Raw genomic sequence first — 57,671 nt, forward strand, 5'->3', positions numbered from 1 at the left:
ATAACAAAATAAGGAGACACCGTACCTTAGATCTTTTGGTCGATTCAGACTTTTTTATCCCCAATGAAATGATTTCTACAGAGCAAAAAATAAAAATCACCCTTCGATTTTATTTTTTAAACCACAACTCACTAAAAATAAAAAAATCGGAACCCTGCTCCAAAAAAAAATTCCAGCCAGACCCTGCTTCAAACAAAAAATTCAAAAAACCAAACCCGGCCCGAAAACCAGACCCGGGGTCCAGTTCCCACTCCCCACAAAAAAACCCCAAAAACCAAAATGGGCCTGACCGGATTCGAACCGGTGACCTCCGCCGTGTAAGGGCGACGTCATAACCAACTAGACCACAAGCCCAATTTCTTACTAATGTCACCCTGAACACTATTAATTGTGTTGATAAGAAAACTCCGCTTCAGGGATTAAAAAATTATTCCTTCTTGGGAGGGAGTTTGATATCGATACCAAACTTCTCCGCATTCTTATCCGCAATTGCCTGGATAGCGGCGATCTCCGCATCCTGCCGCGTGGGCTTGAAGAGGTGGCGGAACCGTTTCTGGGTCTTTAAGTACTCCTCGACGGGCTTGCGCACTACCTTCTTGACCTTTGTCACCTTGCCATCGATCATCTCGTAGTTGACCCAGAGGCCGGTCTCGATCGCGAGTTTTGCAATCGCGATCGTTTGCTCGCCTTCAAATCCCCACCCGGTGCAGCAGGGTGCATGGACCTGCACATAGCTGGGACCGGGGGTTGCGATCGCCTTTTCCACCTTCTGGAGGAGATCGGCGGGGTAGGCAATGGATGTCGTTGCAACATACGGTGCACCGTGTGCAGCAAGGATCGCCGGCATGTCCTTCTTTTGCATCTTGTTGCCAAAGGAACATTTTCCTGCCGGGCTGGTAGTCGTGCTCGCATCGTACGGGGTTGCACCGGAACGCTGGATACCGGTGTTCATGTAGGCCTCGTTGTCGTAGCAGACGTAGGTAAAGTCGTGGCCGCGTTCGAACGCCCCGCTGATACAGATCATACCGATATCAAAGGTTGCCCCATCGCCGGCCATGATCACGATCTTTTCCTTACGGCCCTGCTTTTTGAGCGACGCCTCGATACCGGATGCAACCGCGGCTGCATTCTCAAAGAGGGAGTGGATCCACGGCACTTTCCATGCAGTCTCCGGGTAAGGTGTGGAGAACACTTCCATGCATCCTGTAGACGAGACAAAGATCGAGTCTTTGCCGGCTGCCTTGGTTACCAGCCGTGCCGCAAGGGATGCACCGCAACCGCCGCAGGCCCGGTGTCCGCAGTCAAACAATTCACAGGTTTTTTCTGCCATTTCAGATCAACTCCTTGCGCAGGCCATAGAATATATCGCCCTGCCCCTTTTCGCAGAGTTCAACAATCTGCCTGATGTCCCGTTTCCTGACGTCCCTGCCGCCAAGTCCCAGCACATAGCCTTTTACCGGTATGGAAGAACCGTAGAGTGCATCCCTCACTTCCATAGCGGTTGCCCCTTTGGCACCGAGCGAGATGTTCTTGTCAAGCACGGCAACACGCTTGACGTGCGAGAGCATTTTGGCGATCTCTTCTGACGGGAAGGGCCGGAAGACACGGATCTTCAACAACCCGACTTTCTTTCCTGCCGCCCGCATCTCATCGATGGCATCCTTGGTGGTTCCGCAGATGGACCCCATCGCAACGATCGCCGTCTCGGCATCATCGAGTTTGTATCCCTCGATAAGCGCGCTATAGTCCCGGCCGAACATTTCGCCGAACTCTTTTCCGGCCTTTGCGATCACGCCTTTTGCCTGTTTCAGGGCCAGGTCCATCTCGTACCTGAATTCGAGGTAATATTCGGGCGTAGCGTACATGCCGAAACTGATCGGGTCTGCCGCGTCAAGACGCTCAGCGGGGTTGAACTTCGGGAGATACTTATCCACATCTTCCTGGGTGAGCATATCCACCGGTTCGTAGGTGTGGGAGAGGATAAACCCGTCAAAGCAGACGAAAGCGGGGAGCTGGATAGTTGGGTCTTCTGCCACCCGGTAGGCGATCATGTGCAGGTCCGCTGCTTCCTGGTTATCCTCGGCATAGAACTGGAGCCAGCCTGCATCCCTTAAGGAAACTGAGTCCTGCTGGTCGTTCCAGATCGAGAGCGGTGCTCCCATTGCCCGGTTGGCAATTGACATGATGATCGGCAGGCGCATGCCCGATGCATTGAAGACGACCTCGGCCATCAGCATCAGACCCTGTGAGGTGGTTGCCGAGTAGGTTCGTGAACCGGCGGCGCTTGCTCCCACGCAGGCAGAGAGGGCAGAGAGTTCGTTCTCAACGGTGATGTATTCGGCATCGAGCGTGCCGTTTGCAACAAAATCAGCCAGTGCCTCAACGATATGGGTCTGGGGGGTAATGGGGTAGGCAGAGACCACCTGCGGACGGCAGAGACGGACTATCTCTGCGACTGCGTGCGATCCCTCGATTATCTCCATCATTTATTTTTCCTCCTGTTTCATGGTGATTGCTTCCTTGGGGCACTCGACTGCGCAGATCCCACAGCCCTTGCAGTATGTATAATCGGGATCGAACAATCCTTCAGCATCCTCGTGTACGCATCCCTCAGGACAGAGTGTCCTGCACATCCCGCACTTCGAGCACTTCTCGTGGTCGAAGATCGGTTTGAAAACGCGCCACGAACCTGTCTTGTTATCCCGTGCTTTTCCCGGCCGTGCCCGGCACCCGACAGCGAGCGCCATTATGCCGCCCCTTTGACGATATCGAACGCCACTTTTGCAGCAGCGATATTCTTTGCCGCAAGCTCCTTGGGGAAGCGGTGGTTGAGTGCCTTTTCCAGAGCAGAGAACTGGATCTCGCCCGTTGCGGCAGCAAATGCTCCCATCAAAGAGGTATTGGTGATGGGCAGCCCGATTGCCTTGAGTGCAATCGAGGTGGCATCAAGGGTGATAAGTTTCACACCTTCAGGAACCGTATAATCCGGCTTCTTTTCCGTGTTGACGATCACGATGCCCCCCGTCCTTACGCCCATGAAGACGTTGACGTCCTTGATTAAGGTGCTGTCCTGCACAATGATGTAATTGGGTTCATACACCTGGCTGCGCAGCCGGATCTTTTTGTCATCGAACCTGACAAATGCCTGCACCGGGGCTCCGCGCCGTTCAACGCCAAACGCCGGGAATGCCTGGGCAAAGCTGCCGCCTTCAAACGCGGCGACTGCAATCAGTTCGGCAGCAGTGACGGACCCCTGGCCACCCCTGCCATGTATGCGTAGTTCTCTCAAGGAAAATCCCTGATCATATTACATGATTAATCGATATAAATCCTAGAGATCTACATCGAGCCCGAGAATAGTTATGCTTCCGGAAAAAACGTCCCGGGCGATCCGGGCAAGGCCGCGTGAAGCGCACCATTCGTCATATACGGCCACATCTGCGCCCAGAAGGGACCGGACCTCAGGGGCAATGGCGGGTGCAAGACTTCCGGCAAGCGCAATGGCAGCGCGTGGATTCAGGAGGCGCAGTGCGGCACATTCCATGGCCGAGAACATCGCGACCGCCGGTATGCGCGATGCTTCGGGCAGGGAGAAGTTCACTCCCGCATGCTGGAATGCCTCGTTTGCGGTGCACTCCCCGGCATCGATCTTCCGGATCGCATCCACATCGAGTGCACCGTGCAGGGTTCCCGGTGCAAAGATGCACGCATCGAACGCCCCTACCAGTTTTCCCGCAGATACGAGCAGGGAAACGGTATTTGAACTGACATCGGAGACGATTACGTCCCCTCCAAGCGTATGGCAGGCCTCGTAGGCAATCCCGATCTTCTCCGGGCTGGTCTGGTGGGAATAGGCCTTGAAGCGCGGATCCGTGGGGGAACCCCGGTGAAGGCCCGGGATAACTATTGCAGGAATGCCACTCTGTGCAATCTCGTCAAAGACTTTGGTTCCGCCGCCGATATGCTTGCCCGCACCCTCGCGGCTGATGATTCCCCGGTTCTTTACTTTACCAATCGAGGTGATGGACGTGATACCATCCCCCATGGAATAGCAGAGGGCAATTCCTTCGATCTCGTCAATCGGGCAAAGTTGGGAGAGTGAGTCTGTGGTAAAATCCCTGGCAGCCTCCCGCGAAATTTTGAATTGTCCGCTGTCCCCGGCAAACCGCATCGCGCTTGTGCCGTGATCAATCCCGATAAACATAGCAGTAATCCTATAGCATGGATGACATATTAGGTATTGATGTTTGATGTGGTAACAGGGGGAGCCGGGTTCATCGGCTCGCACCTGGTTGACACGCTCGTTGCACAGGGTAACGAAGTCCTGGTGATTGACTCGCTCTGCGCCGGGCGCAAAGAGACGATTGCACAGCACCTGGATTCCTGCAAGGTCCGGTTTTTACAAAAAGATCTGCTGGGCGATGGCTGGCAGGACTCAATTGAAGGAGCCGACCGGCTCTTCCACCTCGCGGCAGACCCCGATGTCCGCCAGAGCGCCGTGAACCCGGACCCGACCATACAGAACAATATCATCGCAACGTACCGGGTGCTCGAAGCCATGCGCCGGCACCAGGTGCCCGAACTGGTGTTTACCTCGACTTCCACTGTGTATGGCGATGCAACAATCATTCCCACGCCGGAAAACTATACCCCGCTCGAACCGATCTCCGTGTACGGGGCGAGCAAGCTGGCCTGCGAGTCCCTGATCTCGTCCTACTGCCACTCGTTTGGTATGAAGGCGTACAACTTCCGGTTTGCCAATATCATCGGCTCCCGGAGCGGTCACGGGGTTCTTACGGATTTCATTAAAAAACTGGAGCAGAATCCCAAAGAGCTCGAGATTCTCGGCGACGGTAAGCAGACCAAGTCCTATCTCGAAGTCCATGAATGTGTTGCCGCAATGCTCTTTGCCGTCGGGCATGCCCGGGACACGGTCAATACCTTCAATGTCGGGTCCGAGGACTGGATCGATGTGAAGAGCATTGCAGAGATCGTGTGCGAAGAGATGCACCTTGACGGCACGAAGTTCCGGTTCACCGGCGGCGAACGCGGGTGGGTCGGGGATGTGCCGAGAATGCAGCTCGCAGTCGGGAAGATCAAGGCGCTGCGCTGGAAACCCCAGCTGGGTTCCCGCGAGAGCGTGCGGATCGCCGTGCAGGCAATGCTTGCCGAACGGTAACGAGGCAGTCATGAAGTATATCGTCATTTGCGGGGATGGCATGGCAGACGAGCCCATCGCTTCGCTTGGCAACAAAACCCCGCTCGAATATGCCAAAACCCCGAACATGGACCGGCTGGCTCGCGAGGGTGCATCCGGGTTGCTCTCCACCATCCCGGATGGGTTTGAAGCGGGCAGCGATATCGCCAACATGTCGATTCTCGGGTATGCCCCGGAAAAGTACTATACCGGCCGGGGACCCCTTGAGGCCCTGAGCATGGGCGTTGATCTTGCACCGGGGGATGTGGCGTACCGCTGCAACCTGGTGACGGTGGAGGACAACACCATGGTGGATTTCTCTGCCGGCCATATCTCCAGCGGGGAAGGAGCAGAACTCTTTGCCTCGCTCCAGCGGGAAATTCCTGAAGTCATGTTTAAAGCCGGGGTCAGCTACCGAAACCTGCTTGTTGTCCACGACGGACAGGGTGCCGCAACAACGCCCCCGCATGATATAGTAGGGCAGGGGATCTCTCCTTTCCTTCCCAAGGGTGGCGACGCAGAACTGCTCCATCAGTGCATGGAAAAAAGCCGGCAGGTGTTTGACCGCCATCCGGTGAATGAAGCCCGGAGAGCGGCAGGCAAACGCATCGCCACCCGGATCTGGCCGTGGAGCGGCGGGCACAAGCCGGCATTTCCCCTGTTTGAAAAGAAGTACGGGAAGAAAGGCGGTATCATATCCGCAGTCGACCTTTTGCAGGGCATCGGGCGCTGCGCGGGAATGGAGATTATCCGGGTTCCCGGTGCAACCGGGTACCTTGATACCGATTACGATGCCAAAGCGCGGTACGCAATTGCCGCAATGGAACACCTCGACTTCCTTTACCTGCATATCGAAGCGCCGGATGAAGCCGGGCACCTGGGAAGTATTGAGGAGAAAGTAAAGGCGATCGAGCGGGTGGACGATGTTATCGGCACGATCCTTGGGAGTTTTGACGGCGTAGTGGCCGTTCTGCCGGATCACCCGACCCCGATACGCGCAAAGACCCATACCCGCGATCCGGTGCCCTTTGCGGTGCGGGGGAAAGATACCGATACTACTTTGGAATTCTCCGAAACGGCAGCCCGGTCCGGGGGGCTCGGGATGAAAAACGCGGTGGATTTCCTGGGTTTCTTATTTAACTAAAAGAAAGTGCGGCATCAGTACCCTGCTTCATCACTGAATCAGTGGGGGTAACTTTCATCATCTGCCGCAATTTCGTTTATTTTTTATTTTGTTTATAGCAGGATATAGATTTGGCCTTTTCTTTGATGCTTCTCCCGATCCATCACTTTCAGGCCATGCTGAATATATTTGATATAAGGGAACACCAATCCTTTGTAACTATGACGGACCATTTCTCTGTTAAGTAAGATTTCCCGGTCCGATTCATTCAGATGCAGTTAATACCGATGCCGCACGAGGTGTAATGAGATGAAAAAGAACCTGCTGATGTGGGATGAAACACTCTTCCGTGACCCGGAGGTACTGGAGATTGATTACGTTCCCGAGCAGTTCGAGTTCCGTGATCCCCAGATGCAAGAACTCGCGTTCCAGATCCGCCCTGCCCTCCGGGGGGGACGCCCGTTAAACACGGTCTGCAAAGGCCTGCCGGGCACGGGAAAGACAACAAGTGTCCGGAAACTCTTTGCCGAGATCGAAGAGACCACAAAAAAACTCGTGCCGGTGTATATCAACTGCCAGATTGACAATACCAAGTTTGCCATCATCTCGCAGATCTACAAGAAACTCGCCGGCCATCTCCCCCCCTCATCCGGCACCTCGTTCAAGCAGGTGTTCGATGCGGTTGCCCGGATACTGGTTAAAGACGAGATTGTTCTGCTTGTAGCACTCGACGATGCGAACTATCTCCTCTATGAAAACGAGATCAACAAGGTGCTTTACACCCTGCTCCGCTCCCATGAGGCCTATGAAGGCACCCGCATCGGCGTGATCGTGATCATCAGCGATATGGATGTCGACCTGTCGCGGGCAGTCGATGCCCGGGTTTCTTCGGTCTTCCTGCCCATCGAGATCTATTTCGAACCCTACGGGGATGCTGAAGTGCGGGAGATCATGAAGGCGAGGGTGATGGAGGGGCTGTTTACGGGTGTGCTCAGCGAGGACCTGCTCAGTCTTGTGGTTGAAAAGACCCTTGCCTGCGGGGATCTCCGGGTGGGTATCGATCTCCTGAAACGGGCCACGCTCAGTGCCGAGCGGGCAGCCCGGCGCAGTATTGAGCGCGAGGATATCTGCGGTGCGTATGAGATCTCGAAGTACCTGCATCTCTCCTACACGGTCAAGACCTTAAAAGACGAGGAGCGGCAGATCCTCAAATCCTTTGCAGAGAGGAGTCTTAAGGAATCGGAGATGAACGCAGGTGAGGTTTACAAATCCATCAAGGAATCGCTCTCTATCGGGTACACCCGGTTCTATGAGATCGTAAAAAAGATGGATGCGCTGCGCCTGATCAATCTCCAGTACCGCGATGGGAAGGGAAGAACCCGGATCATCACGCTCCGCTACGAGCCGGCAAAGGTGCTCGAATACCTTTCCTGACCTTTTTCCTTTATAATGCCCAAGCGTTTGAAAAATATTATCTATCCTTAAAACCCTCATTTATGATACAGAGGGTTTTGTTCATGCTGAGTGTTAACGAACTGGCACTGGAAATTTTTGATAATCTGGCCGACTTGGCCGAGGAATTCAACGCTTGTTACCATGAACTGGATAACGGCGCACGTATCGTTGACTGCGGGGTAAGTGTACGCGGTGGTTATGCAGCAGGCAGGGCCTTTACCGAGATCTGCATGGGCGGACTTGGCGAGGTTAACTTCCGCATGGGGCACATCAAGGAGTTCCCGATGCCCTTTGTCGATGTCACCACGGACTTCCCGTCGATCTCCTGCCTTGGTTCGCAGAAGGCCGGCTGGACCGTCAAGGTAGGCAACTACTTTGCGATGGGCAGCGGCCCGGCCCGGGCGCTCTCGTTAAAGCCGAAGCACACCTTTGAGGTCATCGAATACGAAGACGACTACGACTGTGCTGTCATGTGTCTTGAGAGCGACCACCTGCCGAACGCAGAGGTCATGGAGAAGATCGCAGAAGAGTGCCACGTGGATGTAGCAAATGTCTGTGCAGTTGTTGCACCCACTTCCTCATTAGTTGGCTCGATCCAGGTATCCGGCCGCTGTGTTGAGACCGCAATCTACAAGCTCAACGAACTTGGGTTTGACACCCGGAAGATCATTGCCGCTATGGGCACTGCACCGGTTCCACCGGTACGGGGACCCAAGCTTGCAATGGGGGTAACGAACGATGCCACGATCTACCACGGCAGGATCAACCTCACGATGAACGCACCCGAGATCAAGGACTACCTCGAGAAGATCCCGAGCAGCAGTTCCAAGGGATACGGCAAACCGTTCAACGACATCTTCAAGGAAGCAGGGTATGATTTCTACAAGATCGATACCTCGCTCTTCTCCCCCGCAGAAGTCATCATAAACGAGCTCTCAACGGGCTCAGTCTACCATGTCGGTGCAGTGAATGCCGATGTGACCCTGAAGTCATTCGGGCTTCAGTAAAATCTCTTTTTTTCCGGTTCATCTAAAAAAGATAGGAAATTTCCTTTCGGCATTCCTTGTGATTCTGGTTTTATACCATACCTGGTAAGGTTTAAAAAACAGCTTTGCGGGAATGCCAGCCTTTTTTTGTCTGCAAGCCCCGGGTGGAGATTTTTACCCCGGTGTTTCCTTACGTGAATATTTAAAAAATAGGGAGATTTTTTAATGCTGCGAGGTATCGCCCGGGTTGTCATTTGCGGGAAATGATCTTCCCGGATTTCGTTTTTAAAAATTTATACCGGCAGGAGGACATTATCGGCCTGAATGGTTGCCGGCATTATGCAGCGAATGCTGGTTGGATTGCCGGTGGGGGGTTTGAGTATGATAGTAATTATCTGGTTGGGGACAATAGGGGCTTTTGGGTTGATGCGGATGACAAACTGCTCTTCATAAGAGATCCGGTTATTGGGTTCGCCTATCTCGTTTTGCACAGAGAGTATCCCCCAGCTTCCTGAGGAGGGATCGCCCCGGAACCCCTCGACGGGTTTGAGGGTTTCAGTCCGGATTGCATCCGCGTAGACGATGACCAGTTCATTCATCTCCATGGATTTTATTTCAGGATTAAGGCCGACCTTAAACGTAATGGTGTCGATGGTCCCATGGGGTATGCCCAGTCCGGTCACATCCCCGTAAACCTGTAAAACCTGCCCCGGTTGCAGGTTGCCCTGCGGAGTCACTGCTGCCGGGACGGGAGGGGGGGAATCCTCTCCAAGACAACCCGCTGCAAGAATCCCGGAGATAAGTACGAGAGTCAAGAGAATAAAGTGCCATTTTGTCATGGATGATCCTGTCATCTGGTGTAGAAAAACTAGGCGGGGGTACTTAAAAAAGCAATGGGATCCGTCATAAAAATGATGACGGAATGCGGTATCGTACAGGTCTTTACGATCCGTCAGGGAAGGTATCGCCTCATCTGGCCTTTCCTGCTTTTCCGGTACCGGTGTTCCATACCTTGAAGTGAACGGTGAGCGATAATTAATCAGAATCCCATGAATACTACTCCTTTGGACAAACAATCACTGGACCGGCTCAAAGAGAAGACAGCGCGGCTATCCGTCCTGTCCAATACCTGCCTGGTACTGATGAAATTTGTCGTCGGGTTTGCCATAGGTTCGGTCAGTATCATTTCAGAAGCGATCCACTCTTCCATGGACCTGATCGCAGCAGTGATCGCATTTTTCTCGGTGCGGAAATCCGCAGAACCCCCGGATGCGGGACATTCATTCGGGCACGGAAAGTTCGAGGATATCTCGGGTCTTATTGAGGCACTGCTCATCTTTGTTGCTGCAATCCTGATCATCCGGGAAGCCTTAGTAAAACTGCTGGGTGAACCCACCGAGCATTTCACCCCTGAGCTGCTCATTTATGGTATTGCCATTATGGGTATCTCATCACTGGTCAACTGGTATGTTTCCCAGCGGCTCATGAAGGTGGCAAAACAGACTGAGTCTATTGCGCTCGAGAGCGATGCATGGCACCTGAGGACAGATGTGTATACCTCTGCAGGTGTGATGGTCGGACTTGTCCTGATCAAGCTAACCGGTATCGCGATCATCGACCCGCTCTTTGCCCTCGGTGTGGCGGTCGTGATCATGAAGGCCGCATATGACCTCACGGTTCGCTCATTTGCCGATCTGATCGACCACAGCCTTCCCGATGGGGATGAGAAGCGGATTCAGGATATCATCTGCGAGCATGCAAACGATTATGCCGGATTCCATGATCTGAAGACCCGCCGGTCGGGCCCGGAGATATTCATTGAATTCCACCTGGTGATGTCGGGAAAGGTAACGGTGTACCAGTCTCATGATCTTGCCGATCACCTGGAGTCCGATCTCAAGATCGAGTTTCCCCGGGCAAATATTACGATTCACATTGAACCGTGCAATGAAGGGTGCACCCGGTGTGGTTCATTCTGTAATTTTTATGAAAAACAGAAAAAGGATTCCGGGCAAACCCCCCGGTAATTTTTTTTGGCCCTGTGATTCACCCGGTTGTCCGGGCATTTCCCGTTTTACGTAAATTTACGGGTCGTTTATGGCGTCCTGAAAACGGGTTAAATGCTGCTCTCTCCGGGCGGTTCCTGCCTTTGAAGGCGAAAGTTCCTTCTCATTCCTGCAGGAAGCAAGCAATAAAATTTGGATTTTGACGAGCCTTCAATGCCCGGAGTGTATGAAAAAAATTATTGCGATCGTTTCATCACGAGAAAGAAGGGGAGTAATAAAACAATTGCAATGACTATCCAGAAGTTGCCGAACAGGTAGAGCAGCTGTTCGCGCCACTGGTCGTAAAACCGGATCTCAATAGTCCGGACCTTATTCCATTGGATGAGGGTGGTATTGTCCGGAAATCGTGTGACATTGGCACCCTGGCTGACGCTGGCAAGCAGGGTATTTCGTACATCCAGTTCTGCCGGGAGGGACACACTCACGTTATACTGCTTATCGTAAACTGCCTGGAGCGTGTTATCTTTCAGGGGTGCCATATACGACACGGTGTAATTGCCGCGCTCAAACGTGATTGCTGATGGCCTTCCCCAGCCCTTGCTCCAGTTGAATTCGCACGGTGAACAGTTCCCTGAAAGGTTCACCTGGTCAACATTGATGGCAACATCCTCGCCTAAAAAACCGACATCGGCAAATTCGTACCGGTCCACACCGGTGATCTCGATGGACACATTGTAGGCGGTTCCGTTGGGAAATACCCGGTAATCTGCCGATAGTGCACTTGCAGCCGGCACTGCAATCAGCAGGATTACAAGTGCAGCGCAGAGAGCAGCGAGGGCAGATCGGCGTCGATCTCGGTCGGGGGTTCGCATTGTTTAATCACCGTTTCCGGATCCTTGAGCAGATGTCCGGTTACTACGCAGACAATCTTTTCGTTCCGGTCAATCATTCCCATCTCTACCAGTTTGCGTATACCGGCAACCGATGCTGCCGATGCCGGTTCGACACCGATACCTTCTTTGCGGGCGAGATCGCGCTGCATGCTTAAGATCTCTTCATCGGTCACAGTCTCAGCAAGTCCCCGGGTCATACGGATTGCTGTTAAGGCTTTTTCTGCATTGACCGGCGCCCCGATTCGAATCGCAGTTGCGATAGTCTCAGGATTGGCCTCGGGTATCACTACCGGGAGGTTGTCACGGATGGCCCGGACAACCGGGCTGGAACCCTGGGCCTGGATGCCGGTCATCATCGGAAGCCGGTCAATGAAACCGAGTTCCTGTAACTCGAGAAAACCTTTGTACACAGCAGAGATATTGCCTGCATTTCCGACCGGAAGGACGAAACGGTCCGGAATTTCTCCCAACTGGTCGAGCGCTTCAAACCCGATGGTCTTCTGGCCTTCCAGCCGGTAGGGGTTGATCGAATTGAGCAGGTACAGGCCATGGGAGAGGCAGAGATCGTGGACCATCTCAAGCGCACGATCGAAGTTGCCCCGGATGGAGATGACTTTTGCCCCGTGCATCAGCGCCTGCGCCACTTTTCCTACGGCGACTTTTCCCGCGGGAAGCAGCACTACGGCAGGAATGCCGGCTTTTGCTGCATAGACGGCAAGGCTTGCGGAGGTATTGCCGGTGCTTGCGCAGGCTACACTCTTCTTGCCGAGCTGGATGGCCATCGATACGCCGACGGTCATGCCCCGGTCCTTGAACGAACCGGACGGGTTCATGCCCTCATGTTTTGCATAGAGATGCGGCAGTCCCATCTCCGCTCCCAGTTTTTTTAAGTGATAGAGAGGGGTGCCGCCTTCCTGCAGGGTGACCGGGGGGATCGTGACCGGAAGCAGTTCCTTATAGCGCCAGACCGAGAGCGGGCGCTGGTTCCAGGTGGCCCTTGAAATGGATAGTTCATCCAGCGGATATTTCACTGCGAGCAGGTGACCGCATTTTGTGCAATTATAGATGATCTCGTCAGCGGGATAGGTGGCTCCACAGTTGACGCACACGAGATGGTACATGGAATAGTGTTGTGCTGCCAGATACATATAGGCGTGCGGTTTTACCGACTCTTTGGATGATACTCTTACGATTTACTTTTCGTTAAGAAGGGTATGGTAGAGTGCATCCTTCCGGTCTTTTTCTACCGGGAGCGCAGATCGTGCTGCAGCAACCTCTGCCGGATCGATGTCGATAAAAAGCAGCTGCTCGGCATCATTTGCATGACTGATGATAGTGCCGTGGGGATCTGCTGCCATGGATGAACCGGAATACCGGTCAACCGGCGTAGTTCCTGTAGTATTCACGCCAATAACATATATCTGGTTCTCCGCAGCCCTCGCCTGGATGAAGAGTTCCCAGTGTAGGATGCGGCTCGCCGGCCATGCTGCCGGTACGAAGACTGCCTGCACTCCTTTCTGTGCATAGATCCGGAAAAGCGATGGAAACCGGAGATCATAACAGATCGCAAGCCCGCAGGTGAGCGGCCCGAGAGAAAAAATCCCCAGATCGGATCCCGGGATAAAATGCTCGTCTTCCTTTGCAGGAGAAAACAAGTGTATTTTTGAATACGTGGCGAGAATACTGCCATCGTTCCCGATTGCAACCGTGGTATTTTTCGGGTGTGGGGATGATGCTTCACGGATCGATCCGATTACGGCGATCCTGTTTGCTTTCGCACAGGCCTGCAGCCGGGTGAGGATGTTTCCCGTTAATTCCTGCACATTTTTATGAGAAAGTGGATCCCAGCCTGTGGCAAACTGCTCGGGAAAACAGATCAGCTGCGCACCACAGGCTGCTGCATGCGCGATGAACCCTTCTGCCTTGTCCAATGTTTTTTTCGGATCTTCCCAAAAATTCGTGATTTGGGCACTGCATACCCGGACACTCATGTTCTGATCCCTGGCAGGATCATCCCTTCCTGGCATTGGCCTTCTGTTCCCCGTAGATGATCAGGATTGCGCTGATAACGATCAACAAGGATGTGGTAATCAGAAGAAACGGGGCAATATTAATGGTGATTCCTAAAAGCAATGCAGCAATAATGGTACCTGCGGCAGTTATACTGCTCCCTATCAGCACCAGACCAATCGATGTAAGATCCCAGTCTTCCATTTTTATCCTCCTGAAAGCAGCGGAAATGCGAGCCGGATACCATTGATGACAAACTGTACCGCAATGGCGATGAGCAGCATGCCCATTAAGCGGTTGATGGCCCGGTATTCCCTTTGCCCGATTCTCGTAAGGATATAATCTGAATTTCGCATCATATAATAGGTGAGGGCGATTGAGATTGCGATCGAGACCAGCACAATCCCGATAGCAATCGGTGTCATGGTTGTTGCTTCGTTCATCAGCACGATTGTCGTAGTAATTGCACCCGGGCCGGCAATCATGGGGATGGCAAGCGGCATAATGGCGATATCCTCGGTATCCCGGGACTCGTATTTTTCTGTTGCAGTCAGTTTGGTCCGGGATGTTTTTGCATAGACCATTTCCATACCTATCCCGAATAACAGGATCCCGCCGGCAATCCGGAATGCCTCGAGGGTTATGCCGAAGAGCTGAAGAACCCAGGTCCCGATAAGCGCGACGATGAGCAGGATTAAGAATGCAATCCGGCATGCGTCGCGGGCAACGGCATCCCGCCCGGACTGATCCAGGTTTGTAGTGAGGGAAACATAGATCAGGGTTGCGCCAAGGGGGTTTACAATGATGAGGATAGATGAGATGGATAACAGGGCAAAACTGAGGACATCTCCTGCCATTATGCAATAGTGCGGTTTTTAAGAGTAATAGAGATTATGGTATCGGATAAACGTTGGAAAAGAAAAAGAAATTAGTATTCGTATATCACAGATTCGTCAATCCGTGTATACGTGAACAGTTCTGTTGGTTTGAAGTGGATCGCAATCTCTATTGCGGCACTTTCAGGAGCATCCGATGCGTGGATAACATTCCGGCCGATATCGATCCCGAAATCGCCCCGGATTGTTCCCGGCATGGCTTCCTGTGGATTTGTTGCACCGATCACCTTGCGGACGATCGCTACGACATTCCTTCCTTCCCAGACCATGAGGAAACAGGGTCCCCCCATGATATATTTCTTTAATGACGGGAAGAAGGGTTTTGCAAGGTGTTCCTTGTACTGCTCCGTCACTCTTGGTTCAGGAAGAACCTCAAAGCGGGCAGCAACAAGTTTCAGTCCTTTTGCTTCGAGCCGGGAAACAATCTCACCGACAAGGCCGCGCTGGACCCCGTCGGGTTTGATCATGACGAATGAGCGGTCCATGGATGCTCACTTCTTGCCTAAGGCTTTCTTGCCGGCAACGGTCCACTCAACACGGCGGGGAACCCTGCCGAGTTTGTGGTTGTTCTGGCATTTCGAGCTGCAGAAATACATGACTGACCCGTCTTTCTTGACGTACATTTTGCCGGTGCCGGGCTCAAGCTGAACTCCGCAGAATGTGCAGACGTGTTGTTCTACCATGGTTTACCGCCTCGACATTTTCTTTGCTTCGCGCTCGGTTTCGAGGAGCATAATGACATCTCCTTCGCGGATGGGACCAACCGTATTGCGGGTGATGATCCTGCCCTTGTTGTTGCCGTCGAGGATACGGCATTTGACCTGCATTGCCTCACCGTGCATACCGGTTGAGCCAACTACCTCGATCACTTCGGCTGGCGTTGCATCTTCTGCCATAGTGATATCCTCACGCCTTCAGCGCGGTCAGCTGCTTTGCAAGGTCGTCGATCGTTTCTTTTGCCTTGCCGGGCTTGACAATTGCTGCGGCTGCCGATCCGACATCGAGACCGCTTGCTGCGCCGACATCGTTCTGCTTGTTGATGAAGATATAGGGGATCTTCTTCTCTTCGCAGAGGGGTGCAAGGTGCATGACGATCTCTTCGGGTTCGACATCTGCACCAATAAGAACGAGAGCTGCGATACCGCGCTCAATGGCCTTGGTTGCTTCGTTGGAGCCTTTCTTGATCTTACCGGTGTCTCGTGCAACTTCAAGGGCTTCAAGAGCCTTGTTCTGAAGCTCTTCTGGAGCTTGTGTTTTAACGTAACCTTTTGACATAACTCACCTCATTCAGGAGTAGCGTTCTCCTTCATTACTCATCAGTCAGCAATGATGCCATGATGTAGCCATATTATTACGACTAGGACTGAAATAAAGGTTTGTGCCTGACGGATTTGCAGGTTTTTGTATACCTGTTTTTTTATATCCCCAAAAAATAGCCCACGCTTATCCGGAGAGACGGTAAATATCAGTCCCTCGTGCTGAATAAACTGACTCAAGACCGGCAGTTGAGATATTTACCTTGTAGCGTTCGCGTTCTGCATCTCCCACGTAGAGAAGCGTGGCCTGGTATTTTTTCATTAAGGGAATAGTCTTGTCCGGCTGCTCATAGATGGCTTTTACGTCATTGTTCCGTGTGCTGAACCACCCGGTATCATCACCGCGCCACATAAATTCGTGGAATGGCATGCCGATAATACCGGGAATTCCCGTGAAGGATGAAACCCGGGAGTAATATGCGTAATCGCCTCCTTCTGCCTCAACAAGTGTCTCGTTGCCGGAAAGAGATCGGAGGTAGGCGATCGCAGAAGCATCTCCCGGGTGAGAGTCTTCAATATAAGCCAGTCCGTCAAGTGTATGGGTTCCATAACTGACCGTAAACGGTACCATAAAGGGCACCACAAAAAGTATGCCAATCATGGTTATGGCAAGAACTGCTGATTGCCGGGCCGGAAGGACAGGAATTTTCCCACATTTTTCCAGCCATTTACCCGCCATCGCAAACGCTGCAATGCCAAGCAGGATCCACGCGGGCAGATACGCTTTAAAGATCGTGTTCATCCGGAAATAGGTGTCACCCATGTTATCCTTGAGATAGAACAATTCACAGAAGATCAAAATCAGGAGACCGAGAATGGCGAGCAGCCCGGCGCTGTCCGTCTCTCTCTTTTCAGCCAGTCGCGCGATAAAGTAAATCGCCGGAACCGCTGCAATCGCGGCTGCGGTATAGCCCAGGATAATAAAGGGTAATGCGACCAGCAGCAGGTACGGGCGCCTGGCAATATCCCGGATTAAAAATACATAAAAAAGTGCAATAAACCAGCCATTGACGAGGAGAAATTCGAGCGGGTTCGAAGGAATCTGCACAATAGATAATCCACCGGTGCTCGTCTGTAACTGCAGGTAGAAGGGCAGGTAGCAGAGGATGGCGGCGGGAGGAACAATAACAAGTAATGCCCAGGAGACGCTGGGAAACCAGTCTTTCCTGCATCGCCAGAGAATCAATGCACCAAAGACAAGGGTGATCGGGGCATAGATCAGCACATCCCAGGTATTGAACAGGGGCATGGAACCAAGACTGAGTGCGGCAAGCATGCACAGGATCCATTTTCCCCGTTTTTCAAGCGTCTCCCATCGCTGGTAGGCATACAGGAGCAGGAAGAGCAAGAACACCTGGTTGAAGATAGAGACAACATGGGCATGGACATCCCCCCAGATGAACGAGAAGAGGGGGTATTCGTTGATGGTATTGGTTATGGTACGGGTGCTGTCCCACAACACCGTATTCATCGCTTTACCCTGCACGAACTGGTAAACAAATGAAGGATTTGGTAAGAAGAAAATCAGAAGCGGAAGCCAGTGGAATCGTTTGAGTACCAGCGTTCCAATGGCGTAAACATTCACTGCGGCAATGCCAAATACCGTGGGAAGCGTGAGGTTGAATGCAATGTTTGACGGAACGCCGCTCACAATTGCAAGGCACCCGAACATCCAGTACCCGAGATAATAGTAGACGTTCAAGGTCCCCCCTGCAAACCACGGGTCAAGCGGGGGAACGATGGGCGTTCGTATCACGGATGCGAGAAATGCATGGTCCATGAACTTCTCCGCATAGGAGATGGTGGGATTGACAAACCGCACATCGAGCATCAGCAAAAAGCAGATGAGGAACAGAGCCTCCCAGTGCCACTCTTTTTTCAGGTCGTCAAATGTGTAATGCCGGTGCCAGATGTGATACACGAACAGTATCAGAGATGGCAACAGGGCAAGTTGCACCGGCAGATGACAAAGGCCACAATACCATGAGAGAATCGTGAAGATCAGAAGCGACGCAGAGAAAGCGGCAGGAAACGCAAAACTATTGAATGTCTTTTTCAGCGATGGGTAAATGGAGAGCTGGATCAGCGTGAGGGCAAAAAGCCAGCTGATGACTGAAATGATCTGCTGTTCAACGGCCAGAAGTATCCTCTCCACCGAATTTTGAGTTCCATGCATCTTTTATGCTGGGAATAACCCAGTCCCCGAAGAAAAAGATCGAGATAACTCCCCCGGCAAAGGTGACAATATTTTTGATCAGATGGTCGATCACCGCAATAAGAGTGGCAACTGCCGGGGAAATCCCTGCCAGCCCGAAGGTGATGGCAAGCGAAAGTTCATAGGTACCAATTCCCCCCGGGGTAATGGGAACCGCTTTTACGAGGTTACCAATCACAATCGCAAGAACAATAATTGCAAAGGGAATCTGCTGCTGAAACATCAGAACAACAGCATAGCAGACAAGGATATCGAGCATCCAGATAACCAGCGAAGAACTTCCCAGCAACACAATGGATTTCAGGGTGAGGGAAGCCCGCTTGATTTCGTGAAGCATGGTAAGGATGATCTGGATATATTTGTTTTCTGAGGAACATTTCCCAACGCACAGCAAAACGATAAAAAAAAGAATTCCAGCAATGATCGGGACGAATATTATAACATAAAATTCTGAACGCACATGGATTACGAACAGGAGTGAAACTGCACCGAGAAGGGCGATTGTAATGATATCAAAAACCCGTTCCACGACCAGGGATGAAACACCTTCTGAGTAGGTGGTGTTGTAATCATGCTTCAGGATGAACACCCGAACAAAATCGCCCAACCGTGCCGGAACAATCAGGTTGACCGTCTGGCTCACAAAGATACATGCGGTTGCAACCGTTATGCTGACCGAATAGTTGAGACTTTTAAGGATGGAATGGTACCGCCAGCCTCTCAACCACCATGCGGCAAGGCAGATAATAATTCCTGCTGCCAGGTATTCAGGCACCATATGCTGGAGTGCTTCAATGAGGTCTCCCCATACGCGGTAGAGCATAAATGCGATGATACCGATGGCGAGAATCGTAGGAACAAGAATTGCACTAATCTTTTTGTACATGTATCTGCCACCAGAGATCCAGGATTGATGACCCCATCTCAAAGACATCTTTGATTTTTACTGTTGTCCCCTTGCCTGCACGCCAGCGAACCGGGAATTCAGCAACCCGGTAACCCTTGCGTTGCGCCCGGACAAGGAGCTCGGTATCCCAGAACCAGTGATTTGCTTTTATTGCTGGCAGGAGGGGAATGATGTACGTTTTCTTAAAACCCTTGAACCCGCATTGGTGATCAAAAACCCTGCTGCCGAGAAAAAGTCTTACTAGGAAATTGTACGTCCGGCTTGCAATCTCCCGGCCCCCAGTCCGGACAATATCACTTGCGGGCATTAGTCGTGATCCTGTTGAGATAATTGCCCCCTCGCGGATCGCTGCAATCAGCTCGGGAAGATGACGCATATCGGTAGCGAGATCAACATCATAATAACAGACAATTGACCCTTTTGCATCGCGGATCGCCCGGTTAAGTGCTTTTCCTCTCCCGAGACGGCTGTCACTGTGGAGAAGTCGTACCCGCCCGTCCCGTTTTGCATAGGTCTGGACATATTCTGCACTCCCGTCATTACTCCCGTCTTCAGCAACAATAATCTCAAACTCGCTCGTTATTGTCTGGAGAATCTCAATCGATCGCGGGAGGGCAATCTCAAGGGATATCCGGTCATTATATACGGGGATGATTGCCGAAATTTCAGGACCCGTCATGGGCACCCCGGTTGTTTATACACGCTGCAATATCCAGTCCGGCCCGGATGGATCCTTCCATACTCCGCTCCGGGTAATTTGGCTGGGAAAACATTCCCGCCATATAGAGCCCTTTTTGCTCATAGGCGGGGATAAGCGATCGGTAGCCGGTTGTGTAGACTGGACCTGCCAGGGGATCAATCGCCATTTTATGCCAGTGGATCTCTGCCGGGGCAACAGAGAACCGGTTGCAGAAGTCATCGAGCATACGGCGGTCTAACTGAGTCGGGACGGTCCCGGAAAAATATGATGCAAGGTATACGATATGCTCGCCATAACGCTCTCTTGAAATGAAGTTAGTATGGGTAACGACAGCCCCGTAGGGAGCAGCGTCCTTCATGTTCAGCCAGTATATCCCATGGGTCACTTCCCGGTCCATGGCAAGGGTCATGCATGCGGCTCCCTGGTAAGGAACCGTTTGCATTTCAGGCCCCCCCATTTTCATGAGCTCCTGCGGTGGGATCGTTGAGATAACTGCATCGTACCGGTTATCATTTATTGCCCAGTATCCATTTTCGTGGATAATCGATGAAACTGGTTGTTGTTTCCTGATTTTTCCACCATTTCTTTCAATGGATTGCTCAAGGGCATCGATGAGATGATGAAAACCGCCGTTAAGGTAGCCGAGATTTTCTCCGGATACACCCCGGTTTGAGCGGATGGCGATCCGGCTCAAAAGCCATGCTGCAGATACTTTCTCTCTTTGTTCTCCGAATTTACTCTTGAGGAGGGGTTCGAAAAACGATGTGTAGACATTTGCTCCAAGATGTTTGATGATATACTGGTCTGCCGGGATGGCATCCAATGCTGCGAGATCAGCTTTTTTTGCGGTAAATGTGAGGTACGTAAGTTGGGCTTTGTCAGTAATGGAGAGTTCGGGATAACGCAGGATCTCGACAGGTGTATTTAGCGGATAAATTTTTTTACTGGCGTAATAGCCGCTTGTCCCGGTTTTCCATTCGAGTTTTTCCGACAACCCCAGTTCACGAATAAGGGAAAAAAGATGCGTATCCGTGGAAAAACAATGATGATAGTAGCGCTCGATCCAGTAATTGTCGATGGAATAAGATGAAAGGCACCCTCCAAGGAAGGGCATTTTTTCAAAAACTTCAACCTCATGTTCTCTCGATAGAGCATGGGCTGCGACAAGCCCGGTCAATCCCCCCCCGATAATCCCGATCTTCATGATAAATATTCTATAGTATTTTTCTGGGCGAAATGAAAAATCCTCCGCAAAAAATGAGGATTTTTTATTGTACCCTCGAAGATTTATAACAAAGTTTTTGTACTGCCGAAATAAAGGTTCATACGAGCAAAAGGTCTTAAAAGAATTAAAAGAAAATAATTATCTCTTAGCCCATTGGATGGTGTCATCAGATGCGTGTATTTTTCATAGGATTCGGCCAGGCGGGCGGTAAAATTGTTGATATGTTTATCGAGCAGGATAGGAAGCTCGGTACCAACAGTTTCAGAGGCATTGCCGTCAACACTGCCCGAACCGATCTGATGGGATTAAAAAATATCGAGATGAAGGACCGGATTCTTATCGGTCAGACAATGGTGAAAGGGCATGGTGTAGGCACCGACAACGTGACCGGAGCCCGTGTCACTGCCGATGAAATTGACAGTATCATCAGCGCGATTGATATGAGAGGCACTCATGATGTGGATGCATTTGTCATTGTTGCGGGCCTTGGAGGAGGCACTGGTTCTGGTGGTTCGCCGGTCCTTGCCCGCCATCTCAAGCGCATCTATCGTGAACCTGTGTATGCTTTAGGGATTATTCCGGCACCCGAAGAAGGCAGGCTCTATTCTTATAATGCGGCAAGAAGCCTGACCACCTTGGTAAACGAGGCCGACAATACCTTTATTTTTGATAACAGTGCCTGGAAAAATGAAGGGGAAAGTGTAAAAACTGCGTTCAACCGTTTGAATAATGAAGTTGTCCGCCGTTTTAGTGTTCTCTTCCGGGCAGGAGAAGTCAGTAAATACGGTGTTGGTGAGATGGTGGTCGACTCAAGTGAGATCATCAACACCCTCCGTGGCGGTGGGATTACCTCTGTTGGTTATGCGATCAGCGAAGTTATGAGTAAAAGCACGAAAGACAAACGCGGGATCTTCGGGGGTTTAAAAGACAAGTTCGGTCCAAAGAAAGAGGCCAACGAGGAAGTCCTCATGGGAGAGGATAAGTCTGCAAAGATTGTCTCTCTCGTGCGTCGTGCGATGCTGGGAAGACTTACTCTCCCCTGCGATTACTCCACCGCGGAACGTGCACTGGTTCTCATTGCCGGGCCTCCGAATGAGATGGACAGAAAAGGTATTGAGAAAGCAAAGAGCTGGGTAGAGGAAAATATTGCGGGTGTTGAGGTACGTGGCGGCGATTACCCGGTGAACAGTGAATATATTGCCGTAGTTGTGATGCTGGCTACCGTTGGTAATGCCCCGAGAATCAAAGAGCTTCTTGATATCGCAAAAGAAACAAAAGAAGATGTTATAAAGTCAAAGGAGAAAAAATCGAATATGTTTGAGGAAGGTATTGATCCGCTATTCGAGTGAGGTTGACAATGAAGGGTTTTAAAGCATCGATTCTATTAATGGTTATTCTCTTATGCTGTATTTCGGCTGCATCTGCATTTTCTGTAACCTCGATTTCAATAGATCCTTCGGGTTCATTGATTCCGGGCACTCCGGTTACAGCATCGTATAAAATAGACACTTCTGGATTTGCCAGTGGGGGGGATCTTCAGTTCTATACAGACCTTGATAGTCCCCTTTGGACCTACACTATCCTAGTGAACGGTGTTGAAAATCTTCGTCCGGCACTGGGTGGACGCACGCTTACTATTACAGGTTTTGAACTTTCATACAAAACGGGTGATGATGTTGCTGTGAGAGCAACTCTCGAAGGCAAAGCACCTACGGTAACTGAAACAACAGATAAAACAATTATCCGAATACAGGAAATAGGTTCGAATGGGGCTGCGATCACCAGCACCAAGGTTGAACGAACCGGAAAAGTTATCAATACTGGTGAAGTGCCCAAGGTAATTGCTGAACGTGATACCGAACTCCAGACCTACCGGACTCACATTGATGAGAAGGCAGTTCTTGGTATCGATACCTCCGATGCTGAAGCAAAATACAATGATGCAAAACAGAAAATTGACTCTGCACGTGCCCGCCCAACAAACCAGTATGCAGAGGCTTTGGCGGACCTGACTGCCGCACAGGCGAGTATCAGTGATGGTGAAAAAGCTCTCGATAAAGCATGGGCTGAGAATGAAGTTGCGGCAGCGCAGATCCCAATCAACAATGTTGATACGGTCATTGCATGGTTCAAAGGTAACCAGAGCACGGCAAATGACCAGCAACTCCCTACAATTGTCACAAAACGAGAAGTAGCGCTTAGCTACATATCAACGGCAAATGATCAGATTGCCAGTGGAGAGTATACACAGGCGCGGTCAAAAGCACAGGAAGCCCTTGCGAAAGGAACGGAATCGTATAACGATGCGATAGCACGCCAAAAACAATTGTCAAGTGGTTTCATTTGGCCGCAGATTCAGATTCCTGGTGGAATCTTTATTGTTTTAGGTGTTGTAGTTGTCATCCTGGTTGCTGTCGGTATCGTGATATACCGGAAACGTTCCCGATGGGATGAACTCGGATAACTTCATTCACGCATTTTTTTTTAAATATCAGATGTTTTAAAGTATGGTTTTTTTTACCTATGATTTTTCCTGTTTAACGGGTGCTTTGGTGTAACTATCTCATAATCCTGTTGAAGACGCCATCCCCTTGAGAACTGTCCTTAAATGGTCATTTCTATTATCATTGTGGTAATAGTAGTGACCCTGTTGGATCTCTTTTAAAAAAGATATTTATGCTGGTTTTTGGATGGTAAAGACATCTAAGTTAATACTCCCCATCTTGCCATCCCGGTGAAGATAGTAATCTGCAAATCTTTTATCATTGTCGTAGAATGAGAACCAGTAACTCAGTTTGTAGGTTTTTTTATCATAACCATCAATAACTGGATAACTTTCGCTATCATGAAGAATAATTACACCGGGATTTTTTTCCGTCAGGGTCTTTTCATCAGACCGGTTGCCATAGAATTTTACCTTGTTCCAGCGATCGCCACGATAATACCACGGTAGTGGCCAGTAATCCTTCGATGCAATGACTACATTATCGGATGCATCGATAAGCTGCATCACCTCACGCATGTCTTCAGAGTTCTGAACCTGGACAATCGGTTCATTGATATCTACGGGAATGAATGCAACGTGCCAGGTCATGACAACAAGGAAGATACAGCCAACCAGGGCAAATACGATCTTCTGCCAGTTCAGCTTATACGCTGCGACAAAACACATAGGGAGGAGCTGGGGGATGACCAGCCAGGGGACCTTCTCCCCTACATAGGCATAGAATGCCATAGTCAGGATCATCCAGTAGATACAGAACCGGAAAAACTCATCCGATTTGGAATAACCCGGGCGGGGATTTTGCAGCTGATACAGACTTGTTTCGGCAAGATCGCTTGTTGTCCGGGTGAGTCTGCGTGTCAAAATTATATTTTTCAACCGTCTGAATGCTTGAGAGAGATCAATTCCCGCTAGGATGAACTGAAGTGTACCTATGATGGCAAGGATAAAGATCGGCAGTTCATACAGGAGGTAGAAGGGGATATAGAAATAAAACGGACCCCCAAGACGCTGCTCGTTGTGCATGGCAGTCCAATGGTCTATGGCTTTGTACCAGCCGGTGGTATTCATCTCAAAATGAGCACCCTGGACTGAAAGCTGAGGGTTCTGTCCTACCAGCGTTTCAGGATGGTTTCCAAATCCGGTATAGAGCAGACTCATTATTGTTATTGCAAGGAGTAATCCGAATACAAGATCTCGTTTCCAGGTAGCAGGTAAGGTTAAGCTACCTCGCCAGATGGCAAAGGTGAAAAACGAGGCAAAGATCAGGAGGATGACCGGCATCTCTTCCTTGCAACTCAGTGCCCCTGCCATCGCTACAGCTGCGATTATGGCAAATCGGAGTTGTCCTCGTTCAAAATAATACAGGAGGGCAACCAGAAGAAGAAATGTGAAAAAGAGCATGAATATGTCGTGTCTCAGGAAGCGGGAGAAATACACCATATCCGGCGATACTGCAATAAATAGTGCAACGATAAGGGTCTGGTTTTTATTGATATAGCCTATGCGATAAATGCAATAAGCCAGAGGGATTAACAGGGTGCCAAAGAGTGCAGGAAGCAACCGGGCTACCAGATCGGAATCTCCAAACGCAGAGAACATGCCTGCAGTGACATAATAGAGAAATGGCCCATGGTAACTCGGATCGTATATCCATGTGCCTTTTGTGAGCAATTCATAGGAGAACCATGAATGAATTGCTTCATCGTGGTGGAGCAGTTTGAGATCAAGGGTCCAGAATCGAACAAATATTGATATAAGAAGGATTAAAATAAAAATTCTGTTAAAAGTGAAAAAATTTTTAATTTTTTCTGATATGCATGCGGCTTGCTGCACGCCGCACCTTCAACTCTCTAAAACTATCTCAATGCCGATATCCTTTGGCACCTGAATGCGCATGAGCTGGCGGAGTGCACGCTCATCTGCATCGATATCAATGAGGCGTTTGTGCACACGCATCTGCCAGCGGTCCCATGTGGCAGTCCCTTCACCATCAGGGCTCTTGCGGATTGGAACAACCAACCGTTTGGTTGGGAGCGGTATCGGACCGGCCAGATTCACTCCTGTGCGTTCTGCAATCTCACGGATTTTGTCACAGACCATCTCTACTTTATTAAAGTCTGTACCTGTCAGGCGAATTCTGGCTTTCTGCATGGTATGTCTCCAAAAAAAATTATCTCATTTGTTTTGCCTTGATGGCTATACACATGCCAGCGGCAATAGTTGTTCCCATATCCCGGACTGCGAACCGGCCCAGCTGGGGGAGTTCCTTGATATTTTCGATGACCATCGGCTTTGTTGGTTTGATAACAACAATTGCTGCATCGCCACTCTTGAGGAACGTCGGGTTCTCTTCTTTGGTCTGGCCGGTGCGGGGGTCAAGTTTCTTCTGGAGTTCCATGAACGTGCAGGCAGTCTGGGTGGTGTGGCAGTGGAAGACCGGGGTGTACCCAACGGTCAGTGCACTGGGGTGCTGGAGCACGACAATCTGTGCAGTGAATTCATCAGCAACAGTTGGTGGTGCCTCTGCGGGTCCACAGACATCGCCACGGCGGATTTCGCCTTTTGCGATACCACGGACGTTGAACCCGATGTTGTCACCGGGTAATGCCTGCGGAATCTCTTCGTGGTGCATCTCAATGGACTTGATTTCTCCGTCCTTGTTGGCAGGCATGAAGGAAACTTTCATTCCCTTCTTCATGATACCCGTTTCAACACGGCCAACCGGCACAGTGCCGATACCGCTGATGCTGTAGACATCCTGAATTGGAAGACGGAACGGTTTTTCAGTTGGTTTTGCGGGTTCCTTGAATGTGTCAAGTGCCGGTATGAGTGCGAGGCCTTTGTACCAGGCCATCTCGGGGCTGTTTACCTTGATATTCTGGCCGCCAAGTGAACTGATCGGGATGAAAAGAGTCTCTTCAGGTTTGTACCCTACCATCTTGATAAGATCGGAAAGATCCTTCTTGACCTCGTTGAACCGCTTCTCATCGAATTTTACTGCATCCATCTTGTTGATGGCGATGATGATTTGCGTAATGCCGAGTGTACGGGCAAGGAATACGTGCTCCTTCGTCTGGTCCATGACACCATCTGGGGCTGCTACCACGAGAATTGCTGCATCAGCCTGTGATGCACCGGTGATCATGTTCTTGACGAAGTCTCTGTGTCCTGGGCAGTCCACAACGGTAAAGTAGAACTTGGCTGTATCGAAACGCTTGTGGGCGATATCAATGGTGATACCTCTCTCACGTTCTTCCTTTAAGTTGTCCATAACCCATGCAAATTCAAAGGTGGCCTTACCCTTGGTTGCAGCCTCCTTTCGGTAACCTTCGATGATATGTGCAGGTACTGCACCAGTCTCGAACATCATTCTACCAACGGTAGTTGACTTTCCGTGGTCGATGTGTCCGATAACAGCCAGATTCATGTGGGGCTTGTCAGATGCCATTTATGTTCCTCCCAAATAAACGTGTGGGACTGTCCGCTTACAGTCAGTTTATGCGAGTATTACTTATATGAGACCCATCTATATAAAGCATTTCGATTGACGGAGATCTTGCTTTTTTAACAGGTAAAATACACATCGGTATTATCATATTGGATGGTTGAATACCTTTTCTCTATGAAGACCTTGCCTTTTGAGCGCGATGAGAAAAAAAACCGTGTACTTGTTTCGTGTGCGGATGGAGATGTATCGGTATACAGCCATTGTGCGTACTGCAAGAACTGTAAAGGGGTATTGGTGGGAAAACGACTTACGTCCACTCCCCAGCATCAGGCTCTGAATGATATGAAGAAAGGATCGGCTGCAGATGATAATCTGATGAATGCTGCCATGTTGTTCAATACGTTAATCCGGGATGGCTCAGCAATTGAATGCGGAGATGACGCAAATAAAGGATTTTCGCGAATGTATTAGGCTGATCTTTTTAAAAATCTGCCAGTAATCTTTTTTGATATTTCGATCACTACCTCTCTAAACTGGAGGATGTTGAGATGTTCTGTCACACTATGCGCGCCTGTTCACTCAGTTTTCAATTCTCTCAATGGCATGAATCACCAGTTCTTCAAGTTTGAGTGAATGTAATTGTCATCAAATCCCTGACAGCAAATCGATTGTCAATAATGATGTTAAAATCAGATTATCACCAGTGCCAGAATAGCACAAGCCCGGGTAATCTCATTTGTGGCACCAACAACATCCCCATTTACTCCTCCGAACAAACGGTTTGAAATAAGGAGCATGACTGCCGGGCATATGAGTGCTGCCAGGAAGGCACCCATCACTTTGAGAGGAGCAATGGGCATGAAGAAAAGTGGCGCACACAAGATTGCAGCAATGAGGGGGAAATGAGGTTGCGAAAACTGGTGGAGATAACTGTGAATACCTTGTCTGAATGGCGTACCGTATACGGTAAGTAGTGACATTGAAAATTTTGCACAGACTTCTCCAATTATAATAGCAAACACAAGAAAAGTTGATGCCTGTAATCCGGAGAACAGAAGGAGTGTGATCACGATTCCTGCAGCGACCCCCCCAGCTCCAATATAACGGTCCGTAAGTGCCTTGATCCGTTTTTCACTATCTCCATGCGCCATTAACCCGTCACCGAAATCGAGGAGCCCGTCAAAATGATGGACACCTGATATCAGCATGATCAGGGCAATGGCAACCGCCGCTGCAATTGTCTGGTTTGTAATAAAAAAAACCGGCAGTGCGACAAGTGCCCCAATGACATACCCCGCTATAGGGTAGAGATATGAATGGCGGGCAAATAACTCGAGATCCTGCGGTCTACCTAGCGGAAGAATTGTCGTGAACTGCAGGAGGGAACGGAGTACCTTCATATGCATTCGCTGTAGAGACGGGATGTGCACCCTGCGATCAATCCGGCGACCGCATCATCGAGAAATGGTCCGAGTTTTGCAAGGATTCCGGGTTTTTTCTGGTCATACCGGGTAAATTCAAACCGTGCATAGGTACCCCCGATACATTCTGCGATAGCCATGCCGATGATTTCATCGCTCAGTAAAAAGACCGGGTCATCGGCAATTTCTGAATTTTTTCGTTTATTGTAAAGCTCGTCTTCAAGGAGTATCGCGCCAAGAAGAAGTGAGGATACGTTCGGATCTGCCAAATATTTCTTTATTTTGCGCATGATCTCCGCGGCTGCCTCCTCTTCTGGCATACCGTGGGAAACGTAAAGTCCCATGGCAGCATCCACAATATCTTCAAGCGTGATGCCGTTATCGCGCAACCGCTGTTCAATTTCAAACATATGAATAGGTGTTGTACCGAACGGACTATTATATCGTTGTGGATTTTTACCGATATATTCAAACTGGAATGAATTGAAATATACGAGTTGATACGTATGGGATTCCTTTCCGAAATACCGGATGTTACGTTTAAAAAACCGCTCTTCTGCGCCATTCTCGGAAATACCCTGCTCTCCACGGTTCCGGGAGTATCGGGTGCAGGATCAAGCCCTGATAATACCCTGCTGACTCCCATTCTGGATGCGGAACTCGTTGTTCATGGAGCAATAACAAGCCATCCCATAAAACCAAACACCCCCACGGGCTGTCCGACACCGGCATCCATCACCCGTTCGATGATGGAATTAACCCGGTTGCAACCACTGTTCATAAATGCCGGGCTCCGACACTCTCCCACTGTCCCCTGCATCGATGTGTATGGGGAGATTGGAGATGATCCCCGGTTTCATAATGCAGTTCCCCGGGCACAAGCCCTGTTTGAACAGGGAAAATTGATCGGAAAGACTCTTTCTGATTTCAGCGATCTTCTTGTCATAGGTGAATGTGTGCCCGGCGGGACAACCACCGCGCTCTGTGTACTGCGTGCACTCGGGTACAATGCTTCGGTGAGCAGCAGTTTTATTGACAATCCGGTTACCCGGAAAGAAGAGATCTGCCAGATAGCGCTGGCGCGTATCAAGGCTGACAATATCACCGCGCCACTGGATGTACTGAAATATTCCGGAGATCCAATGATGCCGGTGGCGGCAGGAATTGCCTGCACCTATACCGGGCATCTTCTCCTCGCAGGCGGTACCCAGATGCTTGCGGTGAGTGCAATAATTAAGGCAATGGGATTACATCTCCCCTCTGTAGTCACAACTTCCTACGTGAAGGATGATCCCTCGGCCAATGTTGAGCAGATCGCCCGGCAGATTGGGGTAAAAATATTCTATGTTGACCCTGGTTTTGGGGATATCGGACATTCTGGTCTTGCACGGTATTGCATTGGGGAAGTAAAGGAAGGAATGGGTGCTGGCGGGGCGATGTGTCTTGCGCATCTTCTTGGGCACTCCCCGGATGAGATCCGGGCAAAAATCCTGAGTACGGTGAGTGCCTACAGCTGAACAGAATTATAGTGCATCAATACAAACCTCAGCATGATGCTTCCCATTTATGTAGTCAATAATTTCGGCCAGTTCAATCATCTCATCCACCGCGCATTGAGAGATCTGGAAATTGAAGTGGAACTGGTGCCTAATTCCACATCAAAGGAACAGGTTGCGGAAGGATGTCGGGGAATTATTCTTGGGGGAGGCCCGGCCATTGAGCGTGCAGGGAACTGCAGCCAGTATCTCGATCTCGGATTGCCCGTTTTGGGAATATGTCTTGGGCTTCATATTATTGCAAAAAAATTTCACGGCGATGTGAATCCCGGGCGCAGTGGGGGATACGGTCCGGTGGAAGTAGAAATCTGCCAACCTGATGATATCCTTGCAGGGTATCCCGGCAAAGTGAGTGTATGGGCATCGCATGCCGATGAGGTGTCACGGTTGCCAGATGGATTTACCCTGCTCGCTCATTCGTCCATCTGCAATAATGAGGCGATTGCCCATCTGGATAAGCAGATATACGGGCTCCAGTGGCATCCGGAAGTGAGTCATACGTTCGAAGGAAAACGGGTATTTGAAAATTTCAACCAACTCACGCTTGATCACAAGAGATGACTTGTGTTGTACTATTGCCGCTTGGATAGAACGACATAGGATCTTGCATATGAAATCCTATTCTCTGCTGGTACGCATTTCAAAAAATAATCTTTATTTTTCTCCGAATCGCCGGTATGTTTGTTAATTTTATATATTAGCAGGAAAGATGGATCAATATGATAAGCAAAAACGCAAAATGCTGTGTTTTGTTGATATTCGGGATCCTTTTTTTGGTTAGTCCCGTGTTTGCCGCAATAAATACGATCCGTCCTGGAGAAATGGTTTTTCTTGGCGAACAGGGTCTCAATGTAAACTCTGCAATGGAAGGGGATACAAAGATCGGATGGTGGGCATCTGCAGCATCGATTGCCGGCAGTTCCCCGGATAGTACGGTCTCTGTCTCAAATCCTGAAAGTTTCTCCGTCTCCCCAAATTTATTTGGGTCTTATCCTGGGGTATGGTATCATCTTAACCCATCCGGGCAGGCAAATGGGACCGCTTTCAATGTTGTAGATCCTCAATTGGATATCAAAGTAGAGGATACTACCGTTAATGTCGATGTTACTGACAAATGGGTACCCTCGGGTGATGCACTTCGTTTCAGGATCGATACCAACATGTATCCTATATCCTCAAGAACAGGTGGATCGGCATTACCCGTTACCATCAAAGTACAATCCCCTGATGGAGCGATTTTCACCACTCTGATAAGCAACTCCGGAGGAACAACATCCATCGTTGACTATGGTGTTACGACATCCCCCCAATACACCGATTCAATCTGGGGTACAAATAATCGTGAAGCCTATCCCACTGGAACATATACCATATGGGCCGAGTGCAACGTTAACGGTATGAAAGACAATTATGGTGTATCAGGGAAGACCATAAGCAGGGCAGTGAGTTTGCTCAACCAGGATCAGAATCCTCTTATCAAAGTCAATGTGCCGACAACAAATCCAACCCAACAGACAGTCTCCCCTACTAAAACAGTTACAACCCTTTCAACAACGGTACAGCAAACTCCGCAGAATACCTCAGTACCCACACTAACTCAATCCCCAGTCCCAACAGCTACACCCACAATTATCGAAACCACAGTCACTTCGCTTCCAACACTCACTCCGACTAAAACAAAATCTGCCGGATTTGAAGCTGTACTCGCGGGGTTTGCTCTTATACTAGCACTTGTTTTCTGCGCAAAGAAAGAATAAACTCTCTTTTTTTACCGGTTCGCAAGATTTTATTAACTTACTTTCCCATTCCGGTGTATGAACATAGTAACCACCGTAATAAAATCCCGCCATAGCGTGCGGAAATTCAAACCAGAATCTGTGAGCGATATTATCATAAATGACGCGCTCGAATGTGCTTCGCAGGCCCCCACCGCAATGAATATCCAGCCATGGTTGTTTGGTGTTATTAAAAACAAAGAAGTACTTGCAAAGATCGCAGCAATCGCGGATCATGGGACGTTTATCGCAGACTGTCCGCTGTGCTTTGCGGTTTTTGGCGAGAAGAAAGAGACCTATTATCTCGAGGATTGCTGCGCTGCAACAGAAAATATCATTCTCGCTTTGCAGGCTCAAGGCGTTGCATCCTGCTGGGTAGCCGGTGAAAAAAAAGCGTATGCTGATCAAATACGGGTGATGCTGGATGTTCCCGAACAATTCACCTTGGTTTCACTCGTCGCCGCAGGTCTCCCCGCTGAAATTACGATTGCAAATAAAAAGGAGATCAAAAATATTGTTTTTCGGGAAAAATTTGAAACCGATTAATAAACTATTTTTAGAAGAAAAAGGCTCAAACTCAATTTTAAGCATCGGTTATTTTCATACTTCTCATTAAAAAATATTGTAGAATGATCACGCGATCGAAATCGGAATAGATCCGTCCATCCTCATGATTTGAGGGGAGGGGTATCCCTGCCCATCGCGTAGAAAATCAGTCACTCCCTCCTACTGGTCATGAGGGGGTACCCCCACCCCCCCTGTGGGCCGCGTCCGGCGTGAACAAAGTAAATTTTGTCAAATGTACAATTGATAATCAAGTGTACATTTGATTATCAATTGCACATCTTACCCGCGATTTTGGCAGTTGGATCTCAGCGTGCTGCAAAACCAGCACACCAAAAGGAATAATCAGGAAACAACCGGTTGCAATATGCCGACCATGTCAACACCCAAAAACCCCGGAATTATTAAGCATCCGGCCAATCACATCATTGATCATGAATAAAGCGGTTCTGCAGGTGGCACTGGATCTTCTTGAATTGAAACGGGCTTTGCAGATCGCACAGGAAGCCATCGACGGTGGTGCAGACTGGATTGAGGTCGGGACCCCTCTTATAAAAAGTGAAGGTATGGCTGCAGTCCGGGCGATGCGGGATCGTTTTCCCGATTCGGTAATTGTTGCGGATATGAAAATTGCCGATACCGGCGCTCTTGAAGTGGAAATGGCTGCCAAGGCCGGAGCAAATATTGTATGTGTGCTCGCTGATGCAGATGATGCGGTCATTGAAGATGCTATCAGGGCTGCACGGCTCTATGGAATTAGACTGATGGCGGATCTGATCAATGTCACAGATCCGATATCCCGTGCCGGCCAACTCGAAATCCTTGGAATTGATATAATCTGTGCCCATGTTGGCATAGATCAGCAGATGATCGGCAGGAATTCGATCGAACTCCTCTCTACTCTTACCGACGCTGTTCACGTCCCCCTCGCTGTTGCTGGAGGTATCGATGCCTATAGTTCCGGAGATGCCGTACGATCTGGAGCAGATATCATCATTGTCGGGGGTAGTATTACTCGTTCGGCAGATGTTACCGGATCAACAAAAAAGATCCGTACCGCAATGGATAATCCCTCGATCAAAGCGATCGAAAAAAAATCGGCTGATGAAGAGATCCGTGCCCTCCTGATGCAGGTCTCTGCCCCCAACATCACGGATGCAATGCATCGTAAGGGGGCGATGGCCGGGATTTTTTCTGTTTGCGGGAATGTGAAAATGGTGGGAAAGGCAGTCACCGTCCAGACGCTCTCCGGGGACTGGGCAAAACCTGTAGAAGCCATCGATGTTGCCCGAAAAGGTGACGTAATCGTGATCAACAACGATGGGTGTACGCATATTGCCCCGTGGGGAGAACTGGCAACCATGAGCTGCGTGAGTAAAGACCTGTCAGGAGTTGTCATTGATGGTGCAGTACGCGATGTGGATGATATCCGGGCAATGAAATTTCCCGTTTTTGCAAAAGCAATTGTTCCGAATGCCGGTGAACCCAAAGGATTAGGGGAGATCAATGCTGAAATCCAGTGTGCCGGACAGAGTGTGTGCCCGGGTGACTGGATTGTTGGTGATGAAAGTGGAGTTGTTGTGATACCTGCTGTACGTGCATATGAAGTTGCACGAAGAGCACTGGAAGTCAGGAAGAACGAAGAGCGTATTCGCGAAGAGATCCGCAGGGGAAGTACCCTTTCTAAAGTTGCAGAATTAATAAAATGGGAAAAGAAGTGATACTGTTTTAGTGGAACACGCTTCGTTCCAGAAGAGTTGCGCCTGAATTTTTAATCCTTTTTATCGCATCTTCAACCTGATCTACCCTGAGGATAAGCACTGCTCCCTCTTTTCCGGAATAAGCATACGAATACTCAATGTTTATGCCGGCATCTCCCAGGATTTTTGCGACTTCATAAAGTCCGCCCGGCTGATCTTTCATGTGCACGGCAATCACATCGGTAAATGCGATATTAAATCCCAGTGACAGCAGTTTGTCATGCGCTTTTTCCGGGTGATCTACCAGTGCCCTTACGACGCCAAAACCATTTGCCTCAGCAATACTGAAAGCAAGGATATTGATCTTCTCTTCTCCCAGTGCATGAGCAATCGCTGCAAGCCTGCCCGGGCGGTTTTCAGAAAATATCGAAATCTGCCTGATTACATAATTTTTCGTGTCCATTTACATCGACCTCTTATCGATTACCTTCTTTGATTTACCTTCAAATCTTGGTAATGAGCCCGGTTCGACCAGTTCGACATCTACATTCACGTTCAAGGAATTCCTGAGCCGGTGTTCGACCTTCTGCCGTACCTTCATGATATCATTGATTTTGTCACTGAATGATTCCTTGTTCAGTTCTACGCGGACGAGCATATCATCAAGAGCACCCTTCCTCTCGACAATGATCTGGAAATGTTCCCCCACTTCCGGAATTGCCATCAGTGCAAATTCGATCTGTGACGGGAAGACGTTGATACCCCGGATGATGAGCATGTCGTCGACTCTTCCCTGGATTCTCTGGATCCTCGGGTGAGTTCTGCCGCAGGCACAGGTATCTTCCTCCATCGAAGTGATATCACCGATGCGATACCGTATCATGGGAAGGGCCTCTTTCTGAAGAATGGTGATGGTTAATTCGCCTTTTTCACCGGGTTCAAGGATTTCGCCGGTTTTAGGGTCAATTATTTCCACCAGGGCGATGTCAGACCAGATATGGAATCCTTTTTGCTCGGCACATTCTGTGAACATCGGGCCGGACAGTTCACTGGTGCCATAGATATCATAAGCCCTGATACCCAGCCATTCCTGGATGCGGTCCCGCATACCTTCTGTCCAGGGTTCTGCACCCAGGATTCCGGTACGGAGCTGAGTATCTTTTTTGATATCAACCCCCATCTTTGCGGCAACTTCCCCAATGTGAAGGAGGTATGAGGGTGTGCAGGCTATCGCAGTTGCTCCCAGATCCTGCATGAGTTCTATCTGGCGTTCGGTATTTCCCACGCTTGTCGGCAGAACGGTTGCACCAATACGCTCGGCACCATAATGCATACCGAGACCCCCGGTAAACAGGCCGTACCCATAACTTACCTGAATTACATCCCCCCTACCCAGTCCGACTGAAGTAAGGCCCCGGGCAAGCGATGTTGTCCATGTCTGTAAATCATTTTGGGTATAGCCGACAACGGTGGGTTTTCCTGTAGTGCCCGATGATACGTGATAACGGACAAGTTCATCCTGGGTTGCCGTGAAAATCTTATCCGGGTAATTATCCCTGAGATCCCGTTTGAACATGAACGGGAGTTTATGCACATCGGCAAGTTCACGGATATCATCCGGATGGACTTTCTGTTCTTTCATGCGGTCATGGTAAAATGGAGAGAAACTGTATAATCGATATACAAGACTTTTCAAAAGTTTGTACTGCATTCTCTTGAGTTCTTCCTGAGGCATTGCCTCGATGCGTGGATCCCAGCATACCATTATATCGCCTCCCTTCTGTCGATTACCCGTTTTGCTTTCCCCTCAAAACGTGGCAGTGATCCTGGCTCTACAAGCCTGACTGTCGTTCGCAGTTCCAGAGAATCGCGGAGTTCTTTCCCCACTTTTTTCTGGATCTTTGCCAGGTCTGCCAGTTCACCACTGAATGAGTCTCGGTTAATCTCAACTTCGACAGTCATTTCGTCCAGATGATTTATTCTGTCAATATATACCATAAACTGATTGCCCACTTCAGGGATCTTAAGGAGCACGTGTTCAATCTGGGAGGGGAACACGTTGATACCCCGGATGACCAGCATATCATCGCTCCTTCCCGTGATCCTGGCGATCTTCTGCCCTCTCCTGCACAGGCATCCATCCTCCATCAGCATGGTGACATCACCGGTACGGTATCGCAGTAATGGCATTGCCTCTTTTACCAGGGGGGTAACAACCAACTCCCCGCGCTCTCCGTCAGAAACACGTTCGCCTGTATTTGGATCAATGATCTCAACTAAGTAAGAATCATGCCAGATATGGAGCCCGTCCCTCTCTGCGCATTCAAAGGCAACACCCGGGCCGAAGAGCTCGCTCAGGCCGTATGAATCGTATGCCGTAACTCCCAATCGTTTTTCAAGGGTGTGCCGGACACTTTCTGACCAGGGTTCTGCCCCAAAAATTCCTGTTTTAAGGCTGTCAAGAGATTCGCCCATCTCTTCAGCAACTTCTGAAAGATGCATTGCATAACTGGGGGTGCAGTGAATTGTTGTCACGCCAAAATCCCGGATCATCTCGATCTGGCGTTTGGTATTTCCCGTGGCACTGGGGATAACCGTCATTCCGATTTTTTCTGCACCATAGTGGAAACCAAGACCCCCGGTGAACATGCCGTAATTGACCATGTTCTGGAAAATATCTTCCTTTCCTACACCGATCATGGTCATATTGCGTGCTATCAGGTCTGCCCAGACGTCAAGATCTTTTTTTGTATATCCTACGACCGTGGGTTTTCCGGTTGTACCTGATGTAGTGTGGATACGGACAATATCTTTGAGAGGTACTGCAAATAACCCGAAAGGATAGCCATCCCGAAGATCCTGTTTTTTGGTAAAGGGTATTTTCCGGATGTCATCCAGTGTTTTTATTGAGGATGAAGTGATGCCCGCATCCGAGAGACGCTTTTTATAAAAACCGACTTTTTGTGCCTGACTTATCGTTTTTTTCAAGCGTTTGAGCTGAAGTGCCTGCAATTCATCAGGTTTGAGGGTTTCAATTTTCTTATCCCAGAACATCTTCGACCTCTGTTATGCTATCGCATGACAAACTATGTCGTGGCTACGGTATATATCCACCGAAATTTCTGGATGATTCGAACACAAGAGACAGGATTCTGTAGGTTCACTATTTTGGCAAAACGGAAATTGTTTCAATGGTAGAATTCCAAAAAACAAAACACTGGACCAATTGTCACCAAGACATTCTCACTGCAATCGATCTCCGGGAATTTTTTTTCAACAATACCTTGCCGTACGAGCCCGCCCCTTCACCTCAGAGAAAATGATCTGTTGTTAGATAATTATCCAACTGTTAGCAGCTTTACTAACACCCCCGTACCCTGATTGGAATTTTTTCAGCAGTGTCTGCTATGAAAATGTTTCAGAATACAAGGGTTCCGGAACATCCTTTTAAAATTATCCGGAAATGTACAACGATGATTTAATCTGTGGAAATGTGGTAGTAATTATCTGAATTGCGCTGGATCGTACGGGGTTTATGGAAACGAATTATCCTTGGTTGTCGGTGAGTGGGTTTGGCTCTCACATCAAATCGACACAGACAAAATTAATTATCCAGAAAAAAAATGGCATCGAGGAATACTCTCTTGATGCTGTAAAAAACCTCCTTATAGTCGGTGGACACACGATTAGCTCGGCAACTATTACCCAGCTGATAAAAAAAGGTGCAGTAATCTCATTTTTTGAACCTGATGGAAATCCGGTGGGGAGTATCAGTCCTTTTGGCTACCATAATGATTCGGATATTTATCAGGCACAGCAGACCGAATCACGCCATCGCTTCGCAATGACAATTGCCCAGAGTGCCCTGAAGTCCCGCCTTGTCGCTATCAGCCGCTTACAGGAAGCACAGAGTGTATCCCTTTTTTATGAAGCTGAGTTAGATTTCCTTCACAAATCTTTAGAAGAAATGGCGTATCTCATCAAACTCGACGAGATCCGTCGCCTTCACCGTATGACTTCTGATATGTATTATGAGATAATGTCGCGTAACACCAAGCCGGAATTTGGATTCCGGAGAAGGACATTACGCCCTCAAACCGATCCTATCAATGCAATGATCTCATTCGGCTATGCAATGCTGTTTGGCAATTGCTGTGTTTCACTGATAGGGGCGAGGCTGGATCCCGACATTGGCCTGTTGCACGAGGGGAAAGGAAGTCTGGTGAATGATATTGCCGAGTCAATGAAATCTGAAATGATCGATGAAGCAGTATTCAGGATCGCACGCGAGTCCCTCACCTCTGCCGACTTCGAACTCTCTCCTGACCGGTGCATGTTGTCTGATGAATTAGCCAGAAATCTCATTAAAACATTTCATGTTACCATAAACAATAAAAAAATTGATGAACAGGTATCCAATCTCTCAAATGCGATAAGAAATAGTGGTGAATTCAAAGCGCTGTACTGATACGCCCCTCTCCTTTGATGATTGAAAAGTCATCAAAGGCCTTTAACGGTATCTCCGATTGCCGGAGATCCCTGATAACTGCACGGGGACAACCATACACCATTGAAACAAATTTTTCAAGAATCATCAGCTCGCCCGTTGCATAGATGTGAACCCTTCCATCCGGCAGGTTCATTACTGTCCCGGATACTTTCAAATCGGTAGCGATTCTTCGCACGCATGCCCTGAATCCGACTTTCTGGACCCTTCCTGAGATGAAGATCTCGATTGTCCTCATCATCAGATCTCCTGCATTATCTTAATCGCAAGCCCGAGTTCATCGAATACTTCATCGCGCAGTGCTGACTGGCGTATATTGGTCGCTGCGTCAATGGCAGAATCGAGCACTTCCTGAGCTTCGCTTTCACAGCCTGCAGCATGACTCTTCATTGCAATATCGCACATCACATAAGCCCTTCGGGAGAGTGGCCGGATAATCCGTGCTTCTTTCATTGCACTTTGCAGCATGCGCTTTGAGAGTTTTCCATTCCCTTCCTGCCGGAAAAGGATCGAAAGATTACAGAAAAAGATTGCTTCTTTTCCACGATCGGCTATTGAACTGACGATACGTTCAAGTGAGGCGATCTGATTGGGCTGAGCACCGTCATCTAAAATTTTTTCGGTCATCGCCCTGATTTTACTATACTGGGGGGAGATCTCATAAGACTCTTTTTGCCCCATTTGCGTGAGGCGGTGAAGTCTTAACCTGTCATCGTCAATAGTCCGCGTTGTTTCAATGGCGTAGCGGAGGTATTTCTTATCGCTGTGCGTTGTGTACAGCATCGAATACACTTGGGCGACATTGTCGCGGATGGTATCTGCGATATACTGGATGTTGATGTTTTTTGTCAATGCATCTGCCTTTTTTAGTAACGGCATAAATGCATCATCTTTATTGCATTGCAGTGCGAGCGGGACAATATCAAGGATAACTGATGCCTGTTCATACGGTGAATGGATCTGTTCTGTTGCCCCCACCATAAGGGTGAGCAATTCAGCACATCGATCATCATCGTTAATTACCATTCGGGACATGGCAATGAGCGATTTGATGTAATCGACCGGTTCTTTGATTTCGGATACGATGTCGAATGCAATATTGATTAAGGAATCATCGGAGGTGGCGGTATTCAGGCTGGCGATGGCAAAAACAATCTGTCTCCGTGCTATCCCACTATCGGGGAATTCTGCGCTATTCAGGATCTGGATTCCTTCATCAAGGCATTTTTTTGCCATTTTCTGATCGATGGGACCAAACAGTGTGGTCAGGTCAGCTAAAATCAATACTTTCTGATATTCTGTGGGAAGTTTTTCCAGTGAACCTGATACTTCTTTCAGAATTTCAATAGACCAGTCCGGATCTCCTGACTTGAACACGGAATCTGCAAGATTTAACAATCCTGTGAGACGATTGTAAGGATCTTGTATCAGGTGGAGGACCCGGAATATCAGGTTAATAGAAACCGGATTGGATTGTGCCTGTTCCGATCTCTGAAGAAGGTAGGCCAGAATCTCGTAAGGATCGGTTGAACCCGGGAAGGGAGTTTCATCATTGAGATTCGAAATAATACGGGACATCATTGCATCCCTTTCTAATGCATTGCTGATCTCCAGAGAGTACATCGCCAGCGGGATAATAAAATCCGGATTATCGCTCGTTTTTGAATACGAGAGAATCACATCGATTAACCCGGCAATCTTAAGCGAGATTTGCGGTGTTTTTACATTCTTTTTGATTATTTCCAGTCCGCGCTCAAACGGAGGAACCGCATCTGAAAAATTTTGCAGGGGTGGCAAAATCTTTGGTTCTTTGAGCAGGATACATCCAATCTTAATAAAACACTCTGCAATACGTTCGAATAATTGGGTTTTTAATGCAGGATCTTCGATTTTCTGTGCGATCAGGTATGCCTTTTCGAGAGCGTCAGGTGAACGGTTATCAATTGCGTATTTTATCACACCCTCGATAATGTTTGCCATTGCATACGCTGCAAGATCTTTTTCGAGAAGGGAGTTGCTCCATTTTTCCATTCTCAAAAGGAGATCAAGATCTCCCTGGTGCGCTGCCAGGATCGCGGCTTCATCAATAATCCTGCTCAAAGTGGCTGAACGGGTATTCTGTCCATCAATCTGACAGGTAAGCCCGACTGCTCTCTGGAGGAAATCGCGGTTATTTATCTGCACACCGATCTGGGCAATTTTTATGACAATGCTTGAAATAGCTCGCTCTTTTAATGACAATTCTGTGATCGAATCTGCAAGTTTAATCAGGATGCCCGGTTCAAGAGCATCCAGAAATCCCCTGTCCACAAGAAGGGTGATGCACTCAAGAAAGAGAGGATCCCTTCGGGGGTGTAAGTTGATTAGTTCTTTCATGGAATGGATATGGGGGACTATCTCATCAAATGGAGAATTCCGGGAAATTTCAACTGCTGCATGGTATACGGCATTATGAGAAATTTCTGCGGGGATATTCTGGAGAATTGAACTATTAATTTTTGCAATGGAATTTTTTATTACCCCTGCCTTCAGAAGGTTTGTTAAACAATCTGTGTAGAGCGTAATATTTTCTGATTCATGATTGACTTTCCCAAATACATTGAGCGCTGATTCAAAATTTCCTGAACCCAGCATAATCTGGGAAAACTGAAGATAGACCCGGGATAAATATACCGTATTGCAGTTCTTTTCAATAATAGGAATGAGATCAGAAAGCACGTTAATTTCATTAGAACTGCGAGAAACTGAAATACCCGCCTTAATTATCTCCTTTATTGGATATTTGTCGGGATTTGAAATCAGCTGCTGAAGTTGCATTGCAGATTCAAAATACCAGGTATCCCCGGACTGTTCCGCTTTCCTGAGAAGATCAATGACAAGAGTCTCTGTTACAAAAGGCAGGGTTTCGCAGAGGGACTGAAGTACTCTGGCGATCTGTTTTTTATCCTTTTCGCGATCGAGAAGCTGATCAACCAGGGCGCTGATAATCTCGAGTTGATTATCTGAATTACTATCGTTAAAGTGTTGGATAAATGCCGGGATATCGGATATATCCCGGGAAAAAGCAGATTTTATCCCTTTCTCCACAATTGAATTGATACAGTTCTGCCTGCGGATCTTCTGGTGGATATCGGTCGCAATTCTGATACTATCAAGGAATAATGGGCAATTTTTTTCCAGAATCGCAATGGTTGCGATTGCTTTTGCAAGTTCGGAATGAAGGACCGCTCGTTTTGAGATATCACTTATGTCTTCTATGAGACTGAGTGAAGTACGGAGACGTTTTTCATCCCGCGTTGTGATCGCCCAGACAATCAGAAGGGGAATGATATCGATCATGATATCGGAGCGGTATTTCCGGAAACTGATCCGATCGAGCATAATCATGCCCAGTTTGATGAACGAAGGATCTGAATGAGAAACCCCTGCTTCAATGAGATCCCGTGCCATCAATGCAAACACGCGGGACTGATAACTTTTTTTGCCTAATATCTCGGACAGGAATTGAAGAGATTTAAGCCATGTATCATTTTTTGTTTTAATATACTGACAAAGAATACCCGAGAATAAATCCTCTATTTCATTGCTCGGAATATTGGCAATGGCGTATAAAAATGCTGGATTGTTTGTTTTGATGGCTTTATCAACAAGGAGATGATTCAGATCGGAAACAATTGTTTTTCTGGCATGTCGCCCCTGATTCAGGTGCAGCTCCTCAATGCTATCCCTGACGCTCTTCCAATCCTCTGCTGATAGCGCCTGCTGAATCTTATCGATTATTTCGGTGGGTTTAACCATTATTTATTTCCCTGATACAGAAATTCGGGTTATTTATCTCAATTTGACCAAATTAGTTAATAAACCTTACTCTTTTATTTAGGCATAAATTTATATTTTTTTTGGATACTAAAGCAGATTTATCGGTCTTTTGCCTGATATCTCAATAATGGGGCCTTCATTTTTAAGAAACTATAATAATTTCAATTAATTTTTGAATTAAACCATAAAAATCCGTTATTTATTATTTTTACAAACACCCTAAAAAAATTCTGTATTAATTTGCCCGATCAGGATTGTTCTTTGTAACATTCCGGATTGTTTCCATAAGTTCGTCCCGCAGTGCCCTGCCTTGCTTATCATCATCTGCATCAATGATGATCCGGATGAGGGGTTCTGTTCCCGATGCCCGCACCAGAGCCCATGAATTATTCCGAAAAATTTTCACTCCGTCGGTCTGATCAATGATCCCGTGCGAATATGCCGATTTTAATGCTTCGAGTATTGCTGCACCCCCGCTTGCCGAGATCTTATCTTTGATCATATGTCGCTTAGGTAATTCTTCTAATAACCCGGATAATTTTTGTCCGCGTGAAGCAAGAATTGCAACCATCATCGCTGCGGTCATACCCCCGTCACGGCAGAATTGATGGTCGGGAAAGATTAGCCCGCCATTTCCTTCTCCGCCAAAAATAACCTGTGACCCCTTCTCAATAAGCGATCGCATTGTACGGGCAACATAGATGCTTCCGACCGGCGTGTAGGTTACGGTACAGTTGTTCTTTTTAGCTACTATCTCAACCATCTGTGATGTGCTGACCGGAGTAACAATAACTCCTTTTTTCTGATGACAGATATGGTCTGCGACAAGTGCAAACTCCTGGTTTTCCTCGACAAATTGTCCCTTTTCATCAATAAAGACAGCACGATCTGCGTCCCCATCGTGAGCAACTCCAAATGCCGCTCCGCTGCTCACAACGAGCGCAGCAAGCCCTTTTAGTCCCTCTTGGGATGGTTCGGGAAGCCTTCCGGGAAATGTGCCGTCCATAATCCCGTTAATCGTCAGCACCCTGCAACCCAGGCGTGTGAGAATATCCGGGGTTGTGGAGCAGGCCGGGCCTGAACCGGGATCTACAACAACGGTAATTCCTGCACCCGGTTTGCCGGGAAAATAATCCGCTATTGCAGTGACATATTCTTCAATAAAATGAGGTGCAATGGTTTCGTGTCCCACGTGTTCCCAGGAGGTTGTGGAATATGTATGGTCGAATATCCTTTGTTCGAGTTTGATGGTCTCTTCATCTCCCATCTCTGTACCATCAGATTCGATGATTTTAACGCCGTTATATTCCGGGGGATTATGAGATGCGGTGATCATCGCCCCGCCATCAAAGTGATTTTTTACCAGATACTGGAGTGCCGGTGTCGGGAGGATGCCACAGTCTGTCACATCGCATCCCACAGCCATGAGTCCTGACTTGACCGCGTAAGCAAGCGTTTCACCGCTGGTTCTGGTATCCCTGCCAACAGCGATGCGCCCATTTCTCATCGTTCCGAACGCCTCTCCTATGGAAAGTACAAGTTCAGGAGTCAGATCTTTTCCAACAATTCCTCTCACTCCATTAGTACCGAACAATCGTTTCTGGATTTTTTTTGTTTCCATGTTTTTTGACTCCCTTTATTTTTTAAGGACAAAAATCTTCAAAGGAATTGAGTGATGCAAGCACTTCATCAAGTCTTGGGTTGGACAGGACACAATGATCAGTTTCGAGATTTCCAATAACTATTCTGGGGTATGCTATCTGTTTGAACCCTTCGATAACGGTGAAATTCATACCCTGGTCGAAAAGAAGTCTTAATGTGCCCTCTAATGAATTGTTACGTATCGCAGCTACGGATTTATCAGCGTCGATCCCTACGGAAACATCAGCACCGGCTTCAAAAAAACCGGTAGTGTCTTTTCCCTCTTCAAGAACATACTCGTGATCCCCGAGATGCTTGATCACTGCAACATGCCCTTTTGTTTTGAGTATAGGGATAAGCTGTTTGATGAAGGTGGTTTTACCGGAATTTGATCTTCCTACAACCTGAATTATCTTCATGGGGTTTCATCTCCTGTAATGTCGGGATCTTCTTTTACGGGGCTGATATCTTGAATATTTTCCTGATTTTTATTTATTAGCGTGAGGACCGTTGTTGAAAGAGGGGAAATCATTTCCTGTTCATGATCACTCGATGGTGAAGTAATGACAGGAAAATTTACGGCCGATTCATCGCTATGAATGGCCGTTGTTTCCAAATCCCCGGGCGAAACGTCCACTCTGTCCGGAGATAGCGGCTCCGTACGGGTGCCTTCTGTAGGAACCGTTTCTTTTGTTTTCCTTCGTCTCTTTGTTTTTTGCTGTGTCGATATATCCGTTTCTAAAGGGGCTGTTATTTTTTCTGTTATGTCGGGTTTTCCCTGGGGTATGGCCCCTGTTTCGGTATCTTCTGCTCTTGTCCGGAGTATTGTTTTTGCTGCTTCTCCGACACTTCGCATGACCTTGGTGATGCGATCCTCTATATCGATCTCTTCATCGATATCCAGGGTTGTGCCTTCGACTTCCAATAAAAATCGTGCAACTTCGCTGGCTTCAAAGAGCAGATCGTCGAGTTCATCGGTAGTAAAAAATCCACACATTGCTCCATAAAAAAATGTGGCACTCGATTTACGCACCTTTTTTTTGAAAGAATTGCGTGCCTGGTTCACTGCCTGGGGAGTATAGGTATCCTCCATAAAAGGGACAAGTTCCGGCAGATGGTTTCCGATAAAGGTCATTTCAGCTCCACCGGATGTGCGGAAATCAGTGCACAGGCGTGCAAGCGCCCATTCACGGGCCGTTATATAGGTCCTTTTGCGTAAAAACTGGTTTACCTTGCGATAGGTTGCTCCATCGACTTTCTTGAATTTTTTATATTTATTGATCTCCTGCTGGATATTTGCGTTGTCCATTATCATACACCTTTCAAGAATTGGTTTATCCCCGTATGGGAACATTCTCCAAGAGATAGTTGATTATTTGGCCGCTTTATTTATAGCATTATATGGTTTATAAATGGCAATCACTACGTCGGATTACGATGTTTCTCCCTCGAAATCAGAGAGCGAATTAAAGGGATATTCGAAAAAGAACCACGAATTGACTATTTCTCATTCTTTTTTTTATGGCGAAAATACTGATTTTTCTTTATTGAAATATTGCAGATTTTTCGTAGAACATTTATTCTCTTGTATTATCCCTAACGGGACTCTTCGGAAATGCAATTATATGACGTCCTTTTTAATTCCGATACTTTCCGCTCTACCCCTACTGCAGGGGCATTTTTAATATCGGGGTTGGATCACGGAAGATTTTGTATTCGGTGGGAAAAGTGAAGATTAAAGGTTGGTGTCAATGGGATGTCCCTCCCGGATTTTCTCCATTATCAGGAGTGTACTCATACCCTCATAGCCGGTTGAGGAATATTGGTGAATTCTTGGAAGTTACAGGCTCTCTGCAGAGTGCTTAATGAGACTTTCCCATTTAATGAGGGGATAATTCGGGTAGTGTGTAGGATATTGAATTTGTAATGTTCCCGGACAACAAATTTGTGGAATAATAATGGATGGGATGTTTAGATTGTATAATCCGTGAACAAACGATAATCAAATTGGAATTGACGGCTTTGTAGATCCCAGGTGATGTTTATCGATGTAATATTTTAAAAATAATCAAGACTGGTAGCAAATATTGTGTACGCCCAGGCGCTCTTTGCACACATTCCAGGTAATAATTTCTGCAGATGCTGGTTCGACTATTGTATGCATAACCGATATCTGGTGAGTTTTTTATTACCCATTGCATGGGCCTAATCCTGTTCGGTTAAAATGCTTTTTTTTTAAATAAATTTTCTTTCGAGTTTTTTTGTACCTTTTTGATATTGGTTTATTCCGGTTTAATCAGGTTTTTCTGAATAATATCAGAGAACCAAATCATAAAACGCCCCTTTTACATATAGCATCATATAGTTTATTAGATGTTCTGCAACATTTTTCAAAATTCCACAAAATGCTCAAAATGACTTCTTTTTAATAAAATAACAAAAATCTGGGGCTTTTGCAGTTTTCAATAATTTGGGTATCATTCATTTTTAATTAAGCTGCATCCTGTTCCGGATTGTAATTATGTAGCGAAGACCCTGAAAAAAATCCGAATAATGGGAAGGAAAACAGGGTAAATGAAGAAAAGGGGATAATTCTTGCCCATTTTTTATTGTTCAGGTTCATTTTTCATTTCACCTTCGCATCTGTATTTAGTTCATGCACAGGGGAGTAACATAAAAAAATGATGTAATTTTTCATATGTAGTTAGTTTTTGAACCCGTCGATAATCGAATAAATAGCCTGGAATGGCTGTTATCGCTTCATTTTTTAATCAGATTCAGATATTTTGGTTTTTTTTAAGTCTAACCTGCCAGAATCTCTTTCCTGGAAGCAGTGATTTACAAATGCCTTTTTTATAAGTTTCCAACGGGTGAATGGCAAAAAAAACAGCAATGCCAATATAATTACATCGATATTTTATCACTGAAGAAGGGATACAAAGGGCAAGAAATAATGAAAAGATCGTTGTCATCTGTGGGAAGATGCACGGGTAATTCGATAGATCCCAACGAACAGGTCAGAGAGAAATATCCGGATTAGTCTGGCCGAAAGGATTTCGCCAGGAAAAATATTAGCACTCGGTAGCACAAAACAAGGGAGAAATTCAGCGCTAAAACCGGATTCCTGATAATAATGGGATTGGATTTTTTATTCTGTGGGCATTGCCCATCGCATTTTTCAGCCCGTAAATTTTCAATTTGACGCTCGGGAAATTCTTGTGAGGCACCAAAGAATCGCTCTCGGAGGCTACAGTATTTCGTGCTTCAGCCCCCGCCGACCGGGCATCCCCCCAATATCACGTTAGCCGTCAGAAATCTGACAAATTCCTTAAGATGGGAGTCGGGGGAACTATCCCCTTGGGCAGTCTCTCCCTTTGGGGAGAGAGGGGGTCATCCACCTACTGTTATAGAGGACCTTCGGGCAACGGAAAATAGAATTTTAACTGACCTTTTTGAATTAAAAATCATTCCAGTTCCGGCGGAAAAAAGGTTTCAGGGCCGCCATACCGGTGATTTGGAAAGTGGATATCCAATTTAATTTGGATACGGGATGTCGCCAGTATCTTTCATCCGGCTTAATCAACGATAAAACACGTCCTTTTTAAGAAAACAGAATTAATTCGCCCTAAAAACCCGGCTTCAGAAGTCCTTTAGATTCATTCTGCAGTTCGAAATGGATGATTCCAGGAATATTTTTACGCCCGGGATTTTTGAAAATTGTAGGTTTTATTAGACCAAAGTGAAAGAAAAACGAGAGCATTCTTCCTTTTTTTGCCGATTGGAAATCTTTCATCAGAATGGAAAATCCAATTGTAAATCCAGATTTTCTGACGACAGATTGGCTGAAAAAATCCCCATTTTTTCCAATTTGATCAGACTTCCCGGGTTCTCAGCCAGCAATCCGATTTCGCCGGCATCTTCCCGTTAAAAATTTCATAACGGGACATTACAAAAAAAATCATTGAACGAAACTCAGTCCAAAGTGAACAATATTCCTTGAAAAAACCGGACATTATTTTTATATTTCCCAACCAGGCAAAATGATATCAGAGGAATTTTCTCAACAGGCACAAAAAACATCGTTCCAGTGCATTTATTCTCCGACGTTAATTTACTTTGCAGGGCAATAGCGGGCTTCCGGTCGATGATCACAAGGGTGATGGGGGTCTGGGACCATCAAATTGAAAAAAAGGCCTGTTTTGAAAACTCGTTTTTTATTACCGACAGACATTTTGTGAACTTTTTGCACTTTTCTTATGTCCATGTGGATGAGGGAATGATATTTTTTTGTATTTCCGGAATTTTTTTTTTGAAGAGATTACTCTCTTTTTTGAAAAACAGTAAAAATTTTGGAATTTTTCAGACTTCGCAGAATAGGTATTCTACGAAAACCTTTATTTAATCGAGCAAAGATAGAATAGAGCATGGAAAGCGGGTATTTCTCGGAGTGGCTCAAAAGCTACCGGAACTACCTCCGGATGCGCAACTACTCTCCCCGCACACTTGACAGTTATGAGCAGGTGATGAAACATTTTGCTTATTATGTCTGGCTTCGCAGGAATACGGAGATAACCAAACTCGTCATCTACTGGAAAGATTTCGAAAATGCCCGCCTCGACACAAGTGTTGAGGTGACCCCCCTCATGGTGACTGATTTTCTCTCATTTGTCTCGTCGATGCGAACGTACAAGCCAAAGACGTTTCATCGCATTATCTCGACGATGAGTTCATTTTACCGGTTTCTTTACACCCAGGGGGCTGTCACTTCCAACCCCCTGACCGGCATTGAACGGCCGCGAGTCAAGCAGCAGGACATAAAATATCTCAAACATAACCAGGTGCTTCGCCTGATTGATTCGATAGAAGATCCTCGTGACAATCTCATTGTCCGGACCATATATGCCACCGGTGTCCGTGTATCAGAACTGTGTGGAATGAATGTTGAGGACATTGACTTCGACGAGCACACGATACGGATCCGGGGTAAAGGTGATAAGTCCCGAATCGTCTTTGTCGATGATGATACCCTGGCCGATCTCCTGAAATTTATTGGCAATCGTATCGTCGGCCCCGTCTTCGTCGGGCAGCAGGGAAAACACATCTCTTCCCGTGCCATCCAGCATATTTTCAAGCACTATGCCCCGAGCGGAATTACCCCGCACAAGATACGCCACAGTTACGCCAGCGAACTCTATAAGCGTTCAAAGAATCTTCGGGTTGTCCAGGAAAATCTTGGCCATACTTCCATCAAAACAACGGAGATCTACCTGCATACCGATATTGATGAGCGCCGTCAGGTCTACCAGCAGTTTTTCCCGCTCTCCAAGACAAACGGGAACGGGTAATTTTACTTTCCCCTAGTGAATACATGACAAGAAATTATCCCGGGATTCCTTCTTTTTTGACAATGCAGAATATCTCAAAATATTAGTTATTTCTCTATTTAACGTTCAAATCGTGCTGTTTTTTCTTTTTCTCTCATCTCATCATTTTTCGCAATAAACCGTATGATGCTATATGGTAACTACTTAACTTTTTTAGCTTCGATCGGGCCAAACGAGATGCTGGATTAATGCCCCGATCATTTGCGTGGCTGGTTTTTGAATACAAAAACCTGAAACAAATGCCCGGAAAATAAAGTGCACGGAATAACTCCCCGGCAACCCTGGCTGTTTAAAAAAACAGGTCGGTATAGAGGTCAAATCCCGGTAAATGCCCCGTATCCGGAACATTTTTGGATCCTCCCGGCATTATCCGGCCCTGTTGAAATACCCGGCCCGGGTAATCACTGGGCGGGAATACCGGTTCCCTGGATATCTCGTCTCCTCAGTGTGAAACAATTGCAAATCTAATGGTGTTGCAATTGCGTGGGAACCGGGTATCCTTTCCTTAAAATCCAGAATTTTTTTAATCCAATCCAATTCAATTACATCTCCCGTCATTTATCATCATAAATCAATCAAATCCAATTATTTTGAAAATCGAATCCCATGAAGTAAAAATTCATGCAAATCCGGATTTATCTAATTTTTCCTCATCTCACAATGTGGATACGCATATTTTCATTACGTTGGAACTGGTATTTTATAAAAACTCTTTTTAAAAAAATCAAATCTTTTTTCAATTTAATATTTTTTGTATCGTAATCTTCCACAATTCCAATGTTTTGGAAATCCAAACGCATTTCTGATAAATGTCTTTTTCTAATTTATCCAAAATATTCCCATAATCTCGCCTGAAAACAAATCCTTTGAAAAAATAATCTTCGGGCACTGCACATTTCTTTTATTTTCACTCCTTAACCGTACTAGCCCTAAAATAATCCAATGTTTTCGGAAATCCAATTCCCTGCCATACATCATCTGTAATTGGATAAAATATCAAATTTTTCAATTTTTATTCGTGCAATCAAATATATCCAATTCTTTTGAAAATAAATGTTATAACGTATGATTTAATCAAATCCAATTTTTTATAATATCTTGAAATTGTCCCTGTTCTAGTATTTCCCAAATCCAATCATTTATATGCAGATTTTCTGACGTGGATAGATTAAAATTCGAAAATATCCAATGTTTTACCCTATGCCAAAGGTCCATAAACGAAAATACGAAAAAATCGATGATGCCGAGATTGACCTCGTCATCCAGTGCAATGACAGTCATGAATTTTACGAGCGGTACCGGGAGGTCTTTCCCACAAAAAAGAAAGGAATCGACAGCATCAGCAAGATCTGGAAACGCCGCAGTGAATTTATTAAAAAACTGCAGCCCGCTGAGGAATCCATAGAACCCGCCAATGGATCAGGATCTTCGCGAGAACTCGAGCTGCTGGTTACCGCACAGAATAAAATCCTGTCTGAATTGTCAAATGTTATGAAAGAACAGCTCAAGGTAAGCAGGGAAATTCTCGCACATCTCCCAAAACATATTCAGAAAAATGAGGAACCCGCAGCCCGGCACACTGAAACCAGTACTCCGGAACAGAAAGAACCGGCAAAGAAATCCTGTCCGGAAAAACGTGCTGACATTGTTATCGGATCCTGATTTCCTGATACCTTGTGTCCTATAGTAAAACCATTCGTGAACAAAAAATAATTATATCACCTTCCCCTTTTTTCCCTGCAAAATGACCGGGGCAAAAGCTATCCTTATAGTCCTGACATGCATAGGTATTATGGCATTTTCCTGCAGGGAAAATGTGCGGTTAACCATTCCGTAAATCAAAACCCCCGTAGTGTAGCGGTCAATCATGCCAGCCTTTGGAGCTGGCGACACCAGTTCGAATCTGGTCGGGGGTATGCAGAGTGAAATATGGGCGATTCTCGCCCATTTCTCTAAAATGGGTCAAATTTGAATCTTTTTTGTTTATAATGACAATTTTAGAGTATCGAAATCAGAGCGAACGCGAGACTGCGGAGACGAACAGTCTCGACCGATATTCATGTCAGCAAACTACCGTTGAGACGGTGTGAGGGGAGCGGAGCTCTACCAGAATCAGAATGAACGCCAGATCAACTACTGTAAAGATTCCGGACCATATTCATAACCCCCATGCCTTTTTCTGTTACTGTATAGAGCCCGCTTGTCTCGGATTTGATCACGAGGCCGGCTTCGATAAGGCGGGTGATGTGGAAGAGGAGATGACCTCCCTTATGTCCGGTGAGTGTACTCAGCTCCGAGTACGACATGCTGCCATTCGAGAGCGCTTTGATCATGGAAAAGCGTACCGGATTCGCCAGCGGTTCGATGATGGATGAGAGGACCAACTCATCCGGCAACTCGGAGATAAGGATATCCTGGTTCTTCCGCTTCAGGGCACGCCGGGTTGCCGAAAGATCCCGGATCGCATGGATCATCCGGTCGCGTTCAACAGAGAATACCTCAATGCAGGCTTTGCACTGCAGGCTGTTCCGGAGGTAGCGGTCTGCCATCTCCCGGTCCTGCCGAATTTGGTCCTCGATGAACCGTTCAGTACTCTCCGGATCCAGGCGTTCGCCGAATTCCCGCAGCCGGTTAAGGGTGATATCCATGCACTCCTTCCGGTCATAGACATTGCAGGGATCCGGGCAGACCCGCTCGAACTCACGCTTTGCATCAGAGAGGACAAGATCAAGGAGAAGCCGCTGGTACCCCTGGCCGAGCTGTTGGCGCATGGCCTCGATCTTCTCTTCTATGAGGAGTGACTGGAACGAACGCAGCTCCGTAACAATGGTCTCGCTGATATCCCGTTGCCCGGCCTGCAGGTCACGGAGCGTCTTCTCTATCCGCACGATCCGGTCTTCAATCTCATCCTTGCGCATGCTTTGATTCCTGTAAGTATAGTGGAATTACCTTCAGATATATTTCTTTTTCACACAATCCTGTACGTGCATGAAAGAAGAAATCAATGCAACAGATTATCGCGAAATGACCGCCCCGTGCGGCCTCGACTGCTTCAACTGCCCGGTGCACCTGGCACAATTGGACGAAGAGATCCGGAAACAGATCATGGTAAACCTTAGCGTGAACTATAACGATGCAGCATGCGGCGGCTGCCGGAGCGTGAACGGTGTCTGTCCGCTTGGGCGGAAGCACGGCGCAAAACAGTGTGAGACCTACTCCTGTGTCATCGCAAAAGACATTGGGACCTGTGCTGACTGCACAGACTTCCCGTGCGACAGGCTCCAGCCATCGGCGAACCTACCTGCCGGGGTCCCGCACAACCTCAAGGTGTACAACCTGGCATTGATCCGGAAGATGGGTTTAGAGAAATGGGCTCTCGAAAAAGCAAATCTTGTGCGAGATGCATATTTCGGTAAAAAAATCTGACCACCCGGTTTTTTTCAGGAATGTTCCGGCCTCCCGCATTGCCGGGGTCCGGAAGACTGTAAAAACATCGGCAAGGGGCGCGGATTGAAAAAGATTCTAACTTATTGTCAGGAATCTGGTCGGGGGTATTACCACGAATCAAAGGATTTCTTTTTTACGTATAACAGAAGAATGTGATTGATGGAACCACTTCCGCTCAGGCTCCGTATTTACCTGACCATATTTTTGATTGTAGTCCTGGGAGGTGCCATTGGGATGATGGCCGTTGAACACCTCTCTCCGGTAGATGCATTCTACTTTATCGTCGTTACCCTGACTACCGTCGGATATGGGGATATCTATCCCCTCACAACCGTGGGTAAACTGCTGGTGATGGTGATCATTCTTGCCGGGGTAAGTTGTTTTCTCGGCCTGGCCGCAGATGCGGTTGAATTTATCCTCGAACGGCGCGAGCGGGAAAAACGGCTGGCAAAACTGAATATGATCATCGGGATTTTTTATTCTGAAGTGGGTACCCGGCTGCTGAGAAAATTCAGTGTCCATGATACTGGTGTTGAAAAAATCCGGTCTGCCCTGCTCGTCTCAAATACCTGGTCCGATGAGGATTTTAAAAAAGCACATGCTCTTTTAAAGGATCATTCATTCCAGCTGGACAGCCGTTCTCTCCCGCTTGAGGAATTACATGGTTTCCTTTCGCATCACAAGGGGTTCATGCTGGCCCTGCTGGAAAATCCCCAACTCTACGAACATGACCGGTTCACCGATCTCATGCACGCCGTTTTCCACCTGGCAGAAGAGCTGATCTCCCGGGAACGGCTGGTGGATCTCCCGCAAGCCGATTATAATCATTTATCCGGTGATATCACCCGCGTGTACAGTCAGCTGGTGGTGGAGTGGCTGGTCTATATGCAACATCTCAAAAAACATTACCCGTACCTCTTCTCGCTGGCAATGAGAACGAACCCGTTCGATGCGCATGCAAGTGCAATCGTGCAGTGATCGAACGCCAACCAGGACTTATCCATTTTTTTTATTTTTCGTTAACTCCCCCAATTGCAGTGCCATCACGATCAAACCTGTCCCTGTCCGGAATGCATGGCACGATTGCCTGTCTGGCCGTCCGCATAAAATTCCGTTACCAGAGATTTACTTGACGAAGCTGAAAAAAAATTATCCCAGTTCCAGCACCGCGAGCAGGTTTTCCCTGGCTGCCATTTCCGTGATCACCGATACGACCGGGGCAGGCGAAAGTGCAGGTCTGCGCCGGGCCTCGGCTTTTGCCATCCTGCGCATCTGCTTTTTCGAGAGCAGGAATGCCCGGTCTTCCTCCGCTGCAAAAAGATCCAGCGGGGTGCACCTGATGGGCGTAGTCGCAATATTGAATGCCGCATTCACATCGGCGTGCACCACATACCCGCAGTGCGGGCACTCGAACCGCTTGCGAAACCTCCTGCCAAATTCCCCGCACCGGCAGCAGCGTTTGGACGTGTAGGCCGGGTTTACGTAAATAACAGGAATTCCCCGGTTGTGCGCCCGCTGTTCAACCATTTTCTGGAGCGTGAAAAACGATCCATTGTCGAACGTGAATTCATACTCCCGGACATTTTGTTCGTGACGGGTGTAATGATTCGAAAAGAGCTTCTCAAATTTGATGCCGGTGCCCATGGATTCGGCAAAGTTGACGATCTGCCGTGTTATGGCGGCAAGGGCTGCTTTGAATGATTTTCGTTCCCGGGTTTTTAATTTTTTTAATTTCCAGAGTTTTCCTTCTTTCCAGAATTTTGTGCAGTTGTTGACAGAGTGCGTGTGGGTATGATGGATACTTTTCCCCAGTTTCAGGATCTTTCCGCTCAGCGGGTCTGCGGCAACTGCCACGTGGCCCGTGGTGTTTAAGTCAACACCAATCCAGCGGATCTCATTGAGTGTGGCGAAATGAACTTCAATCACCTCTCATACGGGAATTCCGACGGCGATACTTATCCTTACCAAACACTTCAGTGGTCTTGTCATCCTCCTTTGCTTAGAGAATAGTAACCGAAGTATTTCGGATATATCTTGTGGTCGGCATGAACCGGTAAAAAAAAGAGGGATGCATCGTGACAATCAGGGTTGAAGTCTATGCCATCACTGCATAGGCGACAAGCGAGAGCAGGAATGCGAGCAGCAGCATGGCAAGCGAGAGCGGGGCGACAAATACGAGCATCGCATTGACCGTGCTTGCCAGCTGGGAAATCCGGTTCGAGCCAAAGACAACCACATGTTCGCAGTGCGCCGTGCTCGCGGCCACTTCAGCGGGTGACAGGTCGCTGATTGCGTCCCGGATGCTCTGCATGACGAATGGCAGGAACTCTGCAACCGGGACATGCATGCCGACAGGATTTTTCCCGGTTATCGTGTTGACGACATGGGAATCCGTTGTCATGACTTCTGCATGATCGACAAGCGTAAGGATCTGCTCAACCAGCACCTCACGCACTCCCTGGGCCATGTTATTGCCATCGATGAGCACATAGGCAGTCCGCTGCCCGTCCACCTCCGTGATCAGTGCCTGGATTCCTAAGTCCCCGAATCCCTGCTCACGGCTGTAGGGCAGGGTCACGTGGGATACCCCCATGCTCAGGGGGAGGAGAGGAGCTTTGCTGCATATTTCCATTGCATTAAATGCCGCACGCTGGTACTCGGTTGCCGTCAGGGTTGCAAGAAGGATTGGCGACGAAAGATCGGTCATACAGTTGTGGCCGTCGACAAGGGCGACATGGGGGAACCAGCGGTGGCCTTCTGCCATGATCGTGGATCCAATGGAAAAATCCAGGTCCTCGGTCCGCTGTGGCGAGCGGGTGGTGACGAGCAGCACGGAGTCGCTGAACCGCTGGTAGAGCACCTGGACAGAACCTACCGTCAGGCGCCCGGATCTCCCTGCGGTCCCTGCATACGACAGGTCATTGCGCGATTTCCGTACCGCATCGATCACTTTGTTGATCTCGGATTCCGACACGAGATTGAAGTCATGGGTGGCGCACCCGTGAGGGACAAGCGTCTCTTCGGGGAAATTGTCATGCAATACTTTGGGCAGGTTTCCCCCGCCGATCTCGCCCATGGGGCCCGGGTGAAGGTTCGGCACGGTAAACAGGACCGGCGTTCCCTTTTCGCGCCGGAAGAAGAAATTTACCTGCGGGACAAAGATCTCTTCCCCAATCTCCCGGAAAAAGTCCTCCATTCCCTTCGAACCGTCGGTCATGTGGGCAATAAACGCGTTGATGAAAGCAAGGCCCCGTATTTTGAAGGCACGCTTGAGGGGGCGCTCTATCATCCAGATGAGGATCACAAAACCCAGCCCGAAGACGAGGTGGAGGACCAGCGCTAAGATTGCAAATGAGGGGGTGAAGAGAAACATTCCCACCAGGATACCCACACCGCTCTGGGTGAGGGCAGGGAGGATCATTCTCGGTACCCGGTAATCAGCAATCGCAACAAGGACTAAAAGACGAAGACCGAAAATAAACCCGAGCGAGATTGCATAGAAGAGGGGAATGAAGGAAACTGAGGATAACAGTGCAGCAAGGGTGATGATCACGCCAAAGACCGTGCAGGTGAGCGCGAGAAGCCCGGACCGGTTCCAGGTCATGGTCTTGCCACTGTACTCAATCATGGGCTTTGTCAGGAGCAGGGCCGCGATTGCGGGTATGCTGAACGCGAGAGTTCCGGAGAAGAGGAATTTTTCCGGCAGGAAGAACAGGTTGCTGCTCAGCACGGTCGGGAGGGTAAAGCCGATATTACTGGTGAACGGGAGGTTTAACCAGGAACGGGCACTGGCCCCATCGATGATAAGGCCGAGGATAACGATGAGGAAAAAGGACCTGAGTGCAGAAGGAGCAGTGAAAATATACCGGGAGAGCTGCCCCAGTTTCACATCACTGTCCTGTCCCATCAGGAAAAACCCCCGAGCACCAGTTCATGCCGGTCGGGTAGCGACCGGATCTCTGAACTCGTGTAAGTGATCGGCCGGGAGAAGAATGGCGCATTGAGCGTGAGGCTCTCGTACTCCCCGCCTTCGCCGGCAAGATTGATCCGCCGGGCAGCAGCGACCCGTTTGAGCCGGCTGATGAGATCCTCGTTGAAATGCGCCCCGAGAAAACTCTCGTCAAGTCCTTCTGCGGCAGTGACAATGATCATGGCATCCATACGGGCCGCCACTTCCTTCAGCAGGAGTTCGGTATCCATGTGCCAGAGCGGCGTGAAAAGTTCAACGCCGAGTTTGTCGGTGATCGTCTTCACCCGGACTGCCTGGTATTCCGATGCAACCGCGCCGGCAATTACGCCCTCGATATCCAGTGCGGCAAGCCCGGCTTCGAGATCTGCCAGTTCATCTTCCTTGCGCCCGTGGGTTGCGATCTCAATGTACTCCATACCGGCAACTTTTGCCATAACCGGGACTGCATCGAGATTGGCTGAATGGAACATGTACGAGTCGCGGTTCTCGGGGCGGGCCGTCACCATGTACCGCACATCCTTTCCGCTGTCGATGGCCTTCTGGCACGACAGGATCGAGTCTTTTCCCCCGGAAGTGAGTGCGGCCCAGCTCATGATTATACTCCTGTCTTTCCCGGCGTCTCAAGGGTACCGAAATGCTGCTGGTACCGCATCTTCATCGCGTTCCAGTCCGGCAGGTGCGTCTGGCAGCCAACGTGTTCGACCACGTACGATGCCGTGACCGTGCCGATCTTGCAGCACGTTACCGGGGTATACCCGCGTACGTATGCCGAGAGGAACCCGGCCCGGTACGCGTCTCCGGCACCGGTTGGATCGGCAAGCGTGACCGGGACTACCGGCACGAAATGCTCCTTGCCTTTTGTATAAAGCGTGCTCCCGTCCCCGCTCATGGTGAAAATTGCCGTGTCCACCTGGCCGATCAGCGCTTCGCGGGTGATACCCAGCGTCCCGCACATCTGTTTTACCTCGTGCTGGTTGGCAAAGAGTACATCGATATTGGTGATG

General features: G+C 48.3%; 55 protein-coding genes, 2 tRNA genes and 1 pseudogene (1 of these 58 running past the window's edge). 20 read left to right on the forward strand and 38 right to left on the reverse strand.

Annotated elements, in window-relative coordinates; translation table 11 throughout:
- Positions 1–280: 280 nt before the first annotated feature.
- From CVV30_09430 to CVV30_09455, 6 genes are all read right to left on the reverse strand, one after another.
- Positions 281–354 (reverse strand) — tRNA-Val (locus CVV30_09430).
- Between the two features lie 73 nt (positions 355–427).
- Positions 428–1,330 (reverse strand): pyruvate ferredoxin oxidoreductase, encoded by a 903-nt coding sequence (locus CVV30_09435; GenBank protein PKL68150.1) that lies wholly within the window; start codon positions 1,328–1,330, stop codon positions 428–430.
- Between the two features lies 1 nt (position 1,331).
- Positions 1,332–2,486, reverse strand: a complete 1,155-nt coding sequence (gene porA, locus CVV30_09440) for a pyruvate ferredoxin oxidoreductase (GenBank protein PKL68151.1) — start codon at positions 2,484–2,486, stop codon at positions 1,332–1,334.
- The gene (locus tag CVV30_09445; GenBank protein PKL68152.1) at positions 2,487–2,747 is read right to left on the reverse strand and encodes a pyruvate synthase; all 261 of its coding nucleotides are present in this window, start codon (positions 2,745–2,747) and stop codon (positions 2,487–2,489) included.
- The gene (locus CVV30_09450) at positions 2,747–3,289 is read right to left on the reverse strand and encodes a pyruvate ferredoxin oxidoreductase (GenBank protein PKL68153.1); all 543 of its coding nucleotides are present in this window, start codon (positions 3,287–3,289) and stop codon (positions 2,747–2,749) included. Before CVV30_09450 ends, CVV30_09445 begins: the two co-directional genes overlap by 1 nt.
- A gap of 42 nt (positions 3,290–3,331) precedes the next feature.
- A complete protein-coding gene (locus tag CVV30_09455) occupies positions 3,332–4,204 on the reverse strand; it encodes a methanogenesis marker 12 protein (GenBank protein ID PKL68154.1) in 873 nt (290 codons plus the stop codon).
- Positions 4,205–4,243: 39 nt separating this feature from the next.
- Here CVV30_09455 and CVV30_09460 point away from each other — a divergent pair, with 39 nt between their 5' ends.
- From CVV30_09460 to mch, 4 genes are all read left to right on the forward strand, one after another.
- On the forward strand, positions 4,244–5,179 hold the full coding sequence (locus CVV30_09460; protein PKL68155.1) for a UDP-glucose 4-epimerase: 936 nt from the start codon (positions 4,244–4,246) through the stop codon (positions 5,177–5,179).
- Between the two features lie 10 nt (positions 5,180–5,189).
- On the forward strand, positions 5,190–6,341 hold the full coding sequence (locus tag CVV30_09465) for a cofactor-independent phosphoglycerate mutase (protein PKL68156.1): 1,152 nt from the start codon (positions 5,190–5,192) through the stop codon (positions 6,339–6,341).
- 288 nt (positions 6,342–6,629) lie between these two features.
- Complete coding sequence (gene cdc6 / locus CVV30_09470) at positions 6,630–7,754, forward strand: cell division control protein 6 (protein PKL68157.1); 1,125 nt, start codon at positions 6,630–6,632, stop codon at positions 7,752–7,754.
- Positions 7,755–7,837: 83 nt separating this feature from the next.
- On the forward strand, positions 7,838–8,782 hold the full coding sequence (mch, locus tag CVV30_09475) for a methenyltetrahydromethanopterin cyclohydrolase (protein ID PKL68158.1): 945 nt from the start codon (positions 7,838–7,840) through the stop codon (positions 8,780–8,782).
- Positions 8,783–9,054: 272 nt separating this feature from the next.
- On the opposite strand, the gene CVV30_09480 is transcribed toward mch, so the two are convergent.
- Positions 9,055–9,600 carry a hypothetical protein gene (locus CVV30_09480; protein PKL68159.1) on the reverse strand — a complete coding sequence of 182 codons (546 nt, stop codon included), beginning with the start codon at positions 9,598–9,600 and terminating at the stop codon, positions 9,055–9,057.
- 210 nt (positions 9,601–9,810) lie between these two features.
- Between CVV30_09480 and CVV30_09485 the strand changes: the two genes are divergently transcribed.
- Entirely contained in the window at positions 9,811–10,788 is a 978-nt protein-coding gene (locus CVV30_09485) for a cation transporter (protein PKL68160.1), read from the forward strand.
- A gap of 215 nt (positions 10,789–11,003) precedes the next feature.
- Here the strand turns inward: CVV30_09485 and CVV30_09490 are convergent, their stop codons facing one another.
- From CVV30_09490 to CVV30_09550, 13 genes are all read right to left on the reverse strand, one after another.
- The gene (locus CVV30_09490) at positions 11,004–11,576 is read right to left on the reverse strand and encodes a hypothetical protein (protein ID PKL68517.1); all 573 of its coding nucleotides are present in this window, start codon (positions 11,574–11,576) and stop codon (positions 11,004–11,006) included.
- Complete coding sequence (locus tag CVV30_09495; protein PKL68161.1) at positions 11,576–12,781, reverse strand: threonine synthase; 1,206 nt, start codon at positions 12,779–12,781, stop codon at positions 11,576–11,578. The genes CVV30_09490 and CVV30_09495 overlap by 1 nt, the downstream gene beginning before the upstream one ends.
- Before the next feature lie 72 nt (positions 12,782–12,853).
- Positions 12,854–13,651, reverse strand: coding sequence for a nitrilase (locus CVV30_09500; protein PKL68162.1), 798 nt, complete (start codon positions 13,649–13,651; stop codon positions 12,854–12,856).
- A 19-nt stretch (positions 13,652–13,670) separates the two neighbouring features.
- Positions 13,671–13,874, reverse strand: coding sequence for a hypothetical protein (locus tag CVV30_09505; protein PKL68163.1), 204 nt, complete (start codon positions 13,872–13,874; stop codon positions 13,671–13,673).
- Between the two features lie 2 nt (positions 13,875–13,876).
- A complete protein-coding gene (locus CVV30_09510; GenBank protein ID PKL68164.1) occupies positions 13,877–14,527 on the reverse strand; it encodes an antibiotic resistance protein MarC in 651 nt (216 codons plus the stop codon).
- Between the two features lie 71 nt (positions 14,528–14,598).
- The gene (locus CVV30_09515; protein PKL68165.1) at positions 14,599–15,051 is read right to left on the reverse strand and encodes a nucleoside-diphosphate kinase; all 453 of its coding nucleotides are present in this window, start codon (positions 15,049–15,051) and stop codon (positions 14,599–14,601) included.
- Positions 15,052–15,057: 6 nt separating this feature from the next.
- Positions 15,058–15,249 (reverse strand): 50S ribosomal protein L24e, encoded by a 192-nt coding sequence (locus CVV30_09520; GenBank protein ID PKL68166.1) that lies wholly within the window; start codon positions 15,247–15,249, stop codon positions 15,058–15,060.
- 3 nt (positions 15,250–15,252) lie between these two features.
- Complete coding sequence (locus tag CVV30_09525; protein ID PKL68167.1) at positions 15,253–15,462, reverse strand: 30S ribosomal protein S28e; 210 nt, start codon at positions 15,460–15,462, stop codon at positions 15,253–15,255.
- A gap of 10 nt (positions 15,463–15,472) precedes the next feature.
- Positions 15,473–15,841, reverse strand: a complete 369-nt coding sequence (rpl7ae, locus tag CVV30_09530; protein PKL68168.1) for a 50S ribosomal protein L7ae — start codon at positions 15,839–15,841, stop codon at positions 15,473–15,475.
- Between the two features lie 168 nt (positions 15,842–16,009).
- Entirely contained in the window at positions 16,010–18,058 is a 2,049-nt protein-coding gene (locus CVV30_09535) for a hypothetical protein (protein PKL68169.1), read from the reverse strand.
- Positions 18,012–18,983: a lysylphosphatidylglycerol synthetase gene (locus CVV30_09540; protein PKL68170.1), complete on the reverse strand. Its 972-nt coding sequence runs from the start codon at positions 18,981–18,983 to the stop codon at positions 18,012–18,014. Before CVV30_09540 ends, CVV30_09535 begins: the two co-directional genes overlap by 47 nt.
- Positions 18,967–19,683: a glycosyl transferase gene (locus CVV30_09545; GenBank protein PKL68171.1), complete on the reverse strand. Its 717-nt coding sequence runs from the start codon at positions 19,681–19,683 to the stop codon at positions 18,967–18,969. Before CVV30_09545 ends, CVV30_09540 begins: the two co-directional genes overlap by 17 nt.
- On the reverse strand, positions 19,670–20,908 hold the full coding sequence (locus CVV30_09550; GenBank protein ID PKL68172.1) for an amine oxidase: 1,239 nt from the start codon (positions 20,906–20,908) through the stop codon (positions 19,670–19,672). The genes CVV30_09545 and CVV30_09550 overlap by 14 nt, the downstream gene beginning before the upstream one ends.
- A 191-nt stretch (positions 20,909–21,099) precedes the next feature.
- Between CVV30_09550 and CVV30_09555 the strand changes: the two genes are divergently transcribed.
- Together CVV30_09555 and CVV30_09560 are read left to right on the forward strand one after the other, a co-directional pair.
- On the forward strand, positions 21,100–22,278 hold the full coding sequence (locus CVV30_09555; GenBank protein PKL68173.1) for a cell division protein: 1,179 nt from the start codon (positions 21,100–21,102) through the stop codon (positions 22,276–22,278).
- Positions 22,279–22,316: 38 nt separating this feature from the next.
- Positions 22,317–23,393 (forward strand): hypothetical protein, encoded by a 1,077-nt coding sequence (locus CVV30_09560; GenBank protein PKL68174.1) that lies wholly within the window; start codon positions 22,317–22,319, stop codon positions 23,391–23,393.
- Positions 23,394–23,603: 210 nt separating this feature from the next.
- On the opposite strand, the gene CVV30_09565 is transcribed toward CVV30_09560, so the two are convergent.
- From CVV30_09565 to tuf, 3 genes are read right to left on the reverse strand one after another with little or no spacing between them, the layout of a single operon-like run.
- Positions 23,604–25,268 (reverse strand): TIGR03663 family protein, encoded by a 1,665-nt coding sequence (locus CVV30_09565; protein PKL68175.1) that lies wholly within the window; start codon positions 25,266–25,268, stop codon positions 23,604–23,606.
- Positions 25,269–25,277: 9 nt separating this feature from the next.
- Complete coding sequence (locus CVV30_09570; protein PKL68176.1) at positions 25,278–25,586, reverse strand: 30S ribosomal protein S10; 309 nt, start codon at positions 25,584–25,586, stop codon at positions 25,278–25,280.
- A gap of 19 nt (positions 25,587–25,605) precedes the next feature.
- Positions 25,606–26,883 (reverse strand): translation elongation factor EF-1 subunit alpha, encoded by a 1,278-nt coding sequence (tuf, locus tag CVV30_09575; protein ID PKL68177.1) that lies wholly within the window; start codon positions 26,881–26,883, stop codon positions 25,606–25,608.
- 174 nt (positions 26,884–27,057) lie between these two features.
- Between tuf and CVV30_09580 the strand changes: the two genes are divergently transcribed.
- On the forward strand, positions 27,058–27,354 hold the full coding sequence (locus tag CVV30_09580; GenBank protein ID PKL68518.1) for a hypothetical protein: 297 nt from the start codon (positions 27,058–27,060) through the stop codon (positions 27,352–27,354).
- 218 nt (positions 27,355–27,572) lie between these two features.
- Here the strand turns inward: CVV30_09580 and cobS are convergent, their stop codons facing one another.
- Positions 27,573–28,283, reverse strand: a complete 711-nt coding sequence (gene cobS / locus CVV30_09585; GenBank protein ID PKL68519.1) for an adenosylcobinamide-GDP ribazoletransferase — start codon at positions 28,281–28,283, stop codon at positions 27,573–27,575.
- Positions 28,280–28,714, reverse strand: a complete 435-nt coding sequence (locus tag CVV30_09590) for a phosphatidylglycerophosphatase A (GenBank protein PKL68178.1) — start codon at positions 28,712–28,714, stop codon at positions 28,280–28,282. Before CVV30_09590 ends, cobS begins: the two co-directional genes overlap by 4 nt.
- A gap of 90 nt (positions 28,715–28,804) precedes the next feature.
- Between CVV30_09590 and CVV30_09595 the strand changes: the two genes are divergently transcribed.
- The 5 genes from CVV30_09595 to CVV30_09615 all read left to right on the forward strand — a co-directional run bounded on the left by CVV30_09595 (position 28,805) and on the right by CVV30_09615 (position 33,920).
- The gene (locus tag CVV30_09595) at positions 28,805–29,821 is read left to right on the forward strand and encodes a TIGR00303 family protein (protein PKL68520.1); all 1,017 of its coding nucleotides are present in this window, start codon (positions 28,805–28,807) and stop codon (positions 29,819–29,821) included.
- Between the two features lie 36 nt (positions 29,822–29,857).
- A complete protein-coding gene (locus tag CVV30_09600) occupies positions 29,858–30,421 on the forward strand; it encodes a GMP synthase (protein ID PKL68521.1) in 564 nt (187 codons plus the stop codon).
- A 158-nt stretch (positions 30,422–30,579) separates the two neighbouring features.
- Positions 30,580–31,617 (forward strand): hypothetical protein, encoded by a 1,038-nt coding sequence (locus tag CVV30_09605; GenBank protein PKL68179.1) that lies wholly within the window; start codon positions 30,580–30,582, stop codon positions 31,615–31,617.
- A gap of 57 nt (positions 31,618–31,674) precedes the next feature.
- Positions 31,675–32,181, forward strand: a complete 507-nt coding sequence (locus CVV30_09610; protein PKL68180.1) for a nitroreductase family protein — start codon at positions 31,675–31,677, stop codon at positions 32,179–32,181.
- Between the two features lie 452 nt (positions 32,182–32,633).
- Complete coding sequence (locus CVV30_09615; protein PKL68181.1) at positions 32,634–33,920, forward strand: bifunctional hexulose-6-phosphate synthase/ribonuclease regulator; 1,287 nt, start codon at positions 32,634–32,636, stop codon at positions 33,918–33,920.
- 7 nt (positions 33,921–33,927) lie between these two features.
- Here CVV30_09615 and CVV30_09620 read toward each other — a convergent pair whose 3' ends face one another.
- The 3 genes from CVV30_09620 to CVV30_09630 are packed head-to-tail and all read right to left on the reverse strand — an operon-like array spanning position 33,928 to position 36,953.
- Entirely contained in the window at positions 33,928–34,362 is a 435-nt protein-coding gene (locus CVV30_09620; protein ID PKL68182.1) for an acetolactate synthase, read from the reverse strand.
- A complete protein-coding gene (locus CVV30_09625) occupies positions 34,363–35,664 on the reverse strand; it encodes a phenylacetate--CoA ligase (GenBank protein ID PKL68183.1) in 1,302 nt (433 codons plus the stop codon).
- Positions 35,664–36,953: a phenylacetate--CoA ligase gene (locus CVV30_09630; protein ID PKL68184.1), complete on the reverse strand. Its 1,290-nt coding sequence runs from the start codon at positions 36,951–36,953 to the stop codon at positions 35,664–35,666. The genes CVV30_09625 and CVV30_09630 overlap by 1 nt, the downstream gene beginning before the upstream one ends.
- 481 nt (positions 36,954–37,434) lie before the next feature.
- On the opposite strand from CVV30_09630, the gene cas1 reads away from it, so the two are divergent.
- Positions 37,435–38,367, forward strand: coding sequence for a CRISPR-associated endonuclease Cas1 (gene cas1 / locus CVV30_09635; GenBank protein PKL68185.1), 933 nt, complete (start codon positions 37,435–37,437; stop codon positions 38,365–38,367).
- Here cas1 and CVV30_09640 read toward each other — a convergent pair.
- The 5 genes and pseudogenes from CVV30_09640 to CVV30_09660 form a co-directional block, all read right to left on the reverse strand.
- Positions 38,351–38,644 (reverse strand): acylphosphatase, encoded by a 294-nt coding sequence (locus CVV30_09640; protein PKL68522.1) that lies wholly within the window; start codon positions 38,642–38,644, stop codon positions 38,351–38,353. The genes cas1 and CVV30_09640 overlap by 17 nt on opposite strands.
- A 2-nt stretch (positions 38,645–38,646) precedes the next feature.
- The gene (locus tag CVV30_09645; protein ID PKL68186.1) at positions 38,647–42,204 is read right to left on the reverse strand and encodes a hypothetical protein; all 3,558 of its coding nucleotides are present in this window, start codon (positions 42,202–42,204) and stop codon (positions 38,647–38,649) included.
- A gap of 256 nt (positions 42,205–42,460) precedes the next feature.
- The gene (gene glmM, locus CVV30_09650) at positions 42,461–43,846 is read right to left on the reverse strand and encodes a phosphoglucosamine mutase (GenBank protein ID PKL68187.1); all 1,386 of its coding nucleotides are present in this window, start codon (positions 43,844–43,846) and stop codon (positions 42,461–42,463) included.
- Positions 43,847–43,868: 22 nt separating this feature from the next.
- A complete protein-coding gene (gene mobB, locus CVV30_09655; protein ID PKL68188.1) occupies positions 43,869–44,285 on the reverse strand; it encodes a molybdopterin-guanine dinucleotide biosynthesis protein B in 417 nt (138 codons plus the stop codon).
- A 398-nt stretch (positions 44,286–44,683) separates the two neighbouring features.
- A pseudogene (locus CVV30_09660) lies at positions 44,684–45,175 on the reverse strand (hypothetical protein).
- Positions 45,176–48,010: 2,835 nt separating this feature from the next.
- Between CVV30_09660 and CVV30_09665 the strand changes: the two are divergent.
- From CVV30_09665 to CVV30_09680, 4 genes are all read left to right on the forward strand, one after another.
- Positions 48,011–48,268: a hypothetical protein gene (locus CVV30_09665; protein PKL68189.1), complete on the forward strand. Its 258-nt coding sequence runs from the start codon at positions 48,011–48,013 to the stop codon at positions 48,266–48,268.
- A 22-nt stretch (positions 48,269–48,290) separates the two neighbouring features.
- On the forward strand, positions 48,291–49,211 hold the full coding sequence (locus CVV30_09670; protein PKL68190.1) for an integrase: 921 nt from the start codon (positions 48,291–48,293) through the stop codon (positions 49,209–49,211).
- Between the two features lie 1,239 nt (positions 49,212–50,450).
- Complete coding sequence (locus CVV30_09675; GenBank protein ID PKL68191.1) at positions 50,451–50,912, forward strand: hypothetical protein; 462 nt, start codon at positions 50,451–50,453, stop codon at positions 50,910–50,912.
- A gap of 181 nt (positions 50,913–51,093) precedes the next feature.
- A tRNA-Gln gene (locus tag CVV30_09680) sits at positions 51,094–51,166 on the forward strand.
- Positions 51,167–51,379: 213 nt separating this feature from the next.
- On the opposite strand, the gene CVV30_09685 is transcribed toward CVV30_09680, so the two are convergent.
- Positions 51,380–52,168, reverse strand: a complete 789-nt coding sequence (locus CVV30_09685) for a hypothetical protein (protein ID PKL68192.1) — start codon at positions 52,166–52,168, stop codon at positions 51,380–51,382.
- Positions 52,169–52,238: 70 nt separating this feature from the next.
- Here CVV30_09685 and CVV30_09690 point away from each other — a divergent pair, with 70 nt between their 5' ends.
- On the forward strand, positions 52,239–52,676 hold the full coding sequence (locus tag CVV30_09690) for a hypothetical protein (protein PKL68193.1): 438 nt from the start codon (positions 52,239–52,241) through the stop codon (positions 52,674–52,676).
- Between the two features lie 180 nt (positions 52,677–52,856).
- Complete coding sequence (locus CVV30_09695; protein PKL68194.1) at positions 52,857–53,675, forward strand: two pore domain potassium channel family protein; 819 nt, start codon at positions 52,857–52,859, stop codon at positions 53,673–53,675.
- Positions 53,676–53,846: 171 nt separating this feature from the next.
- Here the strand turns inward: CVV30_09695 and CVV30_09700 are convergent, their stop codons facing one another.
- The 4 genes from CVV30_09700 to CVV30_09715 all read right to left on the reverse strand — a co-directional run.
- Positions 53,847–54,623: a hypothetical protein gene (locus tag CVV30_09700; GenBank protein PKL68195.1), complete on the reverse strand. Its 777-nt coding sequence runs from the start codon at positions 54,621–54,623 to the stop codon at positions 53,847–53,849.
- A 169-nt stretch (positions 54,624–54,792) separates the two neighbouring features.
- Positions 54,793–56,604 (reverse strand): DUF2070 domain-containing protein, encoded by a 1,812-nt coding sequence (locus tag CVV30_09705; protein ID PKL68196.1) that lies wholly within the window; start codon positions 56,602–56,604, stop codon positions 54,793–54,795.
- The gene (locus tag CVV30_09710) at positions 56,604–57,260 is read right to left on the reverse strand and encodes an ATP-binding protein (protein PKL68197.1); all 657 of its coding nucleotides are present in this window, start codon (positions 57,258–57,260) and stop codon (positions 56,604–56,606) included. The genes CVV30_09705 and CVV30_09710 overlap by 1 nt, the downstream gene beginning before the upstream one ends.
- Before the next feature lie 2 nt (positions 57,261–57,262).
- A protein-coding gene (locus tag CVV30_09715) for a sugar kinase (protein PKL68198.1) crosses the window boundary here: on the reverse strand, positions 57,263–57,671 show its 3' portion. 491 nt of this gene lie beyond the right edge of the window; 409 of the gene's 900 nt are visible here — the last part of the coding sequence; its start codon lies beyond the right edge, outside the window; its stop codon occupies positions 57,263–57,265.

This window comes from Methanomicrobiales archaeon HGW-Methanomicrobiales-1, assembly GCA_002839675.1.
In the GTDB taxonomy this organism is placed as follows: domain Archaea; phylum Halobacteriota; class Methanomicrobia; order Methanomicrobiales; family Methanospirillaceae; genus Methanoregula.

Coding starts and splice junctions, on each gene's coding strand:
- CVV30_09670 (PKL68190.1), top strand. CDS start 48,291: ATGGAAAGCGGGTATTTCTCGGAGTGGCTCAAAAGCTACCGGAACTAC.
- CVV30_09630 (PKL68184.1), bottom strand. CDS start 36,953: ATGTTCTGGGATAAGAAAATTGAAACCCTCAAACCTGATGAATTGCAG.
- CVV30_09445 (PKL68152.1), bottom strand. CDS start 2,747: ATGGCGCTCGCTGTCGGGTGCCGGGCACGGCCGGGAAAAGCACGGGAT.
- CVV30_09540 (PKL68170.1), bottom strand. CDS start 18,983: ATGTACAAAAAGATTAGTGCAATTCTTGTTCCTACGATTCTCGCCATC.
- CVV30_09710 (PKL68197.1), bottom strand. CDS start 57,260: ATGAGCTGGGCCGCACTCACTTCCGGGGGAAAAGACTCGATCCTGTCG.
- CVV30_09555 (PKL68173.1), top strand. CDS start 21,100: ATGCGTGTATTTTTCATAGGATTCGGCCAGGCGGGCGGTAAAATTGTT.
- CVV30_09570 (PKL68176.1), bottom strand. CDS start 25,586: ATGCAGAAAGCCAGAATTCGCCTGACAGGTACAGACTTTAATAAAGTA.
- cobS (PKL68519.1), bottom strand. CDS start 28,283: ATGAAGGTACTCCGTTCCCTCCTGCAGTTCACGACAATTCTTCCGCTA.
- CVV30_09605 (PKL68179.1), top strand. CDS start 30,580: ATGATAAGCAAAAACGCAAAATGCTGTGTTTTGTTGATATTCGGGATC.
- CVV30_09560 (PKL68174.1), top strand. CDS start 22,317: ATGGTTATTCTCTTATGCTGTATTTCGGCTGCATCTGCATTTTCTGTA.
- CVV30_09455 (PKL68154.1), bottom strand. CDS start 4,204: ATGTTTATCGGGATTGATCACGGCACAAGCGCGATGCGGTTTGCCGGG.
- porA (PKL68151.1), bottom strand. CDS start 2,486: ATGATGGAGATAATCGAGGGATCGCACGCAGTCGCAGAGATAGTCCGT.
- CVV30_09625 (PKL68183.1), bottom strand. CDS start 35,664: ATGGTATGCTGGGATCCACGCATCGAGGCAATGCCTCAGGAAGAACTC.
- rpl7ae (PKL68168.1), bottom strand. CDS start 15,841: ATGTCAAAAGGTTACGTTAAAACACAAGCTCCAGAAGAGCTTCAGAAC.
- CVV30_09465 (PKL68156.1), top strand. CDS start 5,190: ATGAAGTATATCGTCATTTGCGGGGATGGCATGGCAGACGAGCCCATC.
- cas1 (PKL68185.1), top strand. CDS start 37,435: ATGGAAACGAATTATCCTTGGTTGTCGGTGAGTGGGTTTGGCTCTCAC.
- CVV30_09645 (PKL68186.1), bottom strand. CDS start 42,204: ATGGTTAAACCCACCGAAATAATCGATAAGATTCAGCAGGCGCTATCA.
- CVV30_09620 (PKL68182.1), bottom strand. CDS start 34,362: ATGGACACGAAAAATTATGTAATCAGGCAGATTTCGATATTTTCTGAA.
- CVV30_09615 (PKL68181.1), top strand. CDS start 32,634: ATGAATAAAGCGGTTCTGCAGGTGGCACTGGATCTTCTTGAATTGAAA.
- CVV30_09590 (PKL68178.1), bottom strand. CDS start 28,714: ATGTTTGAAATTGAACAGCGGTTGCGCGATAACGGCATCACGCTTGAA.
- CVV30_09500 (PKL68162.1), bottom strand. CDS start 13,651: ATGAGTGTCCGGGTATGCAGTGCCCAAATCACGAATTTTTGGGAAGAT.
- CVV30_09665 (PKL68189.1), top strand. CDS start 48,011: ATGATCACAAGGGTGATGGGGGTCTGGGACCATCAAATTGAAAAAAAG.
- CVV30_09480 (PKL68159.1), bottom strand. CDS start 9,600: ATGACAAAATGGCACTTTATTCTCTTGACTCTCGTACTTATCTCCGGG.
- CVV30_09690 (PKL68193.1), top strand. CDS start 52,239: ATGAAAGAAGAAATCAATGCAACAGATTATCGCGAAATGACCGCCCCG.
- CVV30_09610 (PKL68180.1), top strand. CDS start 31,675: ATGAACATAGTAACCACCGTAATAAAATCCCGCCATAGCGTGCGGAAA.
- CVV30_09550 (PKL68172.1), bottom strand. CDS start 20,908: ATGAAGATCGGGATTATCGGGGGGGGATTGACCGGGCTTGTCGCAGCC.
- CVV30_09685 (PKL68192.1), bottom strand. CDS start 52,168: ATGCGCAAGGATGAGATTGAAGACCGGATCGTGCGGATAGAGAAGACG.
- CVV30_09675 (PKL68191.1), top strand. CDS start 50,451: ATGCCAAAGGTCCATAAACGAAAATACGAAAAAATCGATGATGCCGAG.
- mobB (PKL68188.1), bottom strand. CDS start 44,285: ATGAAGATAATTCAGGTTGTAGGAAGATCAAATTCCGGTAAAACCACC.
- CVV30_09505 (PKL68163.1), bottom strand. CDS start 13,874: ATGGAAGACTGGGATCTTACATCGATTGGTCTGGTGCTGATAGGGAGC.
- CVV30_09600 (PKL68521.1), top strand. CDS start 29,858: ATGCTTCCCATTTATGTAGTCAATAATTTCGGCCAGTTCAATCATCTC.
- CVV30_09535 (PKL68169.1), bottom strand. CDS start 18,058: ATGCATGGAACTCAAAATTCGGTGGAGAGGATACTTCTGGCCGTTGAA.
- mch (PKL68158.1), top strand. CDS start 7,838: ATGCTGAGTGTTAACGAACTGGCACTGGAAATTTTTGATAATCTGGCC.
- CVV30_09525 (PKL68167.1), bottom strand. CDS start 15,462: ATGGCAGAAGATGCAACGCCAGCCGAAGTGATCGAGGTAGTTGGCTCA.
- tuf (PKL68177.1), bottom strand. CDS start 26,883: ATGGCATCTGACAAGCCCCACATGAATCTGGCTGTTATCGGACACATC.
- CVV30_09580 (PKL68518.1), top strand. CDS start 27,058: ATGAAGACCTTGCCTTTTGAGCGCGATGAGAAAAAAAACCGTGTACTT.
- CVV30_09485 (PKL68160.1), top strand. CDS start 9,811: ATGAATACTACTCCTTTGGACAAACAATCACTGGACCGGCTCAAAGAG.
- CVV30_09510 (PKL68164.1), bottom strand. CDS start 14,527: ATGGCAGGAGATGTCCTCAGTTTTGCCCTGTTATCCATCTCATCTATC.
- CVV30_09640 (PKL68522.1), bottom strand. CDS start 38,644: ATGAGGACAATCGAGATCTTCATCTCAGGAAGGGTCCAGAAAGTCGGA.
- cdc6 (PKL68157.1), top strand. CDS start 6,630: ATGAAAAAGAACCTGCTGATGTGGGATGAAACACTCTTCCGTGACCCG.
- CVV30_09435 (PKL68150.1), bottom strand. CDS start 1,330: ATGGCAGAAAAAACCTGTGAATTGTTTGACTGCGGACACCGGGCCTGC.
- CVV30_09515 (PKL68165.1), bottom strand. CDS start 15,051: ATGGACCGCTCATTCGTCATGATCAAACCCGACGGGGTCCAGCGCGGC.
- CVV30_09705 (PKL68196.1), bottom strand. CDS start 56,604: ATGGGACAGGACAGTGATGTGAAACTGGGGCAGCTCTCCCGGTATATT.
- CVV30_09695 (PKL68194.1), top strand. CDS start 52,857: ATGGAACCACTTCCGCTCAGGCTCCGTATTTACCTGACCATATTTTTG.
- CVV30_09545 (PKL68171.1), bottom strand. CDS start 19,683: ATGACGGGTCCTGAAATTTCGGCAATCATCCCCGTATATAATGACCGG.
- CVV30_09460 (PKL68155.1), top strand. CDS start 4,244: ATGTTTGATGTGGTAACAGGGGGAGCCGGGTTCATCGGCTCGCACCTG.
- CVV30_09495 (PKL68161.1), bottom strand. CDS start 12,781: ATGTACCATCTCGTGTGCGTCAACTGTGGAGCCACCTATCCCGCTGAC.
- glmM (PKL68187.1), bottom strand. CDS start 43,846: ATGGAAACAAAAAAAATCCAGAAACGATTGTTCGGTACTAATGGAGTG.
- CVV30_09520 (PKL68166.1), bottom strand. CDS start 15,249: ATGGTAGAACAACACGTCTGCACATTCTGCGGAGTTCAGCTTGAGCCC.